At 72.5% G+C, this 57,551-nt stretch carries 48 protein-coding genes; 13 read left to right on the plus strand and 35 right to left on the minus strand.

The window, feature by feature from the left end; translation table 11 throughout:
- Positions 1-1,304: substrate-binding domain-containing protein (locus AC559T_RS26335; RefSeq protein WP_498870437.1), on the plus strand; the 1,304-nt coding region annotated here is incomplete at its 5' end.
- Positions 1,305-1,554: 250 nt separating this feature from the next.
- Here the strand turns inward: AC559T_RS26335 and AC559T_RS26340 are convergent.
- On the minus strand, positions 1,555-4,350 hold the full coding sequence (locus AC559T_RS26340; RefSeq protein WP_498870438.1) for a WD40 repeat domain-containing serine/threonine protein kinase: 2,796 nt from the start codon (positions 4,348-4,350) through the stop codon (positions 1,555-1,557).
- A gap of 513 nt (positions 4,351-4,863) precedes the next feature.
- Here AC559T_RS26340 and AC559T_RS26345 point away from each other — a divergent pair.
- Together AC559T_RS26345 and AC559T_RS26350 are read left to right on the plus strand one after the other, a co-directional pair.
- Positions 4,864-5,682, plus strand: coding sequence for a class I SAM-dependent methyltransferase (locus AC559T_RS26345; RefSeq protein ID WP_112104814.1), 819 nt, complete (start codon positions 4,864-4,866; stop codon positions 5,680-5,682).
- Between the two features lie 289 nt (positions 5,683-5,971).
- Positions 5,972-7,294, plus strand: coding sequence for an ABC transporter substrate-binding protein (locus tag AC559T_RS26350; RefSeq protein WP_498870439.1), 1,323 nt, complete (start codon positions 5,972-5,974; stop codon positions 7,292-7,294).
- A 183-nt stretch (positions 7,295-7,477) separates the two neighbouring features.
- On the opposite strand, the gene AC559T_RS26355 is transcribed toward AC559T_RS26350, so the two are convergent.
- Both AC559T_RS26355 and AC559T_RS26360 read right to left on the minus strand, forming a co-directional pair.
- The gene (locus tag AC559T_RS26355; RefSeq protein WP_071065605.1) at positions 7,478-8,524 is read right to left on the minus strand and encodes a hemolysin family protein; all 1,047 of its coding nucleotides are present in this window, start codon (positions 8,522-8,524) and stop codon (positions 7,478-7,480) included.
- Complete coding sequence (locus AC559T_RS26360; protein ID WP_498870440.1) at positions 8,521-10,224, minus strand: hemolysin family protein; 1,704 nt, start codon at positions 10,222-10,224, stop codon at positions 8,521-8,523. Before AC559T_RS26360 ends, AC559T_RS26355 begins: the two co-directional genes overlap by 4 nt.
- Positions 10,225-10,886: 662 nt before the next feature.
- On the opposite strand from AC559T_RS26360, the gene AC559T_RS26365 reads away from it, so the two are divergent.
- Positions 10,887-11,603, plus strand: coding sequence for a DUF4232 domain-containing protein (locus tag AC559T_RS26365; protein ID WP_498870441.1), 717 nt, complete (start codon positions 10,887-10,889; stop codon positions 11,601-11,603).
- A 169-nt stretch (positions 11,604-11,772) separates the two neighbouring features.
- Here AC559T_RS26365 and AC559T_RS26370 read toward each other — a convergent pair whose 3' ends face one another.
- The 6 genes from AC559T_RS26370 to AC559T_RS26395 all read right to left on the minus strand — a co-directional run bounded on the left by AC559T_RS26370 (position 11,773) and on the right by AC559T_RS26395 (position 16,817).
- The gene (locus AC559T_RS26370) at positions 11,773-11,985 is read right to left on the minus strand and encodes a hypothetical protein (RefSeq protein WP_020459561.1); all 213 of its coding nucleotides are present in this window, start codon (positions 11,983-11,985) and stop codon (positions 11,773-11,775) included.
- A 167-nt stretch (positions 11,986-12,152) separates the two neighbouring features.
- Complete coding sequence (locus tag AC559T_RS26375; protein WP_498870442.1) at positions 12,153-12,929, minus strand: sulfite exporter TauE/SafE family protein; 777 nt, start codon at positions 12,927-12,929, stop codon at positions 12,153-12,155.
- Positions 12,930-12,949: 20 nt separating this feature from the next.
- A complete protein-coding gene (locus tag AC559T_RS26380) occupies positions 12,950-13,711 on the minus strand; it encodes a TetR/AcrR family transcriptional regulator (RefSeq protein WP_498870443.1) in 762 nt (253 codons plus the stop codon).
- Complete coding sequence (locus tag AC559T_RS26385; RefSeq protein WP_071065603.1) at positions 13,684-14,793, minus strand: CaiB/BaiF CoA transferase family protein; 1,110 nt, start codon at positions 14,791-14,793, stop codon at positions 13,684-13,686. The genes AC559T_RS26380 and AC559T_RS26385 overlap by 28 nt, the downstream gene beginning before the upstream one ends.
- Before the next feature lie 88 nt (positions 14,794-14,881).
- Positions 14,882-16,075, minus strand: coding sequence for a thiolase family protein (locus tag AC559T_RS26390; protein ID WP_071065602.1), 1,194 nt, complete (start codon positions 16,073-16,075; stop codon positions 14,882-14,884).
- Positions 16,076-16,220: 145 nt separating this feature from the next.
- On the minus strand, positions 16,221-16,817 hold the full coding sequence (locus tag AC559T_RS26395; RefSeq protein ID WP_498870444.1) for a pyridoxamine 5'-phosphate oxidase family protein: 597 nt from the start codon (positions 16,815-16,817) through the stop codon (positions 16,221-16,223).
- Positions 16,818-16,878: 61 nt separating this feature from the next.
- On the opposite strand from AC559T_RS26395, the gene AC559T_RS26400 reads away from it, so the two are divergent.
- A complete protein-coding gene (locus AC559T_RS26400) occupies positions 16,879-17,871 on the plus strand; it encodes a helix-turn-helix transcriptional regulator (protein WP_112105846.1) in 993 nt (330 codons plus the stop codon).
- A 739-nt stretch (positions 17,872-18,610) separates the two neighbouring features.
- On the opposite strand, the gene AC559T_RS26405 is transcribed toward AC559T_RS26400, so the two are convergent.
- The 4 genes from AC559T_RS26405 to AC559T_RS26420 form a co-directional block, all read right to left on the minus strand.
- The gene (locus tag AC559T_RS26405; protein ID WP_018503211.1) at positions 18,611-18,898 is read right to left on the minus strand and encodes an FDXHR family putative zinc-binding protein; all 288 of its coding nucleotides are present in this window, start codon (positions 18,896-18,898) and stop codon (positions 18,611-18,613) included.
- Positions 18,899-19,167: 269 nt separating this feature from the next.
- A complete protein-coding gene (locus tag AC559T_RS26410) occupies positions 19,168-19,737 on the minus strand; it encodes an NUDIX hydrolase (RefSeq protein ID WP_498870445.1) in 570 nt (189 codons plus the stop codon).
- A 346-nt stretch (positions 19,738-20,083) separates the two neighbouring features.
- On the minus strand, positions 20,084-21,025 hold the full coding sequence (locus AC559T_RS26415) for an ABC transporter permease (protein WP_498870446.1): 942 nt from the start codon (positions 21,023-21,025) through the stop codon (positions 20,084-20,086).
- On the minus strand, positions 21,022-22,029 hold the full coding sequence (locus tag AC559T_RS26420) for an ATP-binding cassette domain-containing protein (RefSeq protein ID WP_498870447.1): 1,008 nt from the start codon (positions 22,027-22,029) through the stop codon (positions 21,022-21,024). The genes AC559T_RS26415 and AC559T_RS26420 overlap by 4 nt, the downstream gene beginning before the upstream one ends.
- Before the next feature lie 558 nt (positions 22,030-22,587).
- On the opposite strand from AC559T_RS26420, the gene AC559T_RS26425 reads away from it, so the two are divergent.
- Together AC559T_RS26425 and AC559T_RS26430 are read left to right on the plus strand one after the other, a co-directional pair.
- Positions 22,588-24,294 carry a sensor histidine kinase gene (locus AC559T_RS26425; protein WP_498870509.1) on the plus strand — a complete coding sequence of 569 codons (1,707 nt, stop codon included), beginning with the start codon at positions 22,588-22,590 and terminating at the stop codon, positions 24,292-24,294.
- Positions 24,295-24,536: 242 nt separating this feature from the next.
- The gene (locus AC559T_RS26430; RefSeq protein WP_368951667.1) at positions 24,537-26,126 is read left to right on the plus strand and encodes a bifunctional aminoglycoside phosphotransferase/ATP-binding protein; all 1,590 of its coding nucleotides are present in this window, start codon (positions 24,537-24,539) and stop codon (positions 26,124-26,126) included.
- Positions 26,127-26,168: 42 nt separating this feature from the next.
- On the opposite strand, the gene AC559T_RS26435 is transcribed toward AC559T_RS26430, so the two are convergent.
- On the minus strand, positions 26,169-26,822 hold the full coding sequence (locus AC559T_RS26435; RefSeq protein ID WP_498870448.1) for a response regulator: 654 nt from the start codon (positions 26,820-26,822) through the stop codon (positions 26,169-26,171).
- 194 nt (positions 26,823-27,016) lie between these two features.
- On the opposite strand from AC559T_RS26435, the gene AC559T_RS26440 reads away from it, so the two are divergent.
- On the plus strand, positions 27,017-28,066 hold the full coding sequence (locus AC559T_RS26440; RefSeq protein WP_498870449.1) for an Acg family FMN-binding oxidoreductase: 1,050 nt from the start codon (positions 27,017-27,019) through the stop codon (positions 28,064-28,066).
- 28 nt (positions 28,067-28,094) lie between these two features.
- A complete protein-coding gene (locus tag AC559T_RS26445) occupies positions 28,095-28,451 on the plus strand; it encodes a GNAT family N-acetyltransferase (protein WP_498870450.1) in 357 nt (118 codons plus the stop codon).
- A 141-nt stretch (positions 28,452-28,592) separates the two neighbouring features.
- Here AC559T_RS26445 and AC559T_RS26450 read toward each other — a convergent pair whose 3' ends face one another.
- The 5 genes from AC559T_RS26450 to AC559T_RS26470 all read right to left on the minus strand — a co-directional run bounded on the left by AC559T_RS26450 (position 28,593) and on the right by AC559T_RS26470 (position 36,420).
- Positions 28,593-29,837 carry a DUF1501 domain-containing protein gene (locus AC559T_RS26450; RefSeq protein ID WP_498870451.1) on the minus strand — a complete coding sequence of 415 codons (1,245 nt, stop codon included), beginning with the start codon at positions 29,835-29,837 and terminating at the stop codon, positions 28,593-28,595.
- An 11-nt stretch (positions 29,838-29,848) separates the two neighbouring features.
- A complete protein-coding gene (locus tag AC559T_RS26455; protein WP_498870452.1) occupies positions 29,849-31,804 on the minus strand; it encodes a DUF1800 domain-containing protein in 1,956 nt (651 codons plus the stop codon).
- 484 nt (positions 31,805-32,288) lie between these two features.
- Positions 32,289-33,407: a hypothetical protein gene (locus AC559T_RS26460; RefSeq protein ID WP_498870453.1), complete on the minus strand. Its 1,119-nt coding sequence runs from the start codon at positions 33,405-33,407 to the stop codon at positions 32,289-32,291.
- 651 nt (positions 33,408-34,058) lie between these two features.
- Positions 34,059-35,138 carry a class I SAM-dependent methyltransferase gene (locus AC559T_RS26465; RefSeq protein WP_498870454.1) on the minus strand — a complete coding sequence of 360 codons (1,080 nt, stop codon included), beginning with the start codon at positions 35,136-35,138 and terminating at the stop codon, positions 34,059-34,061.
- A gap of 805 nt (positions 35,139-35,943) precedes the next feature.
- Positions 35,944-36,420 carry a hypothetical protein gene (locus tag AC559T_RS26470; protein WP_498870455.1) on the minus strand — a complete coding sequence of 159 codons (477 nt, stop codon included), beginning with the start codon at positions 36,418-36,420 and terminating at the stop codon, positions 35,944-35,946.
- A 13-nt stretch (positions 36,421-36,433) separates the two neighbouring features.
- Here AC559T_RS26470 and AC559T_RS26475 point away from each other — a divergent pair, with 13 nt between their 5' ends.
- Positions 36,434-37,120 carry a glycoside hydrolase family protein gene (locus AC559T_RS26475; protein ID WP_498870456.1) on the plus strand — a complete coding sequence of 229 codons (687 nt, stop codon included), beginning with the start codon at positions 36,434-36,436 and terminating at the stop codon, positions 37,118-37,120.
- Between the two features lie 27 nt (positions 37,121-37,147).
- On the opposite strand, the gene AC559T_RS26480 is transcribed toward AC559T_RS26475, so the two are convergent.
- A complete protein-coding gene (locus AC559T_RS26480) occupies positions 37,148-37,921 on the minus strand; it encodes a pirin family protein (protein WP_198541418.1) in 774 nt (257 codons plus the stop codon).
- A gap of 45 nt (positions 37,922-37,966) precedes the next feature.
- On the opposite strand from AC559T_RS26480, the gene AC559T_RS26485 reads away from it, so the two are divergent.
- Positions 37,967-38,521, plus strand: coding sequence for a MarR family winged helix-turn-helix transcriptional regulator (locus tag AC559T_RS26485; protein ID WP_235013873.1), 555 nt, complete (start codon positions 37,967-37,969; stop codon positions 38,519-38,521).
- Positions 38,522-38,555: 34 nt separating this feature from the next.
- Here the strand turns inward: AC559T_RS26485 and AC559T_RS26490 are convergent, their stop codons facing one another.
- The 13 genes from AC559T_RS26490 to AC559T_RS26550 all read right to left on the minus strand — a co-directional run bounded on the left by AC559T_RS26490 (position 38,556) and on the right by AC559T_RS26550 (position 54,450).
- Positions 38,556-39,902 (minus strand): HNH endonuclease signature motif containing protein, encoded by a 1,347-nt coding sequence (locus AC559T_RS26490; RefSeq protein ID WP_498870457.1) that lies wholly within the window; start codon positions 39,900-39,902, stop codon positions 38,556-38,558.
- Positions 39,903-40,103: 201 nt separating this feature from the next.
- A complete protein-coding gene (locus AC559T_RS26495; RefSeq protein ID WP_112105857.1) occupies positions 40,104-41,399 on the minus strand; it encodes an FAD-dependent oxidoreductase in 1,296 nt (431 codons plus the stop codon).
- A 48-nt stretch (positions 41,400-41,447) separates the two neighbouring features.
- Positions 41,448-43,427 carry an ATP-dependent zinc metalloprotease FtsH gene (gene ftsH, locus AC559T_RS26500; protein WP_112105858.1) on the minus strand — a complete coding sequence of 660 codons (1,980 nt, stop codon included), beginning with the start codon at positions 43,425-43,427 and terminating at the stop codon, positions 41,448-41,450.
- Positions 43,428-43,574: 147 nt separating this feature from the next.
- Positions 43,575-44,474, minus strand: a complete 900-nt coding sequence (gene ypfJ / locus AC559T_RS26505; protein ID WP_498870458.1) for a KPN_02809 family neutral zinc metallopeptidase — start codon at positions 44,472-44,474, stop codon at positions 43,575-43,577.
- Between the two features lie 102 nt (positions 44,475-44,576).
- Positions 44,577-44,840 (minus strand): DUF2277 domain-containing protein, encoded by a 264-nt coding sequence (locus tag AC559T_RS26510; protein ID WP_112105860.1) that lies wholly within the window; start codon positions 44,838-44,840, stop codon positions 44,577-44,579.
- Positions 44,841-44,978: 138 nt separating this feature from the next.
- Complete coding sequence (locus AC559T_RS26515) at positions 44,979-45,809, minus strand: PhzF family phenazine biosynthesis protein (RefSeq protein WP_498870459.1); 831 nt, start codon at positions 45,807-45,809, stop codon at positions 44,979-44,981.
- Positions 45,810-45,815: 6 nt separating this feature from the next.
- The gene (locus AC559T_RS26520) at positions 45,816-46,679 is read right to left on the minus strand and encodes a prephenate dehydratase (protein WP_020459592.1); all 864 of its coding nucleotides are present in this window, start codon (positions 46,677-46,679) and stop codon (positions 45,816-45,818) included.
- Positions 46,680-46,871: 192 nt separating this feature from the next.
- Positions 46,872-50,918 (minus strand): AAA family ATPase, encoded by a 4,047-nt coding sequence (locus AC559T_RS26525; protein WP_498870460.1) that lies wholly within the window; start codon positions 50,916-50,918, stop codon positions 46,872-46,874.
- Positions 50,918-52,195, minus strand: a complete 1,278-nt coding sequence (locus AC559T_RS26530) for a metallophosphoesterase family protein (RefSeq protein ID WP_112105863.1) — start codon at positions 52,193-52,195, stop codon at positions 50,918-50,920. The genes AC559T_RS26525 and AC559T_RS26530 overlap by 1 nt, the downstream gene beginning before the upstream one ends.
- 257 nt (positions 52,196-52,452) lie before the next feature.
- Positions 52,453-52,662, minus strand: a complete 210-nt coding sequence (locus tag AC559T_RS26535) for a hypothetical protein (RefSeq protein ID WP_112105864.1) — start codon at positions 52,660-52,662, stop codon at positions 52,453-52,455.
- 147 nt (positions 52,663-52,809) lie between these two features.
- Entirely contained in the window at positions 52,810-53,598 is a 789-nt protein-coding gene (locus AC559T_RS26540; protein WP_071065578.1) for an SDR family oxidoreductase, read from the minus strand.
- 218 nt (positions 53,599-53,816) lie between these two features.
- Positions 53,817-54,167: an amidohydrolase family protein gene (locus tag AC559T_RS26545; protein ID WP_498870461.1), complete on the minus strand. Its 351-nt coding sequence runs from the start codon at positions 54,165-54,167 to the stop codon at positions 53,817-53,819.
- Positions 54,097-54,450, minus strand: coding sequence for an amidohydrolase family protein (locus AC559T_RS26550; RefSeq protein ID WP_498870462.1), 354 nt, complete (start codon positions 54,448-54,450; stop codon positions 54,097-54,099). Before AC559T_RS26550 ends, AC559T_RS26545 begins: the two co-directional genes overlap by 71 nt.
- Before the next feature lie 723 nt (positions 54,451-55,173).
- On the opposite strand from AC559T_RS26550, the gene AC559T_RS26555 reads away from it, so the two are divergent.
- Positions 55,174-55,317, plus strand: a complete 144-nt coding sequence (locus AC559T_RS26555; protein ID WP_160144255.1) for a hypothetical protein — start codon at positions 55,174-55,176, stop codon at positions 55,315-55,317.
- Between the two features lie 6 nt (positions 55,318-55,323).
- Here the strand turns inward: AC559T_RS26555 and AC559T_RS26560 are convergent, their stop codons facing one another.
- Positions 55,324-56,130: a FadR/GntR family transcriptional regulator gene (locus AC559T_RS26560; RefSeq protein WP_112105865.1), complete on the minus strand. Its 807-nt coding sequence runs from the start codon at positions 56,128-56,130 to the stop codon at positions 55,324-55,326.
- A gap of 484 nt (positions 56,131-56,614) precedes the next feature.
- Between AC559T_RS26560 and AC559T_RS26565 the strand changes: the two genes are divergently transcribed.
- A complete protein-coding gene (locus tag AC559T_RS26565) occupies positions 56,615-56,917 on the plus strand; it encodes a hypothetical protein (protein WP_498870463.1) in 303 nt (100 codons plus the stop codon).
- A 9-nt stretch (positions 56,918-56,926) separates the two neighbouring features.
- Here the strand turns inward: AC559T_RS26565 and AC559T_RS26570 are convergent, their stop codons facing one another.
- Positions 56,927-57,397 carry a DUF4180 domain-containing protein gene (locus AC559T_RS26570; protein ID WP_235013875.1) on the minus strand — a complete coding sequence of 157 codons (471 nt, stop codon included), beginning with the start codon at positions 57,395-57,397 and terminating at the stop codon, positions 56,927-56,929.
- Between the last annotated feature and the right edge of the window lie 154 nt (positions 57,398-57,551).

The raw sequence follows: 57,551 nt of genomic DNA on the forward strand, positions 1-57,551 counted from the left end.
GCGCGCGCCCCGCGCGGCGGCCCGGGCGGCCCGCCGCGCGCCGGGGGGGGGCCCCCCCCCCCGCGGGGCCCCCCACGCCCGGCGGCCCCGGGACGACAGGAGCGCCCGCGGCCACCGGAGTCACCGGAGTCACCGGGATCGCTGGGACCGCCGGCGGCGGTGATCCTCAGTCGGCCGCGCCGACACCGTCCCAGGCCGGAACATTCGGCGGGAGCTCCGCCGGCACCCGGGCCGTCCCGCGCGGCGGGCTGTTCGGCGGCTGGTCCCGCGCGACGATCGCCGCGGCCGTGGCCGCGATCGTCTTCGTCGCCGGCGGCACCACCCTGGGCATCGTGCTGACCGGAGGCGGCGACGACACGCCGTCCAACGGCATCGTGCCGATCGCCGCGCCCACCGCCACGCTGCCGCCGCCCGCGGCGACGACCGCGCCGCCCGCAGCCCCGACACCCGGACCCAACACGGTGCTTGTCGCGGGCTCCAGCGAGGTCGCGCCGATCACCGAGACCGCCTACGCCGGGTTCCGCAAGGTTCAGCAGAACGTGACCGTGAACGTTGAGGCGTCGACGACGGAGGACGGCTTCGCCAAGCTCTGCGCGGGTGGCGTTGACATCGTCGGCGCGTCCTTCGAGTTCGACCCGTCCTTCTCGAAGGACCCCGGCTGCGCCGACCAGATCGTCGGGTTCGAGGTCGCGCACCACACGCTGCCGATCGTGGTGAACCCGCAGAACACCTGGGCGCGCTGCATGACCCTCGACCAGGTGCGCAAGGTCTGGGACGCCGGCTCGACGATCAACCGGTGGAACCAGATCGACCCGTCCTTCCCGGACGAGCCGATCGCGTTCGTGGGGCCGGCCCGGAACACCGTCCAGGCGCAGGTGTTCAACTCGACGGTGAACGACTCCAGCTCCCGGTCCCGGCAGTACCAGGAGACCGACCTGAGCGGGGTCGCGAACGACGTCGCCGGTGACCGGTTGGCCATGGGCTTCCTGGACTTCCCGACGTTCGAGACCTTCGGGCCCCGACTGAGGGGCCTGGAGATCGACAACGGCGAGGGATGTGTCGAGCCGAACGCGGTGACGGCCGGAACGGGCTTCTACCTCCCGCTGTGCAAGCCGGTGTTCGTCTACGCCCGTAAGGACTCGCTGCAGAAGCCCGCGACCGCCGCGTTCATGCGCTACTACATGGAGAACGGCGAGGAGATCGCCTTCGACGCGCACTACGTCCCGCGGACCAAGAGCACGATCGACGAGAACGTGGCCCGCGTCGACGAGCTGACAAAGGGAGTACCACCCGTCACGGCCTGACCCGTGCGTCCACGGCGCCGCGGTTTCGCAGAACCGCGGCGCCGTCAGCCACACAGTTCCGCCGGCTCGCCGCGAAGGGCGTCCGCCGCAGGCACGCGATGCCCGCGGCGGACGCCCTTCGTGGTTTCCGTCGGGCTGCGGTGCCTGCCGGGCTGTCGTTCCTACCGGGCTGTCGTTCCCGCTGGGTCAGCCCGCGGCGGACATCGGGCGGCGGCGATCAGCCCGAGGTGGAGATCAGATGGTGGCGGGATCAGGCGGTGCACGGGTCCCGGAACGGGAGCTCGCTGATCCGCTGCTCCCACTCGGCCCGGCTGATGCGGGCGTCCGGGTCGGCGCAGGCGATCGTCGTGAGCTTCGCGGCGTCCGTGGACCACACCGCGACCTTCCCGGACTCGGTGCTCAGCGCGAGCCGGTCGTCCGCGGCGTCCGTCGCCAGGGCGAGGATCGAGCTCTTCAGATCACCGACCCGGACCATGGGCACGGCACTCGAGGTGTCCCAGTAGGCGACGACGCCCGCCTGGTCACCGCTGACGGGCTGGCCGCCAGCACCGAACACGACGGCGTTGACCGGGGCTGTGTGGCCGTGCAGCTCACTGGTGAGACGGGCGGCCATCGGGTCGCGCACATCCCAGACACGGACGGTGCGATCGTCACCACCAGTGATCATCTGGTGGCCATCTGTGCTGAAGGTGACGGCATTCACCGCACCGACCGCGCCGGACGCCACCCCTGCCCGGACCGGTTTACGAGGGTCCGCGATGTTCCACAGCTGGACGTCACCACCGATGCCCGCGGTGGCCAGCAGTTTCCCGTCCGGGGTCAGGGCCATGTCCGTGATCACGGCGGTGGTGAGCTGGAGGCGCAGCATCGCGGGCGCGGCCGGGTTCGAGACGTTCCACAGACCGAACGTGCCGTCCTGGGCGGCCGCGGCCAGCAGCGATCCGTCCGCGGACAGCGCCACGTGAACGGGACGGGACAGGCCGTCCAGCTGGGCGACCTGCTGGGGGTTCGCCGGATCGGTGACCTGCCACAGGCGGGCCGCGCTCTGCGTTCCGCCGGTCGCGAGCCGCGTGCCGTCGCCGGTGAACGCGATGCCGTCGGACGGGTCGTCCGAGCGGCGTTCGCTGATCAGCGCCGGTTCGCCGCCGTCGGTCAGCCGAAACAGCCGGAGTACGCCGTCCGCGCTGGTGGCGGCGAGGACGGTGCCGGCGGGGTTGATGGCGATATCCCCGTAGGGGGCGTCCGAGGCCGGGGTGCGCACCGCGGACGCACCTGCGAACGAGGCGACCATGGCGTCCTCGGCGGCCTGGACGGGCGCGATCCGGTAGGCGGCGAGGCTCAGCCGAGCGGCGAGCGCCGGGTCCTGCGCGCGGCTGGCCGCGGCGGTCGCGGCGAGGTGCGCCGCGATGGCCTCGCGGTCCGCGCTCGACCCGTCGTCACCACCGCCGCCACCGAGGGTAACGATCGGTACGACGACGGCGGCGACGAGTAGAGCAGCGAACCCGGCGAGGACCATGGTGCGGCGCCTGGACCCGTGACCGGACTCCGCGCCCTGCGACGGATCGGCACCCGCTCCTTCGCCGGAGCCGGCCGGGGCCGGGGCACCCGGCACCGGTGACACCGGCCCGGACGACTCGGCTGGTCGCGCGAGCGGCCCCGCGGGCACCGGCCCCGACCATCCCGGCCCGCCGGTGCCCTGTCCGCCGGCCGGTTGGCCGCCCTGGCCTTGGGGCGCGGGTGACAGCGGGTATGGAGGCGGCTGGGAGATCGGTCCCGACGGTGTGCGGGGCTGGGCGGAGCCCGGTGAGGAGACACCGGGAAACGACGACGCCGGCGGCGGGGTGCCCAGCGCGGGCCCGGCACCGGCCCGCGGCGCGTGTGTCAGCGGCCCGTGCGCCGCCGCCGCGGTTCCGCTCCCGCCACGGCCTCCGACAGCGCCCCCGCTCCTGCTTCCGACGGCGCTCCCGCCTCCGCCAGCACCTGCTCCGGGTGTTCCGCCTGCTCCGGACACGTCGCCTGGTCCGACCGGCCCGCTCGCGGCCGCTCCGGCGGCTGCGCCGGCGGCGGTTCCCGAGGCTGTCCCCGCGCGGTCGCGGCGCCCGCCTCGGGACCAGCGGCGGCCGCGGGGCGCCCCGGCCGTGCCCGCCGTGCCTTCGGTGCCGCCCGGCGGCCCGGGTGCCGCGCTCCGGTCGGGGATAGCCACCCCGCCCATCAGCGACGCGCGCAGCTCCTCGGCGCTCGGCCGGGTGGCCGGGTCCTTACGCATGGCGAGCTCGACGAGCTCGCGCAGCTCGCCCGTCACGCCGTCGAGCTGCGGCTGCTCGTTGATGATGCGGTAGAGGACGGCCTCCATCCGGCCGTGCCCGAACGGCGGGTGCCCGGTCGCCGCGAAGATCATGATTGATCCCCAGGCGAAGATGTCGACCGCGGCGGTGATCGGCAGGTCGAGGATCTGCTCCGGCGACATGTAGCCGGGCGTGCCGATCGCCTGCTTCACGTTGCGGGACAGGTCGCTGACCGTGTCGTACTCACGCGCCAGCCCGAAGTCGATCACCTTCGGGCCGACCGGGGAGAGCAGCACGTTCGCCGGGGTGAGGTCGCGGTGCACGATGCCGGCGGCGTGGATGGCCGACAGCGCGGTGGCGACGCTGACCGCGAGCTGTTCGAGATCGGCCGGCCGCATCGGGCCGCGCGCGGCCACGTGGCGGGAGAGTGTCGGGCCCTCGACGAACTCCGTGACCAGGTACGGCTGCGGCCCGTTCGGGTCGGCGTCGAGCACGGCCGCGGTGGTGAAGCGGCGGACCCGGCGGGCGCTCTCGGTCTCGCGGGCGAAGCGGGCGCGGAACTCCGGCCGGGAGGCCAGCTCGGGGCGGATCACCTTGATCGCGACGGCGGTGCCGTCCGGCGCCTGGCCTAGGAAGACGGCGCCCATCCCGCCCTGGCCGAGCCGGCCCACCACCCGGTAGGCGCCGAGCTGTACCGGGTCCTCGGTCCGCAACGGGCGCGCGGTGTTCCCGGACACCGGTGGTGGCGTAGCTCCGGTCACGCGGCCCCACTCCTGCGGTTGTCACGGCAGCCGCGGGCTGCCGAGGTCGACGACCCGGCGCGGGCAGGCCCGGCGCCACTGCCCGGCGCGCCGTGCGACGGACTCGAGCGCCGCCCCCACCCGGTCGGCCAGTGCGCCGCCCGCCGATCTTCCGACCTACGAGCCACACTGATGATCGTTCCGTGCTGCCAGCCGCCTGAACGACATCCGCACACGATCACTCGGCAGCGGTCAGCCAGCAGCGGTCACTCGGTAACGATCATCCGTGCACACCGCGCCAAGCTGATCCTACGGCACGCCGGTTAGCGAGATCCCAGGTCTGGCAGGCCTGTTCGTTGCTCGTGGTGAACCCGGCGGAGCCGCCGGGTCCGGCGGCTCTCGTCGCTCGGACCCGGCCGAACCGGTCGGATCGGTGCCCGACGGCGGATACCGTGCATCCCGGCCGTCCACCGGCGCGTTCTTTCGTGCGACCGTTGGCCGGTTCGCCCCGATGGTGTCGATCTGGGAGGTCACGTGCTCCGCCGCGCAGCGAAGTTCGAGGTCACACTCACCCCGACGTCGGAGACGCTGCTGGCGCCGGTGGCCGACGAGCCGCGGCGGTGGCTGCTCGGCCGGGCGCTGGACGACTTCGTCGCCGACGTCGGCGCGCTCGACGAGGTCGCGCCGCGCATGGTCCCGGGTGTGACCCGTCCGAAGATCGACACTGCTGTCGACGAGGCCACGCCGACCGTCGCCGACGGCACCCTGCTCGTTTCCGGCCAGGAGGTGATGCAGACCTGGGAACGCCCGCTGATGCTGGCGCTCGCGCGCGCGGCCACCCGTCCCGGCGGCTCGGTGTGCGAGGTCGGCTTCGGCCTCGGTATCTCGGCGGGCTTCGTCCAGGAGCTCCGGCCGGCGACCCACACGATCATCGAGGCGAACGCGGACGTCGCCACCACGGCGCGCGCCTGGGCCGGAGCCGACGGGCGGCAGGGGGTCGAGATCGTGCCGGGGCGCTGGCAGGACGCCCTGCCGGGGCTGGGCCGGTTCGACGGCATCCTGTTCGACACCTATCCGCTGGACGAGCGCGAGGTGGACGACTATGTGGTGCGTGACGCGACGTTCGCCGAGCACTTCTTCCCGCACGCCGCCGCGCACCTGACGGACGACGGGTCGTTCACCTACTACTCGAACGAGATCGACTCCCTCTCCCGCCGCCACCAGCGCGCGCTGCTGAAGCACTTCGAGACGTTCTCGGTCCGGGTCGTCGACGGCCTGCGTCCGCCGGCGGACTGCAGCTACTGGTGGGCCCCGTCGATGGCGGTGATCGTCGCCTCCGGTCCGCGCCGCTGACCGGGCGCCGCTGTCCGTCCGACAACAGTCCGTGTACGCGCCATTCGGTGGGCGGGCGGGTCGATCTGGCTGCGGTTACTGGGCCTGGCTGCCGTGATGTTGTACGGTTTGCCGAGTCGGTTTGCCCCTAGCCGTACCTAGTGTCCTGGTCTATCCCTTTTCGAGGTGCGCCGGCTTCACGGTGTGCCGGAGTCGTCTTCGGGCCGGGACCGGCCCAGGAGGTTCCGCCCGCCCGCCCGCCCGCGCCTTGCCCGCACCTGTCGCGGCACCCGGACATCAGGAGAGACCGATGACGACCCGACCGACTCCCGCCGCGCACGAGCGAGAGGCCGGTCGGGTCGGCCGGATCGGCCCGCCGCGGCGGGTCCAGCGGGCGCGCCGGCTCCGTCCGTTGCGGCGGATCGCCGCCGTCGTCGCCGGGCTGGGCATGGCCGGGTCGATCCTGCTCACCGGGTGCTCCGCCGGCGGCACCGACAGGACGGCCGGGGCCCGCGCCTCGTGCACGCCAACGCCGGGCGTCACCCCCGACGAGGTCCGCTTCGGAGCCCTCTACCCGGACACCGGCTCGGGTTCGCCGCTGTCCCGCGCGTTCCGGGCCGGCATCGACGCCAGGCTCGGGGTCGTCAACGGTACCGGCGGCATCCAGGGGCGGCAGGTGCGGTACGACTGGCGCGACGACGAGTCGACGTCCGACGGCGCACTGCGCGGCGCCCGCCTGCTCGTCGACCGTGACCAGGTTTTCGCGATCGTCGGCACCAGCGGCATCGCGACCGAGGCGGTGAGCTACCTCGCCGAGCGCGGCGTGCCGACCATCGGCCAGGATCTGACCGCCAGCGGCGACAACGCCTTCGGCTACTCCAACGTTCTCGGCGGCCAGCTCGGGAACTCGGTCTTCGGAGTGTTCGCCCGTGCGCACGGCGCCACCCGGGCCGTCCTGCTGCGGACCGAGCAGATCCCCGCCTCGGGGCAGATCGACGAGCGGATCGCCCACAGCCTGCGCGCAGGCTCGGTCGAGGTCGTCGACACCATCGACTGGACGCCGACCGGCTTCGACCTGAACGCCGTCGCGGCCCGGGTCCGCGCGGCCAACGCCGACATGATCACCGGAGTGGTGCCCCCGCAGGCGCTCGCGGACGTCGCGACCGCCGCCCGGCAGGCCGGGGCGACCATCAAGGTCGTGATGGTGCCGATCGGGTACGACCCCGGCCTGCTCGATCGCCGTCCACAGGGCCTGGCCGGCAGCTTCTTCCTCGTCGACTTCGTGCCCTTCGAGGCGGGGACCCCGGCGCACGAGCGCTACCTCGACGCGATGTCCCGCTACGCCCCCCAGATCGAGCGACGGGAGCAGACCACCGGTCTGGTCGGCTGGATGACCGCCGACCTCTTCCTCCGGGGCCTCGTCGAGGCCGGTCCGTGCCCCACCCGCGCGGGCTACATCGCCGCGCTGCGCAAGGTGGCGGACTACGACGCGGACGGGCTGCTGCCCAGGCCGGTGGACCTCGCGGTGAAGTCCGCGCCCACCGCCTGCGTGAGCGTGGTCCGAGTGTCCCCGGCCGCGGACGCTTTCCAGGTCCAGATGCCCATGGCCCTCTGCGGCGAGGCGCTGAGCTGACGGCCGCGCTGACGGCCGCGCGCCCGCCCGCGTCCGTCCGTCAGCTCAGCTGCCCGGCACCCGGCACCCGGCACCCGGCACCCGGCACCCGGCACCCGGCACCCGGCACCCGGCGACGGGCGCCGGGCGACGGGCGGGCACTGAGCCGGCCCAGCGCCCGCCCGGCACCGCCCCCCGCCGGTTTCAGGCGCGCTGACGGGTCGCCTCGTCGCGGATCTCGCCCACCAGCTCCTCGAGGATGTCCTCCAGCGCCACCAGGCCGAGGATCCGGCCCTCGCCGTCGGAGAGCCGGGCCAGGTGCGATCCCGAGTGCTGCATGGTGGCCAGCGCAGTGCGCAGGCTGTCGTCCGCCCCGACACGGACCAGCGGCCGGATCCACTTGGCCGCCACCGGGGCCGAACGTCGGTCCTCGCGGTTCTCCAGGACGTCCTTGAGGTGCAGGTAGCCGACGAGGTCACCGTCGTCCCCGCGGACCGGGAACCGGGTGAAGCCCGTGTCGGCCGCGAGCCGCTCGACCTCGCGGGGCGTGATGGACGGCGGCACGGTGACCAGGCTGTCCGGGCGGAGCAGGACGCTGCGCGCGGTGCGCTCGTCGAACGACAGCGCGCCGGTCAGCAGGTCGTGCTCGTCCTCCGCCAGCAGGCCCTCGCGGTGTGATTCCTCGATGAGCCCGGCCACCTCGTCGCGCGTGTAGACGTTGGTCACCTCATCCTTGGGCTCGACCCGCGCCGCCCGCAGGGAGAGGTTCGCGATCCGGTTGAGGATCGAGATCACCGGCTTCACCACCCGGACGACCGCGACCAGCGGCGGGGCCATCAGCAGGACCGCCCGGTCCGGCATGGCCAGCGCGATGTTCTTCGGGACCATCTCACCGATCACCACGTGCAGGTAGGTGACGGCGGTGAGCGCGATCGCGAACGCCACCGGATGGCGCAGCGACAGCGGCAGGCCCACGGCCTCGAACGGCCCCTCCAACAGGTGCGCGATGGCCGGCTCGCTCAGCGCGCCCAGACCGAGCGTGCAGACCGTGATGCCGAGCTGGGCTCCGGCCAGCATCAGCGACACGTTCTCCATCGCCTTCAGGGTCACCTTCGCCGCCCGGGAACCGGCGAGCGCCATCGGCTCGATGGTGTCCCGGCGGGCGGAGATGATCGCGAACTCGGCCCCGACGAAGAAGGCGTTGCCGGCGAGCAGCAGCACGGTTACGGCCAGGGCGAGGACGTCGTTCATCGCTCGGACTCCCTGACCCCGGCTGAGACCGACCGCGTGCGCCCGCGCCGGCCCGCGTCGTCAGCGCGGTCCCGGCCGCGGGCCCGTCCAGGCCCGGTGCCCGGCGGCTTCGTGCCCGCCGGCGGTGCTGTGTCCACCGGCGGGACTGTGTCTGCCTGCGCCGCGCCCGTCGGTGCCGCGCCCGCCGCCGTCGCGTCCGCCGCCGTCGCGTCCGCCGCCGTTGTGCTCGCCGACGCCGCGCCTGCCGGCGCTGTGTCCGCTGGCACTGCGGTCGGTGGATTCTCGTCGGTGGCCTTCGTGTCCGCCGGGGTCGCAGGTGGCGGAGTCGTGGCTGGCGGAGTCGTGGCTGGCGCCTCGCCCGAGGGCTGCTCCGCGATGTCGGCCCGCGCCGGGTTCGCCGCGGCGTCGCCCCGCGGGTCGAGCCGGATGCGGTCGACGCGGCGGCCGTCCATCCGCTCGACCTCGTAGTGGATGCCGTCCAGGACGATCGTGTCGCCGGTGCCGGGGATGCGCCCGAGGGTGCGCGACATCAGGCCGCCCAGCGTCTGGTAGGCGTCGTCAGCCGGGATCGGCAGGCCGGTGACCTCACTGGCCTCCTCCGGCCGCAGCAGGCCCGAGACGAGCCAGCTGCCGTCCCGGCGGCGCAGCGCCCGGGGGCTGACCCGGTCGTGCTCGTCGACGACGTCACCGACGATCTCCTCGATGAGGTCCTCCGCCGTCACCAGGCCGTCGACCCCGCCGAACTCGTCGACGACGATCGCCATCTGCAGGCCGCCCGAGCGCAGCGTCTCCAACAGCGGCTCGAGGGGCATCGAGGACGGCACCGTCGCCGCGGGGATCATCACGGCGCGTACCTGTACCATGTCGCGCCGCTCCTCCGGCACGCTCACCGCGTGCTTGACGTGGATCAGGCCGACGACGTCGTCGCTGCCGTCGCCGATGACGGGGAACCGGGCGTGCCCGGTCCGCCGGACGGCGCTGATCACCTCGGCTACGGGGGCGTCCGCGTCGATCGACTGCATGCGCATCCGGGGAGTCATCACGTCCTCGGCGACCCGGTCGCCGAAGGTCAGCGAGCGCTGCATGAGCGTCGCCGTCTCCCGCGGCAGCGTTCCGTGCTCGGCCGACCGGCCGAGCAGCGAGAACAGCTCCTGCGGGGAACGTGCCGACGCCAGTTCCTCCTGGGGTTCGACGTTGACCCGCCGCAGCAGCGCGTTCGCGGTGTTGTTCAGCGAGTGGATCACCGGGCTGGTCACCCGGGTGAAGAGCCGTTGCGGACGCTGGACGGCGCGCGCCGTCCCCAGCGGCCTGGCGATGGCCAGGTTCTTGGGCACGAGCTCGCCGTACAACATCGTGAACGCGGTCGCGAGCACGAGTGCCAGGGCCACGGAGAGACCACGTGCCAGGCCCTCGGAGGCACCCAGACTCGTGACGGGACCTTCAAGTAGGTCCGCGATGGCGGGCTCGGCGAGGAAGCCGATCGCCAGGTTGGTGATGGTGATGCCCAGCTGTGCGCCGGAGAGCTGGGTGGAGAGGCTTCGCAGTGCGGTGAGGACGCCCGCCGAGCGGCTGTCGCCGTCCGCCGCGGAGCGCTCGACCGTGGGCCGGTCCACCGTCACGAACGCGAACTCGGCCGCGACGAAGATGCCACATGCGATGACTAGCGCAAAGCTGAGGAGCAGGAGGAGCGCCTCTGTCACCGATCGACCCCCGCGGGCGCTTCCCTACGCGTGGGTCGGCCGGAACTACATCCGGCGTCGTCGGAGCTTTTCATGATCCCTTCCGTCGGGTAAGGCGGCCGCCGGTCTTCGGTGGCCGCCCTGCGGACCTGCCTACCCCCGTCGAGCTGGTTCAACGCGCGCCGGAAGCGGACCGTTTCACCATGGCCTGTGGGATGTGTGTCGGTCCAGGGGCTACGCCGTGGTACGGCGTCGGGCGGGCGGGTGGGCAGTCCGGCGACGGCCGCCCGTCGGCCGCGACCGGGCCCACCTTCGGGGGCAGCGAAGCCCGGTTCGGACGGTTCCGCCCCGGCGCGGCGCGGCCGGGACCCCACCGGACGGGTGTGGCGCGGCCTCCGGCGGGGAACATGATCGGCACGCGGCGGCATGCCGGTGCGGAGCCCACAGATCGGGGGATCCGGGAGGGCGTCATGCGTCTTTCTTCATCCACCCACGGCCGTTTGGCGATGTGCCGGGCGGGGATCACCCCTCGACGGCTCCGGGCGGTTCTCCCGGCCCGGCCCACCGGATTTCCCGAGGCGACGGAATTCGCTGCGACCGGAGGATTCTCCGAGACCGGGGGATTCGCTGAGAAGGCCGGATTCGCCGCGGTGTCGGAATACGGACCGGAAAAGGAATGCTCCGTGTCGGATCGGCCTGTCCGTGCCGCGATGTCGTCGAGACTGGTCGAATGTCGTCGGGTCACTTCCGGGTGCGCGGTCACCGGTGTGCTCGTCACCGGGCTCGCGGTCGGCCTCGCCGTCGGGCTCGGCGCTCCTGCCGCGGCGCTGGCCGTGGCTGCGGCCCGCCCGGTCGAAGCCGTGCCGGCCGACACCGGGCCCGCCGATGCCGGGCCGATCGAGGCCTGCTCACCGAGGGATCTGCTCGCGGAGCTGACCGGCGCGCAGGGCGGCGCGGGCCAGGTGCACGCGGACCTCGTGCTGGCCAACCAGGGCAACAGGGCATGCTCCCTCGCCGGGTATCCGGCGGTCTTCCAGGTGGATGCGACCGGCGCCGCCGTGGGGGCGCCGGCGGTGGCCGACGGGCCGCGTGGCCCGTCAGTGATCCTTTGGCCAGGGCAGCGGGCCGCCGCGGGCCTCAGCGGGACCAGCGCGGGTCTCGTGGCGGGCCGGTCGGCCGGGGCGGAGGCCACCGGCATGTCGGTCATCCCGCCTGGCGGGGACGGTGTGCTCAAGGTCGCCGGGTTCACCGAGGCCGGCGGGTTCTCCGCGGGGGAGTGGGCCGCACTGCGCGTCACAGCGCTCCGGCCGTTCCCCGGCGACCCGATCCCTGACAACCCGATCCCCGACCACACGCCGATCCCCGACCACACGCTCACCGGGGCTCACCCGTCCACCTGACGTCGTGCCCGGCCACCGGTCCGGCCTGCGATCGGGTGCGCGCGGGTGCGGCGACGGCGACGTCCGCGGGGTCACCACTCTGCTCGTGGTGACCCCGCGGACCTCCCACGGCCCTGGGTCGAACGTCCGCGGAGCCGCGGGCGGCCTCGTGCCGCCCGGACTCCCGGAATCACCGCGGGGTCAGGCCGAAGGTGTAGAAGATGGACAGCGGCCAGGCGAGCGTCGCCACCGCCGCGGTGAAGAAATGACGCAGCGTCGCGCCGTCCCAGTCGGTCACGTCCCAGTAGTCCTGGCTGATGGTGATGATGAGGCCGATGGCCAGGTAGACGAGAAATCCGAGACTCACGCTGCTGTAGGCACGGGTGCGGACCCGGGTTGCCATCGGAGGCTCCTTCTTCGGTGGGGCTGGTTGTCCGTTGCGCTGGCGAATACCCGGTCGCGTCCGCTCTAATCCTCATGTCCCGGTTGACGTCACCTGGGGCAGTTCCGTCGCGCATTCGCGTGATGGGCGGTTCCGGGTGAGCCGGGTCGCACGTCCGGCCTGTGCGTTCAGGTGTAGGCGTCGAGTGCCAGGGAGACGGCGAGTCCGGTCGCGGCCGCGGCGACGATCCAGCGCATCAGCGGCGCCGGCAGGACCCGGACGATCCGGGGCCCGATCGCTCCGCCGGCCAGCAGCCCGGCGGCCAGCGGCACGGCGGCTCCCCACACGACCGATCCGAGCGCGGCGAAGAGGACGGCGGCCACCGCGTTCGAGAAGCCTGACGCGACGTTCTTCACAGCGTTGACCCGGGCGAGCGACTCCGGGATCGCGATCGCCATGATCGCCAGCAGCGCGACGCCCGCGCCCGCGCCGAAGTAACCGGTGTAGACCGCGACACCGAACACGGCGAGCAGCATTGCCGGGCGCTCGCCCCGGGCCGGGCCGCCGGCACCGCCATCCACGCCGGCACCCACGGCCGTGCCGGCACCGCCGCCGGCCGCGCTCATGATGCGCGGCGAGAGCAGGAGGAGCACGGCCGCGCCGAGGATCAGCCAGGGCACGACGAACTCGAAGGCCCGCGCGGGGGTGGTCAGCAGCAGGATCGCCCCGGCAGCCCCGCCCGCCAGCGTCGCCGCGCCGTAGCGGGCGACCCGCCGCGCCTGCCCGGCGAGCTCGGGACGTGAACCCGCGGCAGCGCCCAGCGCGACGCAGATGAGCGCGGCAGAGTTCGTCATGTTCGCGGCCTGCGGCTCGAGTCCCACCGCGAGCAGCGCCGGATAGGAGACGAGAGACGCCAGGCCCGCCACCGTGCTGGTGATCCCGGCGAGGACACCGGCCCCGAGCAACAGTGCGACGTCGGCCCCGGTCAGCGCGGCACCGCACCCACGGTCTGCAGCGCGATGCCGACATAGCGGGTGGCGATCTGCGTGGGGGACAGCTCGCCGGCCGGATTGTACCAGCCGGCGATGGCCTGGCACATCCCCAGCAGCGCGCGGGCGGTGTCCCGGGGGCTGTCGACCGTCATCTGACCGGTCGCCTTCCCGTCCGCGAGGATCTCGACGAGCAGGCTCTCGAGCTTCTTGCGCAGCGTCGCGTACCGGCGGCGGTTCACCGGCTCCAGGTAGCGCAGCTCGGTGTCCAGGTAGGCGAGGGCGAACCGGTTCGACATGAACAGGACGACGGCCTCGAGGAGCCGCGCGAACCTGGGCACCGGCCCGTCGTCGGCCTCGGCGACGGCCGCGCCGGCCCGCTCGTTGACCTCGGTGACGGTGATCTCGAGGAGCGCGACGAGGATGCCCTGCTTGTTCGCGTAGTGGTAGTACAGCGCGGGGACGGTCACCCCGGCCCGGCGGGCGATGTCGCGCACGGTGGTCCCGTGGTAGCCGTGCTCGTAGAAGGCGGCCAGCGCGCCGGCGAGGATGGGGTGCAGGTCCGGCGGGTCGTAACTGCGCCAGTCCACCGGCGATCCGCCGGCATGCTCCCGCCCCGGCGGGACCAGCTTGCGGGTACTTCCGCGGGCCGGCGCGGCCGGCGCGGCCTCGGCGAGCTCGGGACGCGCCCCCGCGCCCCGCCCCCCGGCTGCGTCCGGCCCGGCCCGGTTCAGCCCGCTGACGGTGGCTTCGCCCATTCGTCCAGGATCGCTGCCGGGTCGCCGACGACCGCGCGGCCCGGTAGCGCGGTGGCGCTGCGCGAGAAGCGCGGCGCGGGTGCCGCCTGGGCCATCCCGTCGGTGTGCACGACGGCGCCGCGGTCGGCCATGTGCGGGTGGTCCTGCACCTCGGCGAAGCTCAGCACCGGCGTGACGCAGGCGTCGGTGTCCGTGAAGATCTCCGTCCACTCGTCGCGGGTGCGGGCGGCGAAGGCCTTGGTGAAGGCGTCCCGCAGCACCGGCCACCCGGTCGGGTCGAACTGGTCGGGCAGGCCCGCGTCGGCGAGACCGAGCACCTCCAGCAGCCGGGCGTAGAACTGCGGCTCCAGCGGCCCGACGGCCACGAAACGGCCGTCGGCGCAGGTGTAGGTGTCGTAGAACGGCCGGCTGCCGTCGAGCAGGTTCACCCCGCGCTCATCGGACCAGTCCCCGAACCCGTGCCAGTCGCCCATGCCACGCCAGGCCCACATCATCTGCACCAGGACGTTGGTGCCGTCCACGATCGCCGCGTCGATCACCTGGCCCTCGCCGGACCGCTCGCGTTCCAGCAGCGCGGAGAGGATCCCCACCAGCAGGAACATCGAGCCGCCGCCGTAGTCCCCGACGAGGTTCAGCGGCACCGGCGGGCGCTGCCCGGCCTCGCCCATGGCATGCAGCGCACCGGTCAGCGAGATGTAGTTGATGTCGTGACCGGCGCGGTTGGCCAGCGGGCCGGTCTGCCCCCACCCGGTCATCCGCGCGTAGACCAGGCGGGGGTTGCGGGCCTGGCAGTCCGCCGGGCCGAGGCCGAGCCGCTCGGTCACGCCCGGCCGATAGCCCTCGATGAGCACGTCGGCCCGCTCGACCAGGCCCAGCACCTGCTCCCGTCCGTCGGCGGAGCGCAGGTCCACCCGGACGATGCGCCGACCGCGCAGCTGGAGGTCGTCGGGCCCGTCGTCCAGCTCGGGACGTTGGATCCGCACGACGTCCGCGCCGAGGTCGGCGAGGATCATCGCGCCGTGCGGGCCGGGGCCGATGCCGGCGAGCTCGACGACCCGCAATCCGCTCAGCGGACCGGTCACGCTTCCTCCAGAGATGCCTGCGGAGATGCCTGCTGCGGGACGGCCGACGCCGACGCCGACGCCGACGCCGACGCCAGTGTCAGCGTTGTCAGAGGCGTTCGATGATGGTGGCGTTGGCCATGCCGCCACCCTCACACATGGTCTGCAGGCCGTAGCGCCCGCCGGTGGCCTCCAGGTAGTTGACCATCGTCGCCATCAGGCGGACGCCCGAGCCGCCCAGCGGGTGGCCCAGCGCGATCGCACCACCGCGCGGGTTGAGCCTGGCCGGGTCGGCGTCGAACTCCTTCGCCCAGAACAGCGGGACGGACGCGAACGCCTCGTTGACCTCGTAGGCGTCGATGTCGTCGATCCGCAGGCCGGACCGGGCGAGGATCTTGCGGGTGGCCGGGGCCGGGCCGGTCAGCATGATCAGCGGCTCGCTACCGGCGAGGGCGAAGGCGTGGAAGCGGGCCCGCGGGCGCAGCCCGAGCTCGACGGCCTTCGACTCGCTCATGATCAGAGCGGCGGACGCGCCGTCGGTCAGCGGGGAGGAGTTGCCCGGGGTGATGTGCCAGCCGATCTCCGGGAACCGCTGCGCGAACTGCTCGGTGTAGAAGGACGGCTTGAGGGCCGCGAGACCCTCGGCCGTGGTGGTCGGCCGGACGGTCTGGTCGACGGTGTGCGTGAACGTGCTGCCGTCCGGCGCGAGCGCCTCGACGGGGACGATCTCGTTGTCGAAGCCGCCGGCCTCGGCCGTCGCCGCGGCCCGCTGGTGCGACAGCGCGGAGAACTCGTCGAGCTCCTCGCGGGTCAGCTTCCAGCGGGCGGCGATCAGCTCGGCGCCGATGCCCTGGTTGGCCAGGCCCTCGGGGTAGCGGGCGATCATGCCCGGCCCGCGCGGGTCCTTCCCCGCCGCCGCGAAGCGCATCGGGATCCGGCTCATCGACTCGACGCCGCAGGCCACCACGACGTCGTAGGCGCCGGCCATCACGCCCTGCGCGGCGAAGTGCAGCGCCTGCTGGCTGGAGCCGCACTGCCGGTCGACGGTGGTCGCCGGCACCGACTCGGGGTAGCCGGCGGAGAGCACCGCACTGCGGCCGATGTTCGCCGACTGCTCACCGGCCTGGCCGACGCACCCGGCGATGACGTCGTCGATGAGCGCCGGGTCGAAGTCGTTCCGGCTGGTCAGCGCCTTCAGCGTCGTGGCGAGAAGCTCCACGGGGTGGGTCTCGGACAGCGCGCCGCCCGGCTTGCCCCGCCCTGAGGGGGTGCGCACGACGTCGACGATGACTGCGTTCTCCATGGGACTCCCTCACCGGCCGCCGGCACGATGCTTCTCTAGCGCTCGCTCAGTGCGACTTCTCGGACGTTACGAGCGCCCCGTCTCCAGGGTCAAGGAGTACGCCAGCGGGCCGCCGACCACGTGGGGTGCGCGGCGTCGTCACCGCTCACGGGCCGGACTGCTCGCGGACCGGAGTGTCGTTGCCCCGGCGCAGCACCCGCAGGCCGCGGCCGTCGGGCCGCCAGGTCTCGATGACCATCTCCTGGTCGTCCATCCAGATACGGACGATCTCGGTGATCCGTACGCGGAACAGGTCGAACGGGGTCGGCGGATCAACCTCCTCGACGAAGCGCCGGCGCGTGTCCGGATCGTCCACCCACTCGGCCCGGCCGGCGATCCGGACGTCCCCGCCGTGCATGTCGGTTCCGGGGCCGGGGTTCGCGTGCAGCGCGAACCGCTGGTCGCGGAGCAGGTCGTCCGACTTGCGCGCGCCCGGCATCCCGCCCAGCCACAGCTCGCCCAGGCGGAACTCGGCCTCGAGCCCGCTGACCCGGGGCGAGCCGTCGGCCCGCAGTGTCGCCAGCACGTGATGACGGAAGGTTCCGAACCGCTCGCGTACCGTCCGGGTGAACTCGGGCTCGGTGGCCTCCACCTCGCCCCAGCTCACGCCCGCCGCGTCCGTTCCCGGGCCGGCCGGCCGCTCCGTCGTGCTCGTGCTCGTGCTCGTGTTCGGCTTCGTGGTTGTGCTCGTGTCCGTCGTCATGGGCCCATCGTCGCCGCGGACCCTGACATCTTCTGTCCGGGTCCGCGGTTACCTTCGGTCAATGCGCTCCAGCCGGCTGATGGCTCTGCTGCTCCATCTGCAGGCGCATGGCCGGGCCACGGCGGGGGAGCTCGCCGCCCAGTTCGAGGTGTCCGTCCGTACCGTGCGCCGGGACGTGGCCGCGCTCGCCGAAGCGGGTGTCCCACTGTGGTCTGAGCCCGGCCCGCACGGCGGGATCCGTCTTGTCGAGGGCTGGCGGACGAACCTGGACGGGCTGACCGGCGACGAGGCGTCCGCGCTGCTCCTCGCCGGGGCGGGCGGGGACGTGCTCGGCGGCCTCGGCCTCGAGACGGTCGCCGCGGCCGCGCAGACCAAGATCCTCGCGACGCTGCCGCCGGAGTTGCGGGCACGGGCGGGCCGGGTCCGGGAACGCTTCCACCTCGACGCGCCGGGCTGGTTCGGCTCCGAGGAGCCCGTGCCGCACCTCGCGGTCGTCGCGGGCGCGGTCTGGTCCGGGCAGCGGATCACCGTCCGTTACGGGCGGCCCGACCGGACGGTGGAGCGTTCTCTCGAGCCGCTGGGCCTCGTTCTCAAGGCCGGTGTCTGGTATCTCGTGGCCCGCGGCGGGTCCGCCGTCCGCAGCTACCGGATCGGCCGGATCATCGAGGCTGCGGTCCGAAGCGGGCCGGAGGGCCGCTTCACCCGGCCCGCCGACTTCCACCTGGCGCGGTGGTGGGCGTCGTCGAACGAGGACTTCGCGCGCTCGCTGCTGCGCTGGCCGGCGCGGCTGTCGCTGTCCCCGCGAGGCCTGCGGAGCCTGCCCGGAGTGCTCGGCCCGCTGGCCGGCCAGCGGGCGCTGGCCACGGCCGGCGAGCCCGACGCGGATGGCTGGCGGGAGGTGGAGGTCTGGTTCGAGGGCCCCGATGTCGCCGAGAGCCAGCTCTGGGCATTCGGCCCGCACGTGCGGGTACTCGCCCCCGACTCCCTGCGCGAGGCCCTCGCGCGGACGGCACAGCAGGCGGCGGCGAACAACGGCGCTCCGAAGTCCGGCTGAGCCGCCCGCCGCACCGGCCCCGCTCCGCGCCCGCGCTGGCCGGCCGCGCCGCGCTGCTCGCCCGCGCTGCACCTGCGGCCCGGGGCGCGGGAGTGGTACCTCGGCTGGCTCGGGGAGCATCACCCCGACCTCCTCCCGCTGTACCGATCCCTCTACGGCGGGGGCTCCCACGCGCCGCGGGCCTACAGCGAGCGGATCTCCGCCCTGGTCCGGGACCTGGCCCGCCGGTACGGCATCGCCGGTGCCGCCGCGCCGGCCGCCTCACCGGCCTCCTCTCGGTGGGCGCCGGCGGAGGCACGTGGGGTGCGTGGGACGAATGGGGTGCGGGGTGGGCGTGCGGCGGTCATCCGCCGTGGTCCGACACGTGCCGTTACGGCGGTGTCCGCGGCGGTGGCCGGCCGGGCGCCGCTGGAGGAGCAGCTCCTCCTGCCCGGCTTCGGTTCCTGACCGGGCCGCTCGTTCCCCACCGCGCGGGCTCGGGCCGCCCGCGTTCCACGCTGCGTGATTCTTCTGTCGAACTGCGGGTGCGGCACGTAATGCGGTGTCGGGCCTTACCCGCGCCGAATCCTGGCTTATGACTGATCGTCCTGCGCAACCGGTGGGGAATCACCTCTTGTGGGCAGGGATCGGCAGGAAACCCGGCCGGTGAGTGCCGAGAACCGACGTCCGAAGGTTCGGCGCTGGGGGTCGGCGGCGGCTGCCGGGCGGCTGGCACCAGCGTCGCCAGCACCTGCGAGGGTCACGCGGGACGGGCGACCGTGTCGGTCGTGACCTGGCGCGGGATCGTGACAAGTCGGCCCGGGGATCGCTCGTCCTCCCTGCGCCAGTAGCCGCCGTCGGAGCGCAAGCCGGCCTCGCCGGGGGCCAGGCATCGTCCGCTGTCGCGGTGCGCGTCGAAGCCGGCGTACCCGACGAAGGTCTCGTGGCAGGTCGGGCAGTGCGCCGCGGTCAGCGCCGTCCAACGCACATCGCAGCGACCGCATCCGATGAGCGTCGGACGGTCGTAGTCGATGTCGCGGCCGGCCAAGAGCCACCCCCCCTCGTGTTTGCGGACGAATCCGCACTTCGCGCGGCCCGTCGCCGTCGAGCCGATTCTTTACGCTTGCCCAGTACTCCGGGCCGCATATGCGGGATCGACCGTAACGATTTCGTCGGCCGGGCAACCATGCGGGGGGCTACCAACGGGCGAGTCTGCCAAGAATATTACTCTTCGTATCCGTATGAATCCAAATAGTGTGTGGTGTCGAGAGGGTCGCCGCGGGCCCGCCGCCGTGCCCGCGGCGCGCGTCGTGGGGGTCAGCGGGCGCGCAGCGCGTCGAGGGGCGAGAGCCCCCCGGGCGTCGGCGGTCGGACAGGATGCCACCCGGGTTCGGAGTACCGTTCGCCACGCCGCCAGTGGACGAGCGCGGTGCGGTCGAGCGGGTCCAGGTCGATCTGGAGCTCGCCCAGCGGCCGCCAGCAGGTCTGGATCGCCTCCGGCGCGCCCTCGCCGGCCGCGCCCGGGCCGACGGCATCGTCCCAGCAGTGCGCGGTGAAGTACAGGGACACCCGCTCCTCGCCGGCGAGCCGGTGGTGCGCGGCATGGGCGAGGGTCAGCTCCGCCTCGTCGGCCCGGAGGCCGGCGATTTCCGCGGCCAGGCGCACGGCCGTCTCCCGTGCGGGTTCGCCCAGTCGTAGCGGCGCGCCGGGCAGGTACCACACCGGCGCCGGTGGCTCCGGCCGGCGTGCGCCCGCCGACGACCGTGGCTGCCGGGGCGTGGTGTCACGGGCCGTCGTGGCGTCACGCGCGGTCCTGGCATCGCAGGTGGTCCTGGTGTCACGGGCGGTTCTGGTGCCACGGGTGGTGAGGAGCACCGCGTCGTCCATGACGATGATCAGGTGTAGGTCGACCGGGAGACAGAGAGAACGCGACGGATACAAGGTCAACTACCGGCGCGTACCGTGCCGGCCCCGCGAGTGGCGTACATGTCGGGCCCTCGCTGCCGGTCGTCCTTCAGCCGTGGCGGCTGCCCCGTGAACGGCGGCCTGATCAAGGGTCAACACTGCCTCCACGGACGATCTCGCACGGTTTCCAGCACTTCAGGCTGAGAACAGATCATCGAGGTCTGAACGTGCAGTTGCAAGACCGCGGATGCAGAAACCGATGCAAGGGGCCACTGCACGTGCGTCCGGGCACCTTCGTCCGGGCTGATCAGGCCGTCTCGGGAGCCGGTCAACTCCGGCCGCGATACATCCGCATCGTCAGGGGGCCGAACACGGTGAGCAGAAGCGCGCACGACAGCGCGACCCATCCGAGCTGCTCAGCCGTGGCGACGCCGTGCATCAGCCCGCGGGAGGCGTTCGTCGTATGGGTGATCGGGTTGACGTCGACGAAGGCCTGGAGCCACCCGGGCAGCGTCTCCTGCCGCACGAAGATGTTGCTGACGAAGGTCAGTGGAAAAAGAATCATCATGCTCACGCCCATCACCGAGTTCGGGGTGCGCAGCACCATCGCCAGCACCGTCCACACCCAGGTGAGGCTGAACGAGAAGGCGATGACGACGGCCACCGCGGCCAGGACGCCGAGCGCGCCCCCCTCCGGCCGGAAACCGATCGCCAGCCCCAGTGCGAGGATGAGGACGGCGGCGATCGAATAGCGGAACACGTCGCCCAGCAGCGCTCCGACGAGTGCGGACGGCTGCCAGATCGGCAGTGACCGCAACCGGTCGAAGACGCCCTTGGTGATGTCGGTGTTGACGGTCACCCCGGTGTAGACCGTGATCATCACGATCGCCTGGACGAGGATTCCGGGCAGCAGGAACTGCACGTACTCCTGCGTCGACCCGGCGAGCGCGCCGCCGAACAGATAGGTGAACATCAGGGTCAACATGATCGGGAAGACGGTCACGTCGAAGAGCTGCTCGGGCACATGTCTGATCTTCAGCAGGGCCCGCCAGCCGAAGGTGAGCGAGGCCGCCAGCGGGGTGGGCCGCGCCGGGCGGGCACCGGTCGCGAGCACCGCGCGCAGATCCGGCGGCACGGCCGCCCCGGCCGCCGGCGGCCTTGTGCCCGCACCGGAGCCCGTGCCCGTGGCGCCTGTTCCGGCGGTGCCTGCGCTGGTGGTGGCTGTCCCGGCGGCGCCTGTTCCGGCGGTGGTCGTCTCGGCGGCGGTCATGCGACCCTCGCTCCGTTCATGTCGGTGGTGGTCTCGGTGGGGGTGGGCGCGCCGTCATCGGCCGGATGGCCGGTGAGGGCGAGGAAGACCTCGTCCAGGCTCGGCTGGCCGAGCGCGAACTCGGTCAGCTCGATGCCCGCGCGGTTCAGCCCCGCCAGCGCCTCCGCCACGGGCTCGCCGTCCGAGACCCGGGCGGAGAGCGCCACCTGGTCCGACTCGTACCGGACGGGGACGCCCAGTGCGCCGGTGAGCAGGCGCTCGGCGTCCGCCCGCTGCTCGGGCAGGCGGACGCGCACGTGGAGGGTGCCCGAGCCGACCGAGGACTTCAGCTCGCCCGGAGTGCCCTCGGCGATCACTCTTCCGTGGTCGATCACCGCGATCCGGTCGGCGAGCTGGTCGGCCTCGTCCAGGTACTGGGTGGTGAGGATGACGGTCGTGCCACCGGCGACCAGCGCCCGGACGATGTCCCACACCTGGGCACGGCTGCGCGGGTCGAGGCCGGCGGTCGGCTCGTCGAGGAACATCAGGTCGGGGGTGACGACGAGGCTCGCGGCGATGTCCAGCCGGCGGCGCATCCCGCCCGAGTAGGTCTTGGCCATGCGCCCCGCTGCCTCGGTCAGACCGAAGGCCTCGACGAGTGCCGCGGCGCGCGCCCGCGCGGCGGACCGGTCGTGGCCGAGCAGGCGGGCCAGCAGGATGAGGTTCTCGGTGCCGGTGAGATCCTCGTCCACGGACGCGTACTGGCCGGTCAGGCAGACCCGGCTGCGCACCGCCGCCGCGTCGGTGACAACGTCGTGGCCCAGGACCCGCGCGTAGCCGGCATCCGGGCGCAGCAGGGTGGCGAGCATGCGGATCGTCGTCGTCTTGCCGGCACCGTTCGGCCCGAGCACCCCGTAGACGCTGCCGGCCGCGACGTGCAGGTCGAGCCCGTCGACGGCGCGGGTGCCGCCGAAGGTCTTCACCAGGCCCACGGCCTCGACGGCGGGCGGGGAATGTGTGTTCATCACGCCTCCGGAACGTGTTGTCTGGCTGCGGCTGCGGCTGCGGCTGCAGCCGCAGCCGCCGAGCGACGGGCGGGTGCCAGGCGGCCACCGGCCAACTTGCTGAGCACGGTAGGCGCGACCTCCGACAGTTCGGCTCGGCCGCCGCCGGGGGTGCCGAAAGGCCCCACGCGGTGAGCCTGTGCGGTATCCGTCTCCGTGCTGGTCGTGGCCCGGTCGGCAGCGCGCCCACCTGGGACGGGACGCCCGGGCCCGGTCCGTCCGGCCGTCCCGGAGGCGAGCGATCGGGGCTGGCGGCGCGCTGATATTCGATAGCGTCTGTAGACCATGGACCCGTGGCCCGAGGGCGTCGGCGGCGATCACCGTCTCGGCGGCGATTCCGGTGCCGCCGGTGCCGCCGGTGCCGCCGGTGCCGCTGGTGCAGCTGGCGGTGCCGGCACCGGCGCCGGAATCGACGAGATCCGGGAGATCCACAAAATTCAGCAGATCCGGGAAATACGCGAGATCCAGGAGATCCTGACGGCTCGGGACGTCGAGGAGACCACCGAGAGCCTCAAGATCATGGACGTCCCGGACGCGTTCGACGAGTTCGGCGCGGAGCGCCCCGGCCGGCTCGAGCTGGACGAGCTGATGGCGCAGCTCGTCGAGCGCGCGCATGAGGTGATGACCACCCAGGGCCGGCTGCGCGGCCTGCTGCGGGCGCACCGCGCGGTCGCCGCCGACCTGAGCCTGGAGGTCGTCCTCCGGCGGATCGCGGAGGCCGCCTGCGAGCTGGTCGACGCCCGCTACGGCGCGCTCGGCGTGATCGCCCGCGACGGCCGGCTCGAACAGTTCATCCACGTCGGGATGGACGCCGATCTGGTCGGCCGGATCGGCCACCTGCCTCGCGGCGAGGGGGTGCTCGGGCTGCTGACCGCCGAGCCCCGAGCCGTCCGCCTCGACGACATCGCCGCGCACGAGCACGCGGTCGGCTTCCCGCCCGGCCACCCGCCGATGCGCACGTTCCTCGGCGTCCCGATCAAGGTCCGCAGCGAGGTCTTCGGGAACCTCTACCTGACCGAGAAGCGCGGCGGGCGCCGTTTCACCGCGCAGGACGAGGAGCTCGTCCTGGCCCTCGCCGCGAGCGCCGGCGTGGCGATCGAGAACGCCCGGCTGTTCGGTGCGGCGCAGCGCCGCCAGCAGTGGCTGCAGGCATCCGCGGACATCATGCGCCACCTGCTGGCGGACGGGCCGGAGCCGCTCACGCTGATCGTCGCGCGGGCCCGCGAGGTCGCCGACGCCGATCTGGCGTGCGTCCTGCTCGCCGCCGGGGCGACCGAGGAGCTGCTCGTCGACGCGGCCGACGGCCCGCAGGCCGACCGCCTCCTGGGCGAGTCCGTGCCGACGGCCGGAACCCTCGCCGGCCGGGCGGTCGCGGCCGGGCGGCCCCTGCTGGTCGACGACGCCGCGGCCGAGCCGGGCGTCACCGGCTTCGGCGGCCTCGACATCGGCCCGCTGATGGTCATCCCCCTGGTCGGGGCGCAGGTCGGGACGGGCGCGGTCGTGCTGGCCCGGGGGCCCGCGGGCCGGCCGTTCGCCGACGGCGATCTGGACATGGCGGCGACGTTCGCCGGGCATGTGCAGGTCGCCCTCGGCCTGGCCGCGTCCCGGGCCACCCGTGACCGGCTGCTCGTCCTGGAGGACCGCGACCGGATCGCCCGTGACCTGCACGACCACGTCATGCAGCGGCTCTACGCCGTCGCGCTGGGCCTGCAGGGGATGGCGGCCGCCGAGGACCGCCCGCAGTCCGCCGGCCGGCTCGCCACCTACGTCGACGACCTCGACGCGACCATCCGGGAGATCCGCTCGACGGTCTTCGAGCTGCGCGGGCGGCGCAGCACTGGCGGGCCGGGCGTGCGGGCCCGCCTCGGCGAGATCGTCGAGGAGGTCGCCGAGGCGCTCGGCTTCAGCCCGCGCCTGCGGGTGGACGGCCCGCTCGACACCGCGCTGGAGGGGAACATCGCCGACCATCTCCTCGCCGTCGCGCGGGAGAGCCTGTCGAACGTGGCGCGCCACGCCCGCGCCAGCCGGGTGGAGCTGTCGGTCACCGTCGGCCAGGGCTGGCTGTGCGCCGAGGTCACCGATGACGGGGTCGGGCTGGGCGACACCGGCCGGCGCAGCGGCCTGCACAACCTGCGCAGCCGCGCCGAGGAGCTCGGTGGGACCTTCGACATCGCCCCCGGCCCGTCCGGCGGCACCCAGCTGCGCTGGGCGGTCCCGCTGCCGTAGCCCGCCGGCCGCTCGAGCCGGGCCCCGCGGTGGACGTCCGGCGCCGGACGTCCGGGCTGTCGTCGACGGGTCCGAGGACCATCGCGGGGGGGTGCAAAGGACCTCCCGGTCCGTGCCCTCGGAGGGACCAACAGGGGGGTCGCGCGCGGCACGATGGTTCCGGGTGAGACGGACCATCGACAGGACAGCGGCGATCGGATCCCGGCGGCGGGGGCGGCGGTGTCCGGTGCGCAGGAGGTGCCATGCCGGCTGACCAGAAGACCGCGGCGTCGGTCCCGGCCGATCTGTGGTCTCGCCCGACCGGCGAGACGCGGGTCGTCGAGACGGGGAGCGCGGTCCTCTGCCTGCACGGTGATCGTGTCTACAAACGGAAGAAACCCGTTGAGCCGGGGCTCCTCGACCTGCGGAGCCGGGCGGCCCGGCTGGCGGCCTGCCGCGCCGAGGTGGAGCTGAACCGGCGGCTCGCTTCCGACGTGTACCTGGGGGTCGCCGACGTCCTCGGCGACGGCGGCGAGGTGTGCGACCATGCCGTCGTCCTGCGGCGAATGCCCGCCGGCCGCCGGCTCTCCGCGCTGGTGCGCCACGCGGACCGCGTCGACGACCAGCTCCGCGCCGTCGCGCGGGCGGTCGCCGCGTTCCACGAGCGGTGCGGGACGTCCGAGGTGATCGGCCGTTCCGGCGACGCCGAGGCTGTCGCGGGGCAGTGGAAGGAGGCGCTCGGCGGCCTCGAGCCCTTCCAGGGGAAGGTCATCGACGCCGACGTCGTCGACGAGATCGGGCGGCTGGCGCTGCGGTACCTGGCCGGCCGCGGCCCGCTGCTGGCCGAGCGCCGGCGCGCCGGGCGGATCCGCGACGGCCACGGCGACCTGCGGGCCGAGAACATCCACTGCCTCGACGACGGCCCGCGCATCCTGAACCGGGTCGAGTCCGACCCGCGGCTGCGGGCCGGGGACGTCCTCGGCGACGTCGCCGTTCTGGTGATGGACCTGGAGCGGCTCGGCTCGCCCGAGGACGCCGAGCGCCTGATGCGCTGGTACCGTGACTTCTCCGCGCAGGCCCATCCGCCTTCGCTCGAGCACTTCTACATCGCCTACCGGGCCTTCACCGAGGCCCGGGTGACCTGCCTGCGGTACCGGCGGATCCTGGCCGAGGCGGGGGCGGAGGCCGGCCCGGGCCCGGGCGCCGAGGCCGGCGAACGGGCCCGGCGGCTCGCCGACATCGCCTACCGGCACCTGCGCCGGGCCCGGGTACGGCTGGTCCTGGTCGGCGGCCTGCCCGGCACCGGGAAATCGACCCTCGCCCGTCGGCTCGCCGACGCGGACGACGGCCGCCTGCTGCTGCGCTCCGACGCCGTGCGGGCGGAGCTCGCCGCCGACGGCCACGTCGATCCGGACACCCCCGGTAGCGGGCCTGCCATCCCGGAGCGGCCCGCCGTGCCCGCGGACCTCGGCGCGTCCTTCATCTGGCCGTTGTCCTCGGAGATCACCGCGCGGACCTACACGGTGCTGCTGTCCCGTGCCCGCCGGGCACTGGAACGCGGCGAGACGGTGATCATCGACGCCTCCTGGTCGGACGGCCGCCACCGCGCGGCGGCCGCGCGGCTGGCGCGCGAGACGGCCGCGGAGTTCCTCGAGCTGCGCTGCGTGACCTCACCGGAGGTCGCGGCCACGCGGCTGACCCGCCGGGACTCCGCCAGCGACCCAGCTGGCGCCACGTCCGCGGTACACCGCGCGATGAGCTCGTGGGCGGAGCCGTGGCCGACCGCCAGGGTGATCCAGACGACCGTGCCGGTCGCCGAGGTGTTCCACGCCGCCGAGCGCTGCATTGCCTGACGGGCGTCCGGCGGGCCTGACGGCCGCTTTCAGGCGCTGCCGTCAGGCGTGGCGACGCGCGGCGTACACGGCGGCCTGCGTGCGGCTGCTCAGGCCCAGCTTGTCGAGGATCGACGAGACGTAGTTCTTCACGGTCTTCTCGGAGAGGTGCAGCCGGCCGGCGATCTGGCGGTTGGTCAGGCCCTCGGCGATCAGGACCAGGATCTCCCGCTCCCGGGTGCCCAACACCGCCGAGGCCCGGCCCACGTCGCTTCCCTCCCGGAGCCGGGCGAGGACCCTGGCGGTCACGGCCGGGTCGAGCAGGGAGCCGCCGGCCGCGATGGTCCGGATCGCGCCCACGAGGTCGGTGCCGCGGATCTGCTTGAGCAGGTAGCCCGCCGCCCCTGCCATGATCGCGGCGAAGAGCGCGTCATCGTCGTCGTAGGACGTGAGGATCAGACAGCCGACCTCGGGGCAGGCCGCGCGGATGTCCCGGCAGACGTCGATGCCGCTGCCGTCCTCCAGCCGGGCGTCGAGCAGCGCGACGTCCGGCCGCAGGCGGGGGACGAGGGCGGCCGCCTCGGACCCGGTCGACGCCTCGCCCACGACCTCGATGCCGCCGGCGTCACTGAGCACCTCGCGGACCCCACGACGGACGATCTCGTGGTCGTCAAGGAGGAAGACCCGTACCGTGGGTAGCTCTCGTACTGAGTTCATCTCTCGTGCCGTGTGAATCCCCCGTACCGTGTGCGTCCCCGCAGCGTCCATTCGGGCAACAATAGCCGCGGTGCGGCGCTTTCCGGTCACCGAGCGACGGCGGACCGCAACGAGACACGCGTCCGCCCCGGGGCCGGGGGAGCCGGCGCCCGGGCGGGCATAAGGATGCTCGGAGCAGACAGACGGGAGAGGTCATGGTCGACACCGCGGTACGCCTGACGGAGGACGACGCCCGCGCGATCGTGGCGCAGGCCACGCTCGCGCCGTCGATCCACAACACCCAGCCCTGGCGGTGGCGCTTCGACGCCGACGGTCTGCACCTGTTCGCCGATCCCGAGCGGTTGCTGCACGTCGCCGACCCGGAGGGACGCCAGCTCCTGGTCAGCTGCGGGGCCGCCCTGACCTTCGCCCGGCTCGCCGCGCGCTCGCGCGGCCTGCTCCCCGTCGTGGCCCTCGGCCCGCTCGACGACGGCGCCCCGCCGTCCGCGGACGTCCCGCTGGCCACGATCGCCGTAGCGGACCGCCGCCCGCCCGCGCCGGCCGAGGCGGAGCTGGCGGCTGCGATGTCCAACCGGCACACCGACCGCCGTCCGTTCCTGACAGGGGAGCGGGGGCGGCTCGGGGCCGACGACCTCGCCGCGCTGCGCCGCGCCGCCGAGGCGGAGTCGGCCTGGGTGCGGTTCGTGGAGAGCGCGGACGCCCGGGTCGAGACGTCGGTCCTGCTCTCCCGCGCGGACTGGCAGGAGGCCCACGATCCCGCCTACACCGAGGAACTGAGGCACTGGAGCCGCACCTCGCCGCAGGCACGCGACGGCATCCCCCGCGAGGCCGTCGTCGGTGGCGCGGCGACGCGCCAGTCCGAGTTCGTCCTGCGGGACTTCGACGTGGTCGGCGGCCTCGAACCGGCCGGCGCGGCCGGTTCGTCCGAGCCGGCGGTGGAGCGGCTGGCGGTGGAGCGGCCGACGGTCGTCGCCATCGGCACCGACTCGGATCGGCCCACCGACCGGCTGCTCGCCGGCGGTGCGACGGGCCGGGTGCTGCTCACGGCGACGGCGCGCGGGCTCGCCGCCTCACCGCTGGGGCAGGTGCTGGACGTCTCCGCCATCCGCGAGCTGATGCGTTCGGCGACCGGGGGCATCGGTCACGTGCAGATGCTGCTGCGGCTGGGCCGCCCCGACCCCGAGCAGCCGCCGCTGGCGGCCACCCCCCGGCGGCCGGTCGAGGAGATCCTCGACATCGCCTGATCCGCGCGGACCGGCAAGGATGGGCGCCATGGACGTGACAGTCGTCGACAACCCCCCGGCCGGCCGGTTCGAGGCCAGAACTCCGACCGGGGAGGTCGCGGGGTTCGCCGAGTACACGCGGTCGAGCTCGCGAATCATCTTCACCCACACCGAGGTCGATCCGGCCCACAAGGGCACCGGCGTGGGCTCCGCGTTGGCTGCTGGGGCGCTCGATTCGGCGCGCGCCCAGGGCTTGGCCGTCATCCCCCGGTGCCCGTTCATCAAGGCCTACATAGATCGGCATCCCGCGTACGCGGACCTGGTACGACGGCCCTCCACCTCCTCACCCGCGCCCACGAGCCGGCACCAGGAGCCGGGCCGACAGCGGGGCCCTGACCAGCGCTGAGGCCCTGACCAGCGCTGAGGGGCTGACCAGCATCGGGCGGCGGGCCAGCGCCGGGGCCCCGGCGGACACCGGGGCCCCGGCCGCCTTCTCGAGGAGGGGACGTCCACCGCGCGTCGGGGATACAGCGCGCGGGAGGTCGCGTCAGGCCGAGGTGACCCCGACCGGGGCGTGGGTCAGCCCGGGGAAGACCGTCCCGAGCTGCTCCTGGGACATCCCGAGCCAGCGGATCACGTCGCCCAGGACGTTGCGGTAGTCGTTCAGGACGGGCACCGCGCCGTCGTCCAGCTGGTCGGGCGCGAGGCCCGTCCACTTGCCGTGCACCCCGCCGACCGCGCCGCCGCCGATCACGAACATGACGCCGCCGCCGCCGTGGTCGGTCCCGCCGTTTCCGTTGGTGTCCGCGCGCCGGCCGAACTCCTGGATGGTGACCAGGGTGACGTCGGCGGCCTGCGGGCCGAGGTCGGCGAAGAACGCCGCGATCGAGTCGCCCTGCCGCTTCTGCAGCGTCGCCAGGCTGCCGGTCACCCCGCCCTGGCCGACATGGGTGTCGTAGCCCCCGGTCTCCATCGCCGCGACCCGGAGCCCGGTCCCGGATTTGATCAGGCGGGCGACGTCCCGTAGCGCTCGGCCCAGGCCCTCGTCGGGGTAGGTCACGCCGTCGGCCGGGGTGTAGGGCTTGGCCGCGATCTGCTTGCCCTCGGCTAGCGCGGCCAGGGTCGTCGCGACGCCGCGGGCGTAGGGGCGGCCGGCGTCGGGGCCGGCGAAGAGCGCGCCGAGCGCGGTGGCCGTCGCGGTCTCCTCGGCACCCTGGCCCCAGCCGTTCGCCTTGAAGTTGTCGATGCCGTTGAGGGTCAGGGCCTCGGCGGAGCCGAGGTAGGAGGTCGGCAGCGAGCCGCCCTCCTGGATCCCGCGGAACGCCGAACCCGGGCTCAGGACGCTCAGCAGGCGGGCAAGATAACCGCTGTTCTGGCCGGCACCGCCGATCTCGAGGTTGAACGTGTCCTGAAAGTGGCTGCGTGAGTTGTCGAGCAGCCCCGCGGCGGGAACCGCCGCCACCTTCCCGGCATCCAGCAGCGGCTTCAGCGACGCGTACGCGGGATGCAGGCCGAACGTCCGATCCATCGGGATGAGCTGGCCCGTCGGGATGGCGATGTCGGCGCGCAGGCCCGCGTAGTTCGGGTCCGCGCCCGGCACCAGTGCGTTCAGGCCGTCCATCCCGCCGCGCAGCGAGATCACGACCAGGGTTCGGCCGGGGGTGTCGGCGAAGGCCACGCGGATCGGCAGCACGGAGGCGACGCCGGCCGTGATGCCGACGGCGCCGGCCGCCGCGAGAACTCCGCGCCGGCTGAGCGTGCACTGGTCGGCCGCAGGTAGATTCTTTACCATCGGTCGGCCGCCTATCCGTAGACGTGGTAGGGGGAGTCGAGAATGAGCGAGCCGAGCTGGCCGACGAGATACTCGTTGTCCGCCGGCTTCCGCGACCCGCGGTCACCGAGGAATGTCGCCAGTGCCGCGCCGTGCTCGGGCGCGAGCGGCTGGAACACGAGCCGCCGGGCCAGCACGTCCACCACCTCGGCCATGGCGGCCGGTGGCGCGTCCCCGAGCAGGCTGTTCACCGCCGGGGTTCCCAGACCCTTCGGATACCACCCGTTGAGAAGGTTCCGGTGCATGTTCCACCGGCCGATCGTGGCTGACGCCGAAACCCATCGCTCCGCCCGCAGCGGATATCCGTCCGGAGCCGGCCACGCCAGCGGTGCCATTCCCATGTCGTTGGCCATCCAGTACAGCGCGACGACGGGTTCGGTGCCCGAGGCCGGCGGGCCGATCCCGAGAACGCGCAGCGTGGCGACGATGTCCTCCAGCGGCCGGCGGGTGCGCAGGCCCACTGCCTGGCCGAACTCGGCGGAGGTGAACAACGCCTTCAGTACCGGTGCGATCGCGGTGTCGTTCGCCAGGTAGGTCTGCGCCAGCATGTCGCAGAGGGACTGCGGCGGATCGTCCGCGACGAAATAGGTCGCCAGCTTGCGGGTGAGGTACGCGGCGGTCGCCGGGTGATGCGCCAGATGGTCCAGGTAGGCCTTCATCACGGCCTCCCCACCCTCGGCGGAGCCGTTCGGCGAGGAGAAGTCCAGCACCTGGACCGGGCCGACGTAGTGGTCTTTCGACTTGAACGCGTACTTCTTCGACTCGGCGTCGATGGAGATCCCGGTCAGGATGCGGGCGCTGTTCAGGACCCCGTCCTGGCCGTAACCGGCACCCACGCCGACGGTGTGCAGTTCGAGCAGTTCCCGTCCGAGATTCTCGTTGAGCGCCCGCACGGTGGACCGGTCGGCGTTCAGCCGACGGATCATCGCCGGGCTCGTCGTCTCCGCGAGCAGCAGATCCGCGAACCGGCCCAGTGCGTTCGGTCGGATGACCTCCCGGTCGTCCGGGAACGAGTCCCGCCACAGGTTGTCGTTCGGGTAGCCCTTGTTGAACACGTGTGACTGCCAGAAGTCGACCATCCGCTCCAGCAGTTGGCGGTTCGACCAGGTCATTCGCGCGATCGAGGCCACCGCGAGCCCGATCACGTCCTTGTAGTCGATGTCGCCCTCGATGGCGTGGAGCTCGCGGCCGGTCTTGGCCAGGAACGGGAAACGACCGAGGACCGCGTCGACCGTCCCGTCGCCAATCGAGGCCGGATCGAGCTGTCGGTCCAGCCATGCTCCGACACCCGCAGCCTTCACCTCTGCCACCAGCTCCGGTGTCGGCCCGAACGTGGCCCGGTTCAGCAGGTGCACCACCGGGTCGCGCCCGCGCAGGAAGGCCGGCGTCGCGGCACCGGCACCACCCCCGGCGGGCGGGGGAGGCGAGGCCGTCGGGGACGGACCGGGTGTGCCCGGTGCACCCGGCGTGCCCGGTGTCGTAGGCATGGTGGTCGGCGTGCCGGTGGCCGTCGGCGCCGTGGTGGGCCCGCCGGTCATCGGAGGTCGCGTGGTCGGCGCGACGGCCGTCGCCGTGGCCGTCGGTATCGCTCCGCCGCCACCGCCGGGGCCGCCGAACGAGCAGCCTGCGGCGGTCAGCCCGAAGGCCGCCAGCGAGCCGAACAGTCCGCGTCGGCTCGCTGTGCCGGCCGTCGTCCGAGGTCCGTCGTGCGGGGCTGCGTCGTGCGGAGTGCGCGGGTCCACGTCGTGAGGGGCGGCGTCCTGCGGGTTGCGTTGCTCCGTGTCGTGCGGGGTGCGTGGGGTGTTCGGGTTGCGTGGGCCGTTCGGTTTGTGCGGCCGGGCGCGGTACCGGAGTCCCGTGAGTCCCGCGACGCCGCCCCGCGGCGGTGAGCCGACCGGCGTCCGGTCGGCTTCGTGCCTGCCTGCCATGCAGACCATCCCTGTTGGAGTCGAGCCCTGAGACCCCCCCAAGGGCCCGTTCGGTTACTCGACGGCGTCACAGTAATGCGGCGCCCGGACCCTGCCTGGGGAGGTCCGTCTCGTTTTTCAGGGTTTGACGTGGTGTAGCGCAACGATCCGGCGATGGGAGTTCGTCGGGAGCCGGTTACCGCGGGTGGTCTCCTCAAATGATCGCCAGGATGGTGGAGATGTGCTGTGCTACAGGCGATGTCGGGTGCTGGTCGGGAGCGCCCCAGGTGGGGGCCGCGCATTCGTCTCGCCGGTGGAACCCTTGGAATGCCATGGGAAGACCTATGGACGACCTTGTTGCGGCTGGGCCGATGGCCAGGAGTGCACGTTCGGTGCCCGGAACGACACGTGGCGAAGTGTCCTGTGGGTCACTCCGGCGCTCGGTCGGCGACGCCCATGGAGCGCCCGTAGTGCTGGTTGTGGACCGTCGCGGCGGCCGGCCTGCTTACGGCCGGCCGTACTCCCGGCTGTGCTGCCGGACGTCGTCGAGCGCGGGGAACTGATCCGGCCCGGTCGTGGCGGCGGGCACGAGCGCGAGATCGGATCGGCGGCTTCGCTCCTGAAACGACCGGCGCCTCAGCCCGCCGGCGAGGGGAGCGCCTGCCAGCCCGGCCACCGCGAGGCCGACTGCCAGCGTGTTCATCCCGGTGAGCAACGCCTGCTCCGCACCGGAGCGCGGCGCCGCCATGCGCGTACCTGGCCGTGGCCCTGCTCCACCGCCCGTGCTTCCGCCGGTGGCACTGTCACCGGCAGTGCTGTCATCGGTGATGCTGCCTCCGGTGCCGGCACGGACGGAGCCGGGACCATCGCCGCCCGCCGGCCCGTTCGCCACGCCACCGCTCGTCGCGGAGCCGGCCGAGGTGCCGTCGGGGGGAGCGTCGCCGGTCGGTGCTCCGCCGGCCGCGGTGCCCTGTTGGACGGGGGCGTCGCCTCCCGGGCTGGCACCGTCCGTTCCGGTCCCACTTCCCGTGCCGGCGCCGATGCTGCCTGCCGTGTCCGTCCCGCTTCCTGCGCCCGTGCCGGTTCCCGCCGGTGAACCGGGACCGGAGCTCGTTGTCCCGCCGCTGGACCCCGTCCCGGCGGCGGGCGCGGGCCGCTGCCGGGTTACCGGCGGACCAGGCGGAGCCTGCGTAGGCGCGGGTGCCGAGTTGCCGCGGGCCGCGGCCTGGCGGGAGAACTCGGCGATCGCCTCCGCCGCCTCCTGGAATCGGCGGATGCTCTCGGACTCCTCGTCGGGCCCCAGATCAACGTCGACGTCGATCTGCCCGAGCACGTCCTCGGCCTCGAACGCGATGAGGGCGGCCCGAGCCGGTGCGGTGACCTCCCGGCTCGGCGTGCCGGCCTGCGCTGCGGCGGTCGGCATGAGGAGAGCCACGGTGAGTACCGAGGGCAGCGCCGAGATCAGCAGCGTGCCCGGCAGCAGGCGACCGCGTGCCGTCGACGGTGTCGCACGGCTCCCGCCGGAAGCCGCTCGCGTCCGGTGGGAATCGGCTCCCGGACGCTGGGGATTCGAGCCCGGCCACCACGCCGACCGCCGCGTCGACGTCCCCCGCACCGTACGCATATTCAGTCCTTTCGCTTCCGCCAGTCCGATTCTGGCGGTTTACCGCGGGTCGACGGCGGTTTGCCGGGCGTCTCATTCGCGACAACGTGGCACTTTGTCGTTGTTTGCGGCCCTACGTCCGGTCCGGGTCGGGTAGCCGGCCGACCGCAGCGCGCTGCGGGCACCCCGATGAGCGCCATGAGAGTGCTATGAGCCATACGAGACCTACGAGCCCCACGAGACCGTCGGGCACGTGCGACGAGCCGCCGGTGTCCGGGGCGGCTCCAGGTGCGGTGCCAGGTGCGGTGCCCCGGGCGAGTACCGGCAGAAGACGTCCAGGTCCTGGCGCCTACCTGCTCGGTGGGCACGTGGCGGCGGTCCCCTGTGGGGTGACCGTCACGGCAGTCTCCGGCGCGGCGCTCCGGCGGGCAACGCCCCACGCCGGACGGGCGACGGCAGGGTTCGAGGGGCCGCCGCCGAACGCCCGTACGCCGCAGAACATGAAATGGCAGCTAAAAATTAGCTCGGTATCCGCGGGCGCGAAAACGTTTTCGCGGATGGTGCGGTGCAGCCGTTGCGGGAATCATCCCCGACGGACGTCGAAACCGCCGGAATCCTCGCCTGCTGGAATTTTCGGCCGGCGCTCGTCAGCCCGGCGGATCTACCTCGCACCTATTCGTGCGCCGGCACGCGGCAGTGCCACGTGAAGTACATGTAGCCCGGGCTGATCCCGAGCCGGTGCTCGGCCGCTCGGTCGGCGATGACCTTCAGGTCCGCGGCGATCACCCCGTCGAGCATTCCGGGGACGTCGAACTCCCGGGACCAGTCGGGCCACAGGTTCTCCCCGGTCAGCGCGGCCTCGAGCATCGACGCGGTGCACAGCAGGTCCGCCTCGAACCCGGATTTGCGTAGCCGCTCGGTCAGATCGAACCCGAAGCGCCAGAAGACCGGGGTCCAGTCCATGTGGAACTCGGGTTCCGTCGGCGGCGCGGTCACCCCCTGGCCGACCGGGACCTGCAGGACGAGGTGCCCGCCCGGGGCGATCACCCGGCGAAGCTCCGCCAGCGCACTGTCCGTGTCCGGAACGTGCTCGAGCACGTGCGAGCACAGCATGACGTCCAGCGACGCGTCCGGCAGGTCAATCGCCTGCAGATCGAGCCGGATGCTGCCGCGGTGCGCGCGCATGTCCAGATCGGACGTCCGGTAGAAGAACCAACTGGACATCGCCGAACGGTAGTCCTCGCCGAGACGCGGACTGCACTCGATGACCCGGAGCGCGGGGTTGAGATCCACCGACTGGGCCAGGCACCAGTGCATGAACCGGTCACGCCCGTTGGCACCACAGGACGGGCACAGCGACATCTCGACATGGCCGGCAAGATCGAAGTCCTCGCCGTGCCACCGGCAGATGTTACAGATCACCGGGCCCTCGTCGCCGAGCGGAACCCACGGTGGGACCTCCGGGTCCGGCGCCGGGCGGCGCTCGCCGCCGAGGTCGTCCGAGCCGTCGAGACCGTCGGTTCCGGCTTCCGGCGCGGCCGTGTCCGCCAGCACCTCGCCGAGGTCCTGTGTCTCCGGCGGACGCAGCGCGGCTCGTCCGGCCCGGCCGGCCACCCGGTAGGCCGCGCCGGCCGCGCGTCGCATAACCGCCCGCGGGTCCTCTGCGAGCAGGCCGTTCACGCGCCTGGCCACGAAGTCCGCCGGTCCCCGGCCGCTGCCGGCCCGGTACATGCCGGCCACCCCATGTTCCATGTCCGTGTGCCCCCTGTCGGCGTTGCCGCTGCGTCTCCGTCCGGGCAGGCGACGGCCCCCTCACCCTCGAGGGGATGCCATGTCCCGCGCCGCCCGCCCCGGAATCCGCGTGCGCCCGGTCGAGACCCGGCGGCCCGATCGGCGCCCGTCCACACGCCGGCGCCTCCCTCGGCCTCCACCTGCTTTTTCCCTGGTCGCTGTCAGTGGGGAACGTGAGGGAGGAGCGGGGGTCACGCGGACATGTGTTCCGGGCTGGCGGCAAGACACCCACATCATCGCTCTTTGGGTCGAGACCCCTCGAAACTGGTCGGCGTCCTGGCCCGAATGTGTCATCCGCGTAGTCGGGACGATCCGCCGTCCGCGGGACGTCCGACGGGATGCCCGCAGGCTGTCTACGGGCTGTCTACGGGGTGTCCGGTGGCCATTCGCCGAGCCTTCGCCGGTTGTCTGCTGGCTGTTCGCTGGTCTGTTCGCCAGCTGTGGTCCAGCCCGTTGGTCGCTCCTGCTCGCGGCACCGCCGCGGTATTCGCCCGTGGTCCGCTCGGACCGACACCCTGGCGTACCCACGCTTGCTGTGGCAAAATGATCGCTGCTGTGCCTTTTGTCAGATTTTGCGGCAGTCCGTCAGGTGGCAGCGATCTGTCAGGTGGCAGCGATCCGTCGGATAGCGGCAGTCCATCGGCCAGCCACGACTGTCGGCCGGCCGGATCTCCGGCACGGCGCGGCCGGCGGAACAGCAGTTCATGGAAGGGCATTCAGGGGGGCGAGGCAAGGAGAGATCCATGCGCAGGGTCGGCGTGACCGATTACGACGCCGGGGAACGGCGACGCACCGCGAACAGCGCGGCAACCGCGTTCGCGTCCGGGGCACGGACGCATCGGGCGGGTTCGAAGGCGATCATGCGTCGCACGCCGAGCATGCTAAGGCTGCTGTCGATGGCGTTGCTCGCGATGGTGGCGCTCGCGGGCTGCGTTACCCCCATCGGGGGTGGAGGCGGTCCCGCTCCGACGACCAGTGCGGCCCCCAGCCCCGCCGGCCCGACGGGCTCGCCGTCCGCCGGCCCCACCCAGGCTCCGGACCCGAGCTCGGGTCCGAACCCCGGCGTCACTCCGGTGCCGACCCTCACCTCGGCGCCGGTGACCACTGCCCCGGTGACCACTGCCCCGGTGACCACTGCGCCGGGGGCCACGCCGAGCGCCGCGCCAGTGCCCACGACACCCGGGTCGACCGATCCGCCTGTCGGGACGGTTGCGAAGGGCGCGAGCACCTGGTACTTCGACAAGATCGCTCCGTCGATGACGGATGCGGGAGTCTCGTGGTTCTACACCTGGGGAGCCGCGCCGGAGCGGATCGCGGCGCCGGCGGGAGTCGAGTTCGTCCCGATGATCTGGGGGCCGGGCTCGGTCACTCCGCAGACCCTCGCGACGGTGAAGGCCAACGGCCGCACCCTGCTCGGCTTCAACGAGCCTGACCTCCGCGGCCAGGCGGACATGCCGGTTCAGACCGCTCTCGATCTGTGGCCGCAGCTGGAAGCCACCGGAATGCGTCTGGGTAGCCCGGCGCCCGCCGCCGGCGCCGCGGACCCGAACAGCTGGTTCGGCCAGTTCATGGCCGGCGCGGCCCAGCGGGGCTACAAGGTCGACTTCATCGCGCTGCACTGGTACGGCAGCGACTTCGACCCCACCCGGGCGACCAGTCAGCTCCGTGCCTACATCCAGGACGTGTACGACCGATACCACCTGCCGATCTGGCTGACCGAGTACAGCCTGATGAACTTCTCAACCTCACCCGCGACGGTCCCGAGCGCTGAGGGCCAGGCGGCGTTCGTGACCGCCTCCACCTCGATGCTCGAGAGCCTTCCGTTCGTTGAGCGCTACGCCTGGTTCGCGTTTCCCGCCAATCCCGACAGCCGGACCGGCCTGTATGACGAGTCAGGCCAGCCGACCCCGGCTGGTGTCGCCTACCGGGCGGCCGGCCGCTGATCTCCGGCCGGCCGGTGACACAAGGCGTCAGGCGGACAGGCTGGCGTGCATCTCCCACACCATGACCTCGGCCGGCTCGACGGCGGTGATCCGCTGACCGCCCACCGCGGTGAACCTGACGGCGTCGCCCTCGTGCAGCTGCCCCGCGCCTTCGAGCGTCACCTCGCCCCGTGCGACGAACAGGTGCAGGTAAGGCGCGTCGGGCAGCTCGACGCTCTGCCCCACACCGAGCCTGGCGACGTGCAGAGCCGCGTACCGGTTCCTGATACGGATGGCGGCAGCGCCGTCGTGCCGTTCCATCCCGGACGCGACCGTGACGAGGCCATCCCGGAGCAACTCGTTGTCGATCTCGAGCTGCTCGTAGCCGGGTGCGATCCCGTTCTCGTCCGGCGCAACCCACATCTGAACGAAGTGAACGGGTTCGTCGTGCGGCTCGCCGCCGTCGGGCAGCCGCCACGAGTCGTTCTTCTCGGAGTGCAGGATGCCTCGGCCGGCGCTCATCCGCTGGGCCAGCCCGGGGTAGATCACGCCCGAGTTGCCGGTCGAGTCCTGGTGGACGAGCGAACCCCGCAGTACCCAGGTGACGATCTCCATGTCGCGGTGCGGGTGGGTCTCGAAGCCCGCGCCTGCGCGCACGGTGTCGTCGTTGTTGACCAGTAGCAGCCCGTGATGTGTGTTTGACGGATCGTAGTGGTGGCCGAATGAGAAGGAGTGCTTGGAGTCGAGCCAGTTGATCTTTGTCTTGGGGCGGTCGTCTGCGCGGCGGATGTCGACCTTCGACCGCTGTGTCATGTCGGCCATGATGGCCCCTTCCCATCTCCGTGACGCATCATTAAGGTGCATGACGTGTCAATCAGATCCCGGGGTGACGCATTCCCGACCCCGCCACCCGAGGTCCCGCCGCCTGCCGCACCCGCGGTCGCGGGCGCCGCGGTGTCCTGGCTGACTCGGCGGGAGCAGCGCGTATGGCGGCGCTACCTGCTCATGACCAGCCAGCTAACCGTGTGGATGAACCGCCAACTCGCCGCGGAGGCGGGGATCTCACTCGCCGACTACGACGTTCTCGTCCGCCTCACCGACACCCCCGAAGGGCGCCTGCGGGTGACCAAGCTGGCCAGGGAGCTCTCGTGGGAGCAGAGCAGGCTCTCCCATCACGTCGCCCGGATGCAGCGGCGTGGCCTCGTGGCGCGCGAGGAGTGCGCCGACGACGGCCGCGGCGCCCTTGTCGTGCTCACGGAGCGCGGCCGCGCCATGATCGAACAGGCCGCTCCCGCTCATGTCGCTTTCGTCCGTGAGCATGTGTTCGACATGCTCACGGAAGCCCAGGTCGACGCCCTTGACGCGATCGCCACGTCAGTACTGACCCGGCTCGCCGCGGACGACCACCCGTCATCCGCCTGATTCGCCACCCGTGCCCCGGGACTTGTCGTCAAGATCATGAGGTCTCGGGCTCGAGATAGGGCGGCGGGGTGACCGTGATCCTTCTGCCCAGTGTCGTGGTCCACTCGAAGACACCCTCACGTGGCTGGCTGATCTGCCAGCCACTGCGGTGGCGCATGCGGTGATGTCGTCGACACGGAAGGCCCAGATTGTCCAGCGCTGTCCGGCCGCCCACGGCGTCGGGGACGGTGTGGTCGAGCTCGCAGTGGATCGCGCGCCGGGCGCACCCGGGCATGCGGCAGGTGCGGTCGCGCGCGCGCACGTGACGTACCTGCGCCGGGGTGGGGTGCCGGCGGTCGGAGACGTCGAGGAGGACGCCGCGCTGGTCGGTCAGGAGTCGCCGCCAGGTCGACCCTGGCCGAGCGGCCATCTCGCGGGCGACCGCTCCGGGGATGGTGCCGACACCTGGGATCTCACCGGGCTCCGACGATATGCCGAGCAGTGTGGTCACGGGCACGACCACCTGGACGTCGCAGGAGAACGGCCGGCCGTGCTCGGCTCGTCCGGTGAGCAGGTCGACGACGACGTCGGCCCGGATCTGGTCCGTCGTCCGTTCGTCGTGGGTATCCCGGGCGGCGACGATCTCGCGGGTCACCTGGTCGACTCGCCGGTAGCAGGCGTCTGCCTCCTCCGCCGGGAGCAACGCGGACAGCGTGCTGCTGCCCTCCTCGCCGGGACGAACCCAGACCCGTCGCGCGGCTCTTCGTGTACGGGCCCGCTCCGCCGAGCCGTCGGGGTCGATCCGCTGGACCGTGCGTCGGCACGCATCGGCGAAGGCTCCCTGAGTGGGACGTGGCCCGCCTTCCAGCACGCGCCTCTCCACGGCGGCCGCCAGTTCGTCATCCAACGGGCGAACGGCGCGTTCCAGGGATCTCAACCGAGATAGATCAATTGCCCCGTTTTTCAGTGTCGTCAACGCGCGGGGGAGCCGATCCGTGATCGTGCGCGCGTAGGTCATGTCTCGCGCCACCGAGGTGGCGGAGGCGCCGACCTCGATCGCCACGTCCTCCGGAGCAAGCTCGTCAAAAGTCCCGGTCGCCGCCTCGCGCGGTGGATTCATATGAGTGATGGCCGATAGATCCTCCATCATTCCTGCCTGAAGCCAGCCGAGCACCTTTAACTTGGTGCGATACCTGTCGACACGATGACAGAATCGCCGCAAGAAGGGCGTGGCCTGATCCAGGTCGCTCCTCGCGGTTCCGGCGCCGGTTGCCGCGATTGCCTCGGCCAGGACCGTGTGGAGCGCGTCCACCAGGTCGAACGAGACGTCTGATCGCTGCGGTTCGGAATCCATACCCGCTGCCGTCGACGCCCGGGTCATGGAGCTGTCGAACTGATCCATCAGGTTCACCGCCCACCGTCAGTGAAATTCTTCGAACATGCGTTCGATCCTAGGGTAGGGTCGGCTCTGCTGGCAAGGGTTCGGGCGAGTCGTCCCGAGGGTGACCTGATCTGTGGGTGGGTCGTTTCGTGGGTGAATGGAAATAAGTAGATGAATTATATGGATTACAAAGACAGGCAAATTCTTTTGCTTCTTCAGTGGCTAACGATCACTCTCGTTGGTGGCTGCACGGGAGACGTTCTCCGCCGCGGTGTGTGGTGCGGCCTGTCCGACCGCCTCGGGTCGGAGCCCGACGCCGACCGCACGGGCGAGCACGCGCTGGGCGGCCGGTATCCGGGCGAGGAGCCGGACCGGCATGGGCGCCGTGACCGGCTTGTCGCCGGCCTCCAGCACCGGGCGCAGCAACCCTCGTTGGGCGACCCGCTGCGCAAGCTGGGTGAGGATGGTCGGTGGCGTGCGGCGACGCTGTACCGCGGCCAGCCGCCCGGGCGGTGGTGCGGTTCCGGTGCCCCGGCCGGCGAGCAGGGGCGCACGGAGGATACGTGCCGCGGCGACCGCGTCCTGGATCGCCAGATTGATCCCGACCCCGCCGATCGGCGACATCGCGTGAGCGGCGTCCCCTATGAGCAGTGCGCCGGGAGCGTGCCAGCGCCGCACCCGGTCGACCTGCACCCTCAGCAGGTGGACGTCCTCCCAGCTTCTGATCTCATCGACCCGGTCGGCGAGGTCCGGAGCGAGCGTCGCGACGTTGTCGCGGAGGCGGTCGAGTCCCGCCGCGTGCACGGCGTCGTATCCGCCCTTGCGGATCAGATAGGCGGTCTGCCAGTAGCTGCCCCGATCGATGCGGATGAGCATCCGTCCCGGGCCGACCAGGCCGCCGAGGCCATCCCCGTCACTCGCCCGGCGTGGGAGCCGGAACCACAACACATCCATCGGAGCGCCGAAACGTCGCAGTGGCAGGCCAAGCGACGCGCGGACGACAGATCCGCGGCCGTCGGCACCGACCGTGAGACGCGCCCGCACCACCCGGCGGCCCTGGGTGGTCCGAGCCTCGGCGCCCACCACCCGATCGCCATCCCGGACAAGGCCGGTCACCTCGTGCTCACGCAGCAGCGTGAAGGTCGGAATGTCGGCGCCGGCCTGCGCGAGCATCTCCAGCAGGTCCCACTGCGGGACGAAGTAAATGTAGGGATGACTCACCCGCAGCCGGGAGAAGTCGGCGACCTGGTAGGTCCCGTCCGCGAAGCTGAATCTCAGCCCGGTGACCTGGCGTCCGGGCAGGTCGCGCACGCGTTCGCCAAGGCCGATCGAATCCAGCAGATCGAGCGTGGACGGGTGCACGGTGTCCCCGCGGAAGTCGCGCAGGAAGTCGGCGTGCTTCTCCAACACGCAGGTCTCGAGGCCGTCGCGGGCGAGCAACAGGCCGAGCATCATCCCGGCCGGGCCTGCGCCCACCACACACACGTCGAACGCGGGGCCTGCGGCGTCAGGCATCATGCAGATGCAGTACCCACTGCCTCGGGATCCGAGCGCGGTCCAGGGGGATCAGGTCTGCAGGGAGATCTGCGGTGGGATGCCGCCGTCCGGACCTTCCCCCGAGCCGTCTCCGTTCGGGCTGCGCGTGAAGCTCGCCATCGACGCGGCGGCGAGCTCCTCTACCACTGTGCCGTCGATGGTCTCCCGTTCCAGCAGGCGCGCAGTCAGGGCGTCGAGTGCGTTCCGATGCATGCGCAGCAGGTCGATGGCTCGCGCCTGAGCCTCCCGCAGCAGCCGTGCCACCTCGGCGTCGATCACTCGTTGCGTCTGCTCCGAGTAGGGGCGGGCCATGAGGTCGTCCCCGCCGAGGAAGTTGGGCCCGTCGGACGAGTAGCCCACCGGTCCGATCTCCTCCGACAGCCCGAACTCACGCACCATCCGGGTGGCGAGTTGGGTCGCGCCGGCCAGGTCGTTCGAGGCACCGGTGGAGCCGTGGCCGAACACCACCAGCTCGGCCGCCCGACCGCCGAGCCGCACGGCCAGGCTGTCCAGCAGATAGGCCTCGGAGTAGAGGTGCCGCTCGGCCTCGGGGAGCTGCTGGGTGACGCCGAGCGCCATGCCTGCGGGAAGGATGGTCACCTTCGAGACCGGGTCGGCGTCGTCGCAGAGCGCCGCCACCAGGGCATGGCCCGACTCGTGCACGGCGACGGACCGCTTCTCGTCCGGGAGCAGGGCGTTCGAGGCATCGCGCCGTCCGAGGAGAATGCGGTCACGTGCGGCGTCGAGATCGGCGGCGCTGACCACCGAACGTCCGTCGCGGACGGCGTTGATCGCCGCCTCGTTGACGAGGCTGGCCAGGTCCGCGCCGGAGAATCCGGGCGTGCCCCGGGCGATCCGGGTGAGGTCGGCGTCATCGGTGAGTGCCTTGCCACGGGTGTGCACGGCGAGGATCTCGGCCCGTTCGGACTGGGTCGGCAGCGGCACCGTGACCTGGCGGTCGAACCGACCCGGGCGCAGCAGCGCGTGGTCAAGGGTCTCGGGGCGGTTCGTGGCGGCGAGGACGACCACGCCCGACGTGGACTCGAACCCGTCCATCTCGGCGAGGAGCTGGTTCAGCGTCTGCTCGCGCTCGTCGTTGGACCCGCCGAACGCGCTGGAGCCGCGCCGGCCGCCGATGGCGTCGATCTCGTCGATGAAGATGATGGACGGCGCCCGCTTGCGAGCCTCGGTGAAGAGGTCCCGCACCCGGGATGCGCCGACACCGACGAACATCTCGACGAAGCCCGAGCCGGTGATCGAGAGGAACGGCACCTCGGCCTCGCCGGCGACGGCGCGCGCGAGCAGGGTCTTGCCGGTGCCGGGCGGGCCGACCATCAGCACGCCGCGCGGGCCGTGTGCGCCGACCTCAAGATACTGGTCGGGATTGCGCAGGAAGTCGACGACCTCGCTGATCTCCTGCTTCGCACCCTCGTAGCCGGCAACGTCACTGAAGCGGGTCTCCGGCCGGTCCGCCTCGGTGATCTTCGCTCGGGAGCGGCTGAACATTCCGAGCGCGCCGCCGCCGGAGAGCTGGCGCCGGGCCATGCGGCCGGACCACACGAAGAAACCGATCAGGAGCAGCAGCGGGAGGAAGCTCAGCACCACCGACCAGAACGACGTGCCCGTCCTGGTGGCCGTGATCTGCACCTTCTTGGCGGCGAGCTGACGTTCGAGCGCGGTTGTGTCGAGTGCGGTGGGGATCTGGGTGGTGAAGTCAGTGCCGTCGGTCAGCGTGCCGTCGACACCACCGCGGTCGTCGATGGTGACCGAGCGCACCACGCCGCTGTCGACTCGACCCACGAAATCGGAGTAGGTCAGCGAATCCGGCTGGGTGGCGAACAGGCTCGGAGCGATCAGCAGCATCACCGTGACGAGCAGCCCGACCGGGATGAGGAACCTGCGCCAGCCCGGCATCGGCGGCGGCGCGGGTTTCGGGGGAGTGTCCTTCGGCGGCCCGGATTTCGCCGGCGCGGAGGCATGAATATGGCCGATGCTCACACGGGAGATCACGATCTTCTCCTGGCGTCCACAGATCGGTCCGGATACCGGCTGCTGGCAGCCGGTGAATTGACGCCCATTCGCCCTTTCTATCAGCGATTTCTGCTGCGATGTATCGGGTCGGGCGGACGTCCCGTCGCGGGGACGCGCCGTGCCGACTCAGGCCGGGACGGTGTCGCACGCCGCCATCGAGGCGCCCCGGTAGCCGTTCAGGAAGGCCTCACTTCGCTGCTCCGCCGAGCCGTGGGTCCACGACTCCGGGTCGACGCGGCCGCCGGCCGAGGCCTGGATCCGGTCATCGCCCACGGCCTCGGCCGCCCGGAGCGCCTCGTCGAGCTCAGATTCGTTGATCGTGACGTTGCCGGCGGAGTTCGCCAGCGTGCTCCACACCCCGGCGTAGCAGTCGGCCTGCAGTTCGAGCTGCACCGACAGCGCGTTGCGGCGGGACGGGCCGGCGTTCTGCGCCTCGCGCAGCCGCTGCTCGGTTCCGGTGATCGTCTGGATGTGGTGCCCGACCTCGTGAGCGACGATGTAGGCCTGCGCGTACCGGCCCTGCGCCCCGAAGTCCCGCTGGAGCTGCTCGAGGAACCCGAGATCGATGAAGACCCGTCGGTCGGGTGGGCAGTAGAAGGGCCCAATCTGCGCGGACGCCGTTCCGCATCCGGTCGAGACCGCGTCGGAGAAGTAGACCAGCCGCGGGTCGGAGTACTGCTGGCCGGCCCGGGCGAACTGGGCCGTCCAGACCTCGTTCACCTCGTTGAAGACCTTGAGGACGAAGCAGTCGTCGTAATGGTCCAGGGCGCCGGCAGTGTTGCAACGGGTGGCGATGTCGCTGCCCGTCGTGCCCTGTTCGGTGCCCGGCTGCGCACCCCCCGACCCGTCGCTGCCCGTTCCGTTCGCGCCCGTCCCGTCGCCGCCGCCGAGCACGGCCACCACCAGGTAGATGAGCAGGCCGACCAGGCCGGCACCACCGCCGCCGATGGCGGCACCGCGGCCCAGGCCGCCGCCGCGTCTGTCCTCGAGCTGGGACGTGTCGACCGACGAATCGTCGAACCGCATGGCCTGCCTCTCGACGCGCCTCGTGGATACCGTCCGGGAGCAGACGTCATGCGGGATATGTCCATGATGTGGCAAGGGCGAACATCGGGCGGGCCTGGGGGTTCAGTGCTCGAGGCGGGCCCGTACCTCTGGTCGGCGCAGCGGCGGCACTGTCCCGGGCGGCTGGCGGCGCGCGGGCAGCTCCCTGAGCAGGCGGTGGACGCTCGCGGACACCTCGGCCACCGCCGCCTCGAAGGCCCCGGCCGCGGCGGGCGGTGGCTGGCGCAGGCCGCTCACCTTCCGGACAAACTGCCGGGCAGCCGCCTCGATCTCCTCGTCGGTCGCGGGAGGCTCGAGTCCGCGCAGCTCAGTGATGTTGCGACACATGACTCCACGGTAGGCCGGCTCCCGTGCCGTCTCGGCGGCGTGCCCGTGGCTCGCGGGTCCGTAACTTGCGTCGCCGTGGCTCGGGTGGCTGTGGCTCGCGAGCAGGTGCCTCCCGGTCAGGCCGGGGGTCGGCGCCTGTCAGAGGTCCACGGTCCCCGAGATACAGGTGACAGTGTCGCCACCGACCCACACCGACCCGTCCGGATCACGGGAGAGACGGACCCTGCCCTCCCGCCCGAGCAGCGTCCCCTGGCTGACGACATACGCCCCGTCCGCCTTGCCGATGTCGAACAGCCAGGTCGCGAGGGAGGCGTTGAGGCTGCCGGTCACCGGGTCCTCGACAGTGGTGATCTGGGGCGTGAAGGCGCGGACTTCGAAGGCGCCCGGCCCGCCGGGCGGGTGTGGCCCGACAACCCCCACGGCCAGGTCGACGGCGCCCGGGCGGATCGCGAGCACGGCCGCGGCGGAGTCGAGCAGCACGCCGACCCAGCCCGGGCCGTTGTCCACCCACTGCGCGGCGAGGATGTCCGCCGGGTCGAGGCGGAGCATCTCGGCGAGGTGCCGCACGAGTTCGGTGTCGGCGGGCTCGTAACGCAGCAGCGGCGGTCCCGAGAAGGCCAGTCCCGAGGCGTCGTCGCGACGGACGGTGATCAGCCCCGCCTCACATTCCTGCACGATCCGGTCGGGATCGCGCGGCGTGTGGCCGGATGTCAGCCAGGCGTGGCATGTCCCCAGAGTGGGATGACCCGCGAACGGAAGCTCGGCCGTCGGCGTGAAGATGCGCACCCGGTAGTCGGCCCCGGGTGCCGTCGGGGCCTGGACGAACGTTGTCTCGGAAAGGTTCGTCCAGGCGGCGAAGCGGCGCATCGCCGCACTGGGCAGCCCCTCGGCGTCGAGGACGACCGCGACGGGATTGCCCAGGCAACTGCCGGACGTGAAGACGTCCACCTGCTGGAACGCTCGCCGCATGACCGGTTACGAGCTCAGTCGCAGGGGGTCGAACCGCTCGCGGTATCGGCTGGCGCGGTAGACACCGAGGATGCGGTAGTCGGCGAAGAAGCCGAGTTCGGCGAAGGCGCGTTCCACCGCGGGATCCTCCGGGCTGCCCTCGATGTCGGCGAGGAACTGCGTCGCCACGAACTCGCCGCTGATCATGCAGCTTTCGAGCTTCGTCATGTTGATGCCGTTGGTGGCGAAACCGCCGAGAGCCTTGTACAGCGCGGCCGGCATGTTGCGCACCTTGAACACGAAGGTGGTCACGATCGGTCCGACGCCGGCCGCGGCCCGCAGGCGCTCGTTCGACAGGATGAGGAAGCGGGTCGTGTTGTGATCCTCGTCCTCGAGGTCGGGCCGGAGCACCTGCAGGCCGTATTCCTCGGCTGCCAGCCGCGAGGCGACGGCAGCCTTCGTCACGTCACCCCACTCGGCGACCTCGCGGGCGCTGCCCGCGGTGTCCGCGGCGGGCACGGCGGTGAGCCCGAGCCCGCGGATCGCGTTGCGGCACTGGGCCAGGGCCTGCGGATGGCTGTGCACGGTCTTCAGATCGTCCATGGTCGCCCGCGGCAGCCCGAGGAGCTGATGGCGTATGGGCAGGAAGAACTCACCGATGATGTGCACGGAGGAGTTCGGCAGCAGATGGTGGATGTCGGCGACCCGGCCCGCGGTCGAGTTCTCCACCGGGATCATCGCCAGACCGACCGTGCCGTCCTCCAGCGCGGTGAAGCACTCCTCAAAGGTCTGGAACGGTACCGCCTCGAAGTCGGGGTAGACGTCGCGGCAGGCGATGTGGGAGTTGGCTCCCGGCTCGCCCTGATATGCGATCTTCTGACTCCCGGTCATCGCGGGTTCCTGCCTCCGGTCTGTGGTTCTGCTGCAAAGCCGTTGCACGGGCGGTCCCGCCGGGCCCGCCGTGGCTGGCTGGTCGGCGCACGGCCTGGACGTCCGGCCGCCGTATCCGACGGTACCGGGCCGCCACCCCGGCACCCCCGGCCGCCGGGTCTGCTGGTGCCGGTCCGGGCGTCCGGGCGGGGATCAGACGGAGTGCGCGTCGGCGAACGCGTCGAGGATCTCCCGGGGAATGCGGCCGCGGTCGCCGACCTCGAATCCGTTCTGGCGGGCCCAGGCGCGGATCCTCCCGGCGTCCCGGCCGGCGGCCGCGCTTCCGTTCCCACCCCCGCTCGCTGCCGTCACGGCGAGAGCCGGGGCTCCGCCGGACTCACCGGTGCCGGGGTCGGGCGGGACGACGTGCGTGGCCAGCGTCCGGATCTGCTCCGCATCTCTGGTGGGCGTGAGCACGTTCGCCCCCGGCAGATAGCTGATCGTGACCCGCTCGGCGTCGCCAGGTGGGGTCAAGGCGCCGTCCGTCTGTCCTGGTCCGTCGGCGCGCAGCTGCGCACCCACCGCTCGTGCCAGGTCGGTGAGATGCTCGTGGTGCGTCAGCAGAATGATCTGCCAGCGCCCGGAGATCTCGGCCAGCACGCGAAGTGCCGCCTCGGCGCGCGTGTCGTCGAACGTCATCAGGACGTCGTCGAGCACGACCGGCAGCGTGGGTTCGCCGCGGCTGGTCCGCTCCCGCTGGAGCTGGTCGATCGCCGCCAGGCGCAGGGCCAGGAACACCTGGTCGGCCGTGCCCTCGGAAAGCTCGCCCGGGCCGAGCTCGTCCTCGTCGGCGCGGACGACCCGCAGCGTCCGGGCGCCGTCGCCGCGATCGATGGCCCGCAGGGCGACGTAGCGGCCCTCGGTGAGCCGTTCGAGCAGGCGTCCCGCGTCCGCGAGCAGGGGGGACGCGTGACGGCGCTCGTAGGACTCCAGCTCACGGCCAAGCGTCTCGTACTGGATGCGCGCGATGACGTAGCGCTCCGCCGTCTCGGCTACGAGCGCCAGGGACTCCTGCGCACGGGCGTGCAGCTCGCCGGTGGCCGCGCCGCTCTCGAGATCCCGCAGATGCCGTTCGACCGTCCCGACGGCCGTCCACGCCTCTGTCTGCGCGGCCGTGCGGCGCTCGTGCTCGTCGCGCGCGGCGGTGAGGTCGGCGGCGAGGTCCTCGTCGGTGCTCGCGGCCAGCGCGCCGACGACGGCTTCGAGCTCGTCGCCGGGTGCCGCGGCGCGCAGCAGGCCTTCGGTGGCGGTCATCGCCGCCGTGATCCCGGCGAGGTCCCGGCCGCGGTCCGCCGCGTCGGCCAGTTGCTGACCGGGCGCGAGGACGACCTGCGCGCGCAACTCGTCGAGGCGGCCGACGGCGCTGTCCCGCAGCAGCGTCGCGGCGGCGACCCGGGTGTTCAGGGTGGCGACCGCCTGGTCGATCTCCGCGCGGCGGGTACGGCTCTCGATGCTCGCCTGGTGCCGTGCGCTGAGCTGATCGAGCAGATCGGCCAGCTCGTCGGCCTCATCGCCCGGCCTGTCGGGCGCGACTGGGCCCGCCGCGAGACGTTCGCCGCCAGTTCCGGTTTCACTCCCAGCCCCACTCCCGGCCCCGGCCCCGGCCCCGGCGCTGGTGTCGGTGTCGGGGCGCTGGCCGCGCGAGCGGTGCAGGAGGCCATGACGGGCCGAGAGCTCGCGGACGTCCGCGGCGAACGCCCGATGGCGGCCGGCGGCACGCTCGGCGTCCCGCGCGGCGCGGTCGGCCTGCTCGTGCAGAGCCACCGCCTGCGCGAGCACGCCCCGCCGTTCGGTCCAGCCCCGCGGGTCGGTGACCGAAGCCAGCCCGGCCGCCCGGACGAGGTTGTCCCAGTCGCCCTCGGCGCCGAGCAGCTCCTCGCGCCGCTTGTCCCGTTCGCGTTCGGCCTCCTCGACGGCCCGCCCGAAGTGGGCGGCGTCAGCCCGGCGGACCTGTGCGAGGTCGTCGTCCGCGAGTACGGTCTGCGCGCAGGTGAGAAGACTGTCGAGGTCGGCGTCCACCCGGGCGAGGCCGACCTCGGCGAGGGCCTGGGCGAGCGCGGTCCGCTGGGCGTCGGCCTGGGCACCCAGCCGGGCGATGCGGGTCTCCGCGGCGAGCAGCTCCGCGTGCGCCCGGTGCGCCTCGTCAACAGCCCGCTGGACGTCGTCCGCGTCCGCCCGAGAGGGCACGGCCAGGCCTGGCTCGTGCCAGTGGCCCTCCCACGCCGCGCGGGCTTGATCGGCTGCCTCGGCGGCGGCCGTGGTGGCGGCGAGCGCCGAGGTGGCCCGTTCGTGCGCGAGGTCGGCGTCCCGGTGGAGCTGGGCCCGCCGGGCGGCCAGATCGGCGTGGCGGATGAGCTGATCCGCGACCTCGTCGGCGCGGGCGATTCCGGCGGCGATGACCGGGAGCAGCTCGCGAGCCCGCTCCGGCGTCAGCCGGCCGCCGACTGGTGGCACCCCGCCAACGGCCGGGGCGGGGGTCCGGCCGTCGGTCGCGGGCGGCAGGCCGCCGGCCGCGTCGACCAGCAGGTTCCAGAGCTCCTCGCGGGTCGCGCGGGCCCGGTCGAGCGTGGCCTGGTCCGGGAGGTCGCGGCCGTCGGCGTCGGCGACCCGGCTCTGCGTGAGCTCGAGGTCCCGGGTGGCGCCGACGAGCTCCTCCTCGCGGCGGGCGAGGGCCATTTCTGCGGCGTCGAGCCGGTCGCGCGCCAGCCGGATCTCGTCGCGCCCGGGCATCCCGGGCGGCGGGCCGTCCGGGTCGCGGGCGCCGGCGCGGCGCAGCGCCTCCCGGCGGTCGCGGACAGCGCGGGCCGCCTCGTCGACAGCCGCCCTGGTCAGCGCGGTCGCCGAGCCCTCGCCGGCTATCGCGCCGAGTACCGCCTTCAGCTGGCTGATCGACGCCGGGTCGTGGCCCGGGGACTGGTCGGTGCCGTCGCGGCGCAGGCGGGCGGCGGCGAGCGCGTCCTCGGCGCGGCGCAGCTCGTCGGTCAGCTCGCCGACCGTCACGGCGAGCGCGTCGAGCTGGGCCGCGAGGTCACGCGGCACGTGCAGGTCGGCCAGGAGCTCGGCGGCGGTGCGCGGGTCGCCCGGACCGGCCAGGTCGAGCAGGAGCGCACGGGCGGAGTCCGCGTGGCGCGCGGCCTCGTTCTCGAGCGCGCGGGCGTCGGCGCCGTCGCCGAGCCGCGCCACGCGGGACTGCTCCAGCCGGGTGATCATCTCGCCGTCGGCGAGCATGGACTCGTCGGTCGTCAGCGCCTCCCGCGCGGCCCGGCGGTCGAGCAGATCGGCGGTCAGCCGGTCGAGGTCGGCCTCGGCCGTCGCGGCTTCCCGCACGCTGGCGTCGAACAGCGCCGTCTCCTCGGCGGTGAGGGCCACACCCGCGGCGAGCAGCGCGGCGTGGCGTTCCCGGAGCACGACCAGCTCCCGGGCATGTGGGGCTGCGCGCACCCACCGTTCCAGGCGGGAGCGGCGGTCGGCGGCGGCTCGGGTCGCCACCGCGGCCGCCTGCGCGTCGCGGCGGCGCAGCGCCTGCTCCCGGCGGGCATCGTCGACATGGGCCGCGCGGGTCATGGCGGACGCCGCCTGCTCGGCCAGCCGCTCGTAGTCCACCAGCGCGGTGCGGACCCGGACGCTCTTGTTGTTGCGGTGGGCCTTGTACAGGGAGTCCATCTCCGCGGCGAGCGTGTCGAGCAGGCCGCGGACCGCCCGCCCGCTGCGCGCGGTGAAGACGAGCTCGGCCAGGTCGCCGGTGCCCTCGAAGACACTTGCGCCACCTGCCCGCAGCTCGGCGTGGGACAGCCCGAACGCCTGCCGCCAGCGCCGACGCGCGTCGGCGCCACCGGAACCCCACGAGGGGAGGAAGACCGCGCCGTCGTCAACGGTCTGCAGACCGCTGTTGCGCCGCCTGACCTCGACCCTGGCCGGCGGCGCCTGCCGGGCCGGCCCCGTCTCCTGGGACGACGGCGGGAGCTCGGCCGGATGCGTCGTGGGCAGTTCGAGGTCGGCCGTCAGACTCAGCGCGCCCTGGCCGAACTGGAAGCTCCGCCGGGTGCCGCGGAAGGTCCACAGCAGGTCCGACAGGGCGTCGAGCGTCGTCGACTTGCCGGCCTCGTTCGCGCCGACGACCACCGTCAGCCCACGGCCGAACTCGATCCGCCGGTCCTCGAAAGCACCGTAGCGATCCAGGCCGAGCGCGCGGACCCGCATCAGGCGTCGTCTCCGGAGAGGCGCGCGAGCAGGCCGTCCCCGGCGCGCCGGGCGAGGTCGGCGAGTGTGCGGGGATCGCCCAGGTCGAGCAGGTCGGCTCCGCGCAGCAGCCGTCCGACCTCGCGGTCCAGGGGGCCGATCCACTGCGCGAGGTCCTCGGGGCGGGTGCCCAGATCGTCGCAGGCCGCGCGTACGGCGGCGACCAGCTCGGGGTCGACGGCGCCGGCCGGCCGCGGGTCGGTCACCCGGTTGACGATCTTCTCCAGACAGACCTGCAGGCCGTCGGCGACCGTGCGGAGCTCCTCGCGCAGCCGTTCGGCGTCGGCAAGACCCGCGGCGGCCCGCGACGCGCCGGTGAGCACGGTGCGCGCGACGACCGGACGGTCTCCCGCGGAGTCCCGCGCCGCCCGCAGTTCGGCCGTGACCCGGCCCAGGACGTCGTCGAGGGTGTCGGCGCCGGCGGTGTCGACGGTGAGGACAGCCCAGCGGGCCACGTCGCAGGGGACGTGCTCGATGCGGGCGGGGCCGTCCTGGGGGATCTCGACGACGAGGGCGCCCTTTGGCCCGCTCTCCCGCGGGGTGCGGCCCTGGAGATTGCCGCTGAACGCGGCGACCTGGCGGCCCCCGGGCCCGTCCCCGCGGGTCGCCGTGCCGCCGGGAAGTGGGCCGCCGTGAACGACGCGATGGGAGTGGACATGGCCGAGGGCGAAGTAGTCGTAGCCCGTGCGGGCCAGGTCGTCCTCCGAGCACGGGGCGTAGTTGGCATGGCCTTCGGCGCCGTCGGCGGCAGTGTGCAGCAGGCCGACGTTCACCAGCCCGGCCAGGGCGTCCGGGTAGCGCTGGACGAGATTGTCGTGGACGGCGGCGGTCGCGTAGCTCTGCCCGTGCACAGCCAGCCCGAGGTCGTCCGCCACATGCGTGCCCGGCCGGTCCGAGGCGAACACCCGGACGTTCGGGGGCAGGGTCAGCGACCGGGTGATCTCGCTCTCGGCGTCGTGGTTGCCGGAGATCATGTAGACGGGGATGTCGGCGTCGCGCAGGCGGCCCATCTGCTCGACGAAGAACCGGCCGGTCGCGTAGTCCCGCCAGGTTCCGTCGTAGACGTCCCCGGCGAGCAGGAGCGCGTCCGCCGCCCGGTCGACGCTGAGGTCGACGAGGTTCGCCAGGGCCCGCCGGGTTGCCTGCCGCAGCAGGTGGGCCAGGTCGCCGTCACCCAGCCGGGTCAGTCCCCGAAGGGGGCTGTCGAGATGGATGTCCGCGGCGTGGACGAGGCGCATCTTCCCCCTGGCGTCGGGCCGCCACAGGCCAGGGAGGGCATGTGGTTCCGGGCGGTCGGCGCGTCCCGCGGGCGGTTGCCGTGAGACGCGGACGGCCCGTCGGAAGGAGGGAGCAGGCCGAACGACCAGAACCTAGTACCGCAATCGGACATCTCGAACTGTCCACGCCGGAGGATCCAGTGATCTCGTCAAATTTTTGGTGCTTTGTCCCTGTTTTTTGGGAGTGTTGTCGTCGTAGGGGCGGAGCTTCGGGCGGTTCAGCGCCCGGACTTGGAACGGGAGCCGGAGCGCGATCCGCCGCCGGAGCGACGGGCCCGCGAGCGCGTGCCGACGTCCACCTGCCGGGCGGGGCCGGCGCCGGCGGCGACGTTCGCCAGGTCGGCGGTGATGCTGCTGTTGATGAGCCCGACGGTCCGGTCACGGTCGCCGTCGTCGAGGCCTTCGAGCAGGCTGTGTATCAGGCTCACGATGTTCCTCCACGCTGCGGGGCGATCTCGGGGTTCGTACGTCTGCTGCCCGGACCGAGCGTGTTAAAGCGTGCAATCGCCGCTTTTTCCTGGCGACAAGGATCCCGGCGACAAGGATCCCGGTGGCCAGGACCCTGGCGACGAGGATCAGGGCGCCGGCGAGAGGCCCCCGTCGAGGTTGATGCCGACGCCGGTCAGATAACCGGCGCGGGGGGAGAGCAGGAAGGCCGCGAGGTCCGCGAAGTCCTGGGCGCGGCCGACTCGTCCGAGGGGGATGTCGGAGCCCCGGCTCAGCTCGGCGTACAGCTCGTCCACGCCGATGCCTCGCTCGGCTGCGCGGCGGTCCCACTGGCCGCTCTCCAGCAGCCCGATCAGCACCGCGTTCACCCGGATTCCGTCCGGGCCGAGTTCCTTGGACAGCGCCTTGGTGAGGGCGAGCCCGGCCGCCCGGGAGACCGAGGTGGGGGTCGATCCGGCGCCGGGGGTCTTCGCGGCAATGGCCAGCGTGTTGATCACGGAGCCGCCGCCGGCCGCGCGCAGGTGCGGCAGCGCCAACCGGGTCAGCCGGACGGTGCTGTGCACCTTGAGCTGCAGGTCGGCGTCCCAGACCTCGTCGGTGTGCGACGCGAACGGCCCGGCGGCGCTGCGCCCGGCGTTGTTCACCAGGCCGTCGATCCGCCCCCAGCGGCCGACGGCCTGCTCGACGAACCGCTCGAGGTCGGCCAGGCGGGTGACGTCCGCGGGGACGGGCAGGAACTCCGCGCCGGCCGCGGCGGTCGGTGCCACCTCGGCAGCGAGGCGGTTGAGGCGGTCCGCGTCGCGGGCGCAGAACGCGACACGCGCCCCCTCCGCGGCGAGGGTGCGCACCAACGCGGCGCCGAGCCCGTCCGAGCCGCCGGTGATCAGGACGACCTTGCCCGCCAGCTCGAGATCCACACCGTCTCCTCTGCCACCCGCGCTCCGCCCAGTCCAGCCCAGCGCGCCCGCTCCGCCACTGCTCGCAACCCTATTCGGACCCGCGACCTCCGCGGACCCGAAGCCCTGTGCGGTGGGCCGGACAAGCACGCCGGGATAAGCGCCGTCGACGTCCGTGCCGTCGCGGGAGATCGCCATGCCGTTGACCCAGACTCCGGCGATGCCGTGGGTCCCGGCGATCAGCCGGTCGCCGCGGGCGGGGAGGTCCCAGACCCGGACGGGATCGTCGTCGCCGACGGTGCCGGGGCAAACGCGACCAGGTCGGCCGCGTAGCGGGGCCTGATCAGGCCGCGGTCGGTGAGGCCGAAGACCTCGGCGGGCTGGCCGGTGAGGCGCCAGACCGCCTCGGTGAGACCGAGCGCGCCCTTCTCCCGGACCCAGCACGAACATCCGCAGCGGGGTGTGGGTGATGAACGTGCCGACGTTGAGCCGCTTGCGCCGCCGGTCGATGGCGGCGACTTACTCGGGGAACGTCTCGAACGACCACTCGATCCCGGCGTCGGGCATTTCGCGGGACATGCCCTCGACATTCTCCAGGGTGGAGCCCATCGTGCCGCGCTGGTCCGGGCGCAGCGGGGCGACGCCGAGCCCGCAGTTGCCGTAGATGACCGTCGTGATGCCGTGCCAGGAGGTCGGGGTGAGCTCGCCGTCCCAGAGGATCTGCGCGTTGTAGTGCGTGTGCGGGTCGATGAAGCCGGGCGCCAGTACGAGGCCGGCGAGGTCCACGACCTCGGCGCCGTCTCCTTGCTCCTCATGTTCGCCCGGGTCGTCCCAGTGCTCGATACAAATTAAGTCGGATAATAAGTCTTTCACTCTATTTTGCCGTCCAAGATGCTATTACATAACAGATAAGGGTCGAAATCTGGTCGCGACATATAAGTCAGACATTAGCGGTCTGCGAGTTCGGCCGGGGTCGTCCGGGCTGAGTGGAGTCGGGGCGAGGAGCGGTGCGATGGAGCGGGAGTGCCTGAACCCGGCGGGCGCGTGGAGCACGGTGGGGTGCAGCTACAGCCACGTCGTCAAGATCATTAGTTCGAACGGGCTGATCTTTCTGGCCGGCCAGGCGCCGGCGGACGAGAACTTCAAGGTCATCGGCGGCGTGCTCGACGCCCTCGACAGCCTCGACGCCGCGGAGGCAGCGGAGGCAGCGGAGGCCACTGAGGCCGGTGACGCTCTTGACCGGCCGAAAGATCGTGGGCGCCTCGTTCGGGGCTGGCGCGGTCGCCTGGTGCACGGTGCACCATCCGGAGCGGGTCGCCGCGCTCGTGCTTGTGGGCTCCCTGGGTCTCGTCCCCACCCCGGGCAACCGGCGGGCGGGGGCCGCACAGCGGCTGCGCGACCAGAGCCTGCCGGCCGTCCGCAACGACACCCCGGCCGGCCGGGACGTCTTCGAGCGGCTCGGCCGGTACATGGAGACCGGGGTCGACGACGACCTGGTGCTGGCCGGGCTGGCGGAGCTCGCCCCCGGGCTGCCCGTCCAGATCGTCTGGGGCGCGAAGAACGGGCCCTTCCCCATCTCGATGGCGCACGCCGCCCATGCGGCCCTGCCGGGCTCGGAGCTGGTGGTCGTGGACCGGGCCCGCCCACGTTCCCTACCTGGAACGTCCCGAGGTCTTCAACGAGGCGTTTCTCGACTTCGTGACCCGCCGTGTCCTGACGACCGGCCGCGCCGCGACCTGAACCCGATCAGACGGTGGCCGAGCCCGCGGCAGCCGGCGATTCGGTGGCCGCGGCGATCGTACTCGCGGCCTCAACTGATCCGGTGCCGACGGTACGCCGTCGCGCGGCCTCCACCCCGCCGGGAACGAGAACGCGCAACTCGTCTATGTGGGCGCGCATCAGAACTCCGGCCTGTTCGGCGTCGCCGCGTTCGATGGCCTCGTAGATCTCGTGGTGCTGCCGGGCGGAGCGTTCCCAGAATGTGGCGTCGACGCTCGAACGCTGGAAGCGGGTCCGCAGAACGCTGAAGACCGGTGTCGCCACCAGATTCAGCAGGGGATTGCCGCAGGCGGCCAGGATCGAGGCGTGGAATCCGTTGCTGCCCTCGTACCGTTCGACCGGATCCTCGATCCGTTCGGCGGCCGTGGTCGCTTTCCGGATCATCTCGAGCTGGGCGGGCGTCCGCCGGACGGCGGCCAGCCGGGCGGCCGGGACCTCGAGCAGGTCACAGGCCTCGATCAGCTGATCCACACTGACCAGGTCGGCGCCCGAGAGCAGGCCGAGGCCGGTCTCGAGGAAATCGCCCATCAGGCCGGTGTCCGGCGCCGCGACGAAGGTGCCGCCGTGGACTCCCCGCCGCGTCTCGACCAGGTGCTGGGACGACAGCAGTCGCAGCGCCTCGCGGACCGTGGACCGGCTGACGCCGAACATCGTCGACAGCTCGGCCTCGACGGGCAGGCGCTGACCGGCGGTCAGATCGCCGCGCACGATCAGCTCCTGTAGCTGAGCCGCAACCTGGACGTAGGCGGGGCGCACCCGCTCCACGCTGAGCATCCCAGTCCACCCGTCTCGCGGCCGCCACAGCGGATGTCGAAGCAACGACCGTCTCGAAGAACAGCCGCCAGAAGTTGTCAGTCAGCGAGGTCACTATACATCAGACGATTTAGGTGGGGTGGCTGAACCGTGAGTCTGCCGAGGCTCATCCGGGCAGAGGTTGTCTTGTGTGACATCTGCCGGGGGAGCGCGCCGAGAAAGCGGCGCCTTATCTCTCGCGGGATCCGTCGCTTCTCCCGTGAGGCGCCCGGCACCCGGCGCATTCTCCACGGAAGGTGACGGTGGACGTCCTGCCCGCCGCGGTGGGGGCGCCCACGGGCCGGGCCGCCGCCGTCCGAACAAGCGCCCGGACGCGCGTCCAGCCGGGCGGCCGAATCGCGACTGGATCCGGGGGGCGAGCGCGGCCGCTATCCCGGTCAGGCACAGCAGGCCCAGCGCCGCGAACGCGAGCCGGAAGCCGTCGAGGAGCAGCGAGGGCTCCGACGTGCTCAGCTCGGCGGGCCGGTCCGCGTACGCCGCCGCCTTCTGTGCCGGCGGCAGCTGGGCGGTGACCACTCCGGGTGACAGCCCGGTGCTCACGGTCAGCCCCGTGTTCTGCAGGGCGGAGCGCAGGCCGTTCGCGACCTCGATCCGCCCGGGCACCACGACCGAGGTGGTCTTCGGGGAGAGCGTCGAGCAGGCCCGGGAGAGCCGGATCGGTGTCGGCACCGCCTGGCTGACCATGGGCAGCCTCGACGGCAAGCAGGTCCCCCTTGGCGTCCGGCTCGCCCTGCGGGCGGGCACGTGAGGAGACTGGTCAGGAGCCGTTCCTGTCGGGCGGGGCGAGTCGGGAGCGGGCGGCGTCCAGGTCGGGGACGAACCAGTGGTGCACTCCCTGGTTGGACTCGCGCACCAGGTCCCGCAGGGCGCCGCTAGCCGCCGTGAACGCCGAGATGTCCCCCACCACGGCCAGCCCGACCTGGTAGTTGACGAACTTCTGCAGGATCTGACCGGCCAGGCCGCTGCGGAGCTCGAAGAACTCCGGTGTGAGCCGCGTGACCGGGACCGCCGCCCACGCGGCCCGCAGATACATCGCGGTGCCGATGATGTCCAGAGCGTTCTGCTCGACACGGACCAGAGGACCCTCCGGCGAGCAGACGAGGACGGATACGGCGCCCACCTGTTCGAGCTCGTCGGGTACCGCCCCGTTGGAAATCGTGAGGTCCTCCGCCACGGTTTCTTCCTCTTCTCGTGAGTGCGCGCTGGCGAGGAGCGCGTCGAAACTCACGGTGGCGACCTGGATACTGCCCGTTGTCCGCGGTAATCCTCGCCCACCGGACCCCTCGACCTGCGGCATCCCTATGGTTCTTTATTGATGCCAACTTCACGGCATGACTGATCCCTTTATGGAAGTTTAGGGAAGGATAGTGCGCGTCGCCGGT

The organism is Frankia sp. Hr75.2 (assembly GCF_949319125.1).
In the GTDB taxonomy this organism is placed as follows: domain Bacteria; phylum Actinomycetota; class Actinomycetes; order Frankiales; family Frankiaceae; genus Parafrankia; species Parafrankia soli.

Bases quoted from the DNA above. Each gene is read 5' to 3' on its own strand.
- AC559T_RS26370 (WP_020459561.1), bottom strand. From the start codon at position 11,985: ATGGCAACCCGGGTCCGCACCCGTGCCTACAGCAGCGTGAGTCTCGGA.
- AC559T_RS26430 (WP_368951667.1), top strand. From the start codon at position 24,537: ATGCCGGCTGACCAGAAGACCGCGGCGTCGGTCCCGGCCGATCTGTGG.
- AC559T_RS26415 (WP_498870446.1), bottom strand. From the start codon at position 21,025: ATGACCGCCGCCGAGACGACCACCGCCGGAACAGGCGCCGCCGGGACA.
- AC559T_RS26495 (WP_112105857.1), bottom strand. From the start codon at position 41,399: ATGATGCCTGACGCCGCAGGCCCCGCGTTCGACGTGTGTGTGGTGGGC.
- AC559T_RS26350 (WP_498870439.1), top strand. From the start codon at position 5,972: ATGACGACCCGACCGACTCCCGCCGCGCACGAGCGAGAGGCCGGTCGG.
- AC559T_RS26560 (WP_112105865.1), bottom strand. From the start codon at position 56,130: ATGCTCAGCGTGGAGCGGGTGCGCCCCGCCTACGTCCAGGTTGCGGCT.
- AC559T_RS26480 (WP_198541418.1), bottom strand. From the start codon at position 37,921: ATGGCCGACATGACACAGCGGTCGAAGGTCGACATCCGCCGCGCAGAC.
- AC559T_RS26490 (WP_498870457.1), bottom strand. From the start codon at position 39,902: ATGGATCAGTTCGACAGCTCCATGACCCGGGCGTCGACGGCAGCGGGT.
- AC559T_RS26555 (WP_160144255.1), top strand. From the start codon at position 55,174: ATGCGGCCCTGCCGGGCTCGGAGCTGGTGGTCGTGGACCGGGCCCGCC.
- AC559T_RS26450 (WP_498870451.1), bottom strand. From the start codon at position 29,837: ATGGTAAAGAATCTACCTGCGGCCGACCAGTGCACGCTCAGCCGGCGC.
- AC559T_RS26465 (WP_498870454.1), bottom strand. From the start codon at position 35,138: ATGGAACATGGGGTGGCCGGCATGTACCGGGCCGGCAGCGGCCGGGGA.
- AC559T_RS26545 (WP_498870461.1), bottom strand. From the start codon at position 54,167: ATGTCGAGGGCATGTCCCGCGAAATGCCCGACGCCGGGATCGAGTGGT.
- AC559T_RS26460 (WP_498870453.1), bottom strand. From the start codon at position 33,407: ATGCGTACGGTGCGGGGGACGTCGACGCGGCGGTCGGCGTGGTGGCCG.
- ypfJ (WP_498870458.1), bottom strand. From the start codon at position 44,474: ATGCGGTTCGACGATTCGTCGGTCGACACGTCCCAGCTCGAGGACAGA.
- AC559T_RS26440 (WP_498870449.1), top strand. From the start codon at position 27,017: ATGGTCGACACCGCGGTACGCCTGACGGAGGACGACGCCCGCGCGATC.
- AC559T_RS26445 (WP_498870450.1), top strand. From the start codon at position 28,095: ATGGACGTGACAGTCGTCGACAACCCCCCGGCCGGCCGGTTCGAGGCC.
- AC559T_RS26390 (WP_071065602.1), bottom strand. From the start codon at position 16,075: ATGGAGAACGCAGTCATCGTCGACGTCGTGCGCACCCCCTCAGGGCGG.
- AC559T_RS26525 (WP_498870460.1), bottom strand. From the start codon at position 50,918: ATGCGGGTCCGCGCGCTCGGCCTGGATCGCTACGGTGCTTTCGAGGAC.
- AC559T_RS26425 (WP_498870509.1), top strand. From the start codon at position 22,588: ATGGACGTCCCGGACGCGTTCGACGAGTTCGGCGCGGAGCGCCCCGGC.
- AC559T_RS26530 (WP_112105863.1), bottom strand. From the start codon at position 52,195: ATGCGCCTCGTCCACGCCGCGGACATCCATCTCGACAGCCCCCTTCGG.
- AC559T_RS26410 (WP_498870445.1), bottom strand. From the start codon at position 19,737: ATGGACGACGCGGTGCTCCTCACCACCCGTGGCACCAGAACCGCCCGT.
- AC559T_RS26395 (WP_498870444.1), bottom strand. From the start codon at position 16,817: ATGACGACGGACACGAGCACAACCACGAAGCCGAACACGAGCACGAGC.
- AC559T_RS26380 (WP_498870443.1), bottom strand. From the start codon at position 13,711: ATGGGCGAAGCCACCGTCAGCGGGCTGAACCGGGCCGGGCCGGACGCA.
- AC559T_RS26400 (WP_112105846.1), top strand. From the start codon at position 16,879: ATGCGCTCCAGCCGGCTGATGGCTCTGCTGCTCCATCTGCAGGCGCAT.
- AC559T_RS26435 (WP_498870448.1), bottom strand. From the start codon at position 26,822: ATGAACTCAGTACGAGAGCTACCCACGGTACGGGTCTTCCTCCTTGAC.
- AC559T_RS26420 (WP_498870447.1), bottom strand. From the start codon at position 22,029: ATGAACACACATTCCCCGCCCGCCGTCGAGGCCGTGGGCCTGGTGAAG.
- AC559T_RS26520 (WP_020459592.1), bottom strand. From the start codon at position 46,679: ATGACCGGGAGTCAGAAGATCGCATATCAGGGCGAGCCGGGAGCCAAC.
- AC559T_RS26475 (WP_498870456.1), top strand. From the start codon at position 36,434: ATGACGGATGCGGGAGTCTCGTGGTTCTACACCTGGGGAGCCGCGCCG.
- AC559T_RS26510 (WP_112105860.1), bottom strand. From the start codon at position 44,840: ATGTGTCGCAACATCACTGAGCTGCGCGGACTCGAGCCTCCCGCGACC.
- AC559T_RS26455 (WP_498870452.1), bottom strand. From the start codon at position 31,804: ATGGCAGGCAGGCACGAAGCCGACCGGACGCCGGTCGGCTCACCGCCG.
- AC559T_RS26515 (WP_498870459.1), bottom strand. From the start codon at position 45,809: ATGCGGCGAGCGTTCCAGCAGGTGGACGTCTTCACGTCCGGCAGTTGC.
- AC559T_RS26355 (WP_071065605.1), bottom strand. From the start codon at position 8,524: ATGAACGACGTCCTCGCCCTGGCCGTAACCGTGCTGCTGCTCGCCGGC.